This window comes from Acidovorax sp. LjRoot38, from assembly GCF_964252975.1.
GTDB lineage: Bacteria > Pseudomonadota > Gammaproteobacteria > Burkholderiales > Burkholderiaceae_C > Acidovorax > Acidovorax facilis.
Map to the genome: position 1 here is coordinate 113934 of NZ_CAXUPT020000003.1, position 56465 is coordinate 170398.

Sequence of the window (56465 nt, forward strand, 5' to 3'; positions counted from 1 at the left end):
CTTTGGCGAGTTCAACGAGAACCTGCGCGAGACCTCGCCCGGCCGGCTGGACCAGTTCAAGGGTGTGCCTGCACTGGAACAACAACGCGCAGGTGCCGCCGCCCAGCGCGTGGAAGGCCAGCTCGCCAAAGACGCTTTTGTCTACGCCACCACGGGAACGCCCGACACGCTGTTCGCCGCCGCCAGCTACCCGCTGATCGACCGCAGCAAGCGCAACCTGCCGGCCATGATCTGGCAGCCCTCGGCCCGCTGGGTGGCCAGCCTGGCCAAGCCCGTGGCACCCACCGCGCCGCTGGACCTGGTGCCCACCGGCAAGCCCGGCGAGCTGAAGGTGGTCTACAAGGGTGCGCCGCTGCCCAAGGCCAAGGTGCAGCTGGCCGCCCCGTCGGGCTGGACGCGCGAGGCCGAGGCCGGTGAAGACGGCACGGTGACCTTCGTCACCCCCTGGAAGGGCCAGTACGTGGCCGAGGTCAAGCACAGCGACAAGACCCCCGGCGAAGTGCAAGGCGAGAAGTACGGCGAAGCCAGCTACGTGACCACGCTCACCTTTGTGCTGGCCGACGGCATGGCGTCGCCTGCCCTGCCCGAGCCGCCCAAGGCCCACTGAGCCCCGGCTGCCGCCACCGCCGATTTGCTAGCCGCACAAACCACCGCCCTCTCGGGGCGCGTGGTACTGCCTTGGCACGCTCGGGCGGCTGGCATTCATATCACTAAAAATGGGCTGTAGCGCTTTACGTAAAAGCGCCGACAGCTATTACTTCGATAGCGCCATGATTCACCCCAATCTCTTGCGCACCGCGGTGGCGCAAGCCGCACTGCTGGCTGTGTGCGGCACCGCGTTCGCGCAGAACAGCACAGCACCCGCACCTATACCCTCCGACGCTCCAGCAGCCGCCCCCTCCTTGCGCCAGGTCGATGTCATCGACTCCACGGCAGGCGAAGCCGCCACGCCCGCACGGCGCGCGCAAAGCAGCTCGCGCCTGGGCCTGTCGGTGCTGGAAACGCCGCGCTCGGTCAGCGTGATCGACAACGCGTTGCTGGAGCAGCAAATGGCCACCACCGAGCGCGATGTGCTGCGCAATGCCTCGGGCGTGTCGTCGCGCAGCGAGTACTACGGCTCGTACTCGCAGTTCTCCATCCGGGGGCTGTGGGCCAACAACACCTACAACTTCCTGCGCGACGGCGCCAAGTTCATCCACCTGCTGGACCCACCGCTGTTCAACATCGAGCGTGTGGAAGTCATCAAAGGCCCGGCCGCGCTGGAGTTTGGCCAGGTCGCACCGGGCGGCCTCGTCAACTACGTGAGCAAGCGCCCCCAGGCCGACCCACTGCGCACCGTGAAGATCGGTGCAGGCAGCTATGGCTGGCGCAGCGCCGACTTCGACCTGACCGGCCCGCTCACCACCGATGGCACGCTGCGCTACCGCCTGGACGGCGGCGCCAGCCAGGGCGGCAGTTTTGTGGATGGCAACACCCCGCGCAAGCAAGGCATTGCGGGCAGCCTGGAGTGGCAGATCACGCCCGACACCGTCTGGCGCGCGCAGGCCGAGACCCAAAGCATCGACGGCACTTCGACCTCCGGTTTGGCCGTGCCCGACCCCAAGAATCCACGCAGCGCGGATGTGCTGCCGGTGGGCGCGTTCTACGGCGAGCCCTGGTTGAAAACCGATGGCCATCTGCGCTTTTATTCCACCGAGCTGCAGCACCGTTTTTCGGACCAGCTGGAAGGCCGCGTGCATCTGTCGCACAACGAAACCTTTCGCAACGTGAACATCGTGTCGCCCATGGGCCCGGTGACCAACGGCCGCGTGCCGCGCACCTACTGGATGGCGCCGGGACAAAATTACACGTCGGACACCGCACTGGCTGAACTGCGCGCGCAGCTGCAAACCGGCGCGGTCAAGCACACGGTGCTGGCGGGCCTGGACTGGCGCGCCATTGCGGGCTTCTACGGCGCGCGCACCACGGGCAACCTAGGCGCTATCGACCTCTACAACCCCGTTACAGGCCTGTTGCCACCCGTGGCCTCCACCGGCGTGGGCAAGCTCTCCTCCGACGCCCGCAACACCGGTGTGTTTGTGCAAGACCGGATGGTGCTGGGCGAGTTCGGCCTGTTGCTGGGCCTGCGCCACGACCGCTTCAAAGACGCCTACACCACGCCCGTCACCGACGTGAGCAAGACACAGCCGAGCGCGGCGATCAGCTGGGAGCCCCGCCCGGGCAGCATGCTCTACGCGAGCCATGCGCGCTCGTTCCAGGCCAACTCGGGCACGCTGGTGTGGGGCGCGCAGTCGGCCCCGCCCTCGGAGGGCAAGCAGCTGGAGGTGGGCTGGAAGCAAGAATGGCTGAACCAACGCCTGATGACCACCGTGTCGGCGTTTGACCTGGAACTGACCAACGCCCCCGCCACCGACCCGGCGCACCCCGGCTACTCGGTGCTCACCGCACGCCAGCGCATCAAGGGCATCGAGCTGGAGCTGCAGGGCCGCATCACGCCCGGCTGGACGGTGACGGCCAACGCCAGCTTCCACGACCCCAAGGTGCTGGCCGACACCACGGCCGGTGCCAACGTGGGCAACCGCGTCGAGCGGGCCACGCGCCGCAACGCATCGCTGTGGACACAGTACCGCCTGCCGCAACTGCCCGGCCTGTGGGTGGGTGGTGGCCTGGTGCACCAGGGCGACAAGTTCACGGCCAACGACAACAGGTGGCGCCTGCCAGGCTACACCGTGGTCGACCTGGCCGTGGGCTACCAATTTGCGGGTGGCGTGCGGCTGCAGGCCAACCTGAAGAACGCGGGCAATCGCCGCTACTACATCGACGGCACCACCACCGCCGCCGGTTTTGGCGCCGTGGTGCCCGGCACGCCACGCAGCCTTCAGGTGTCGCTGGACTACACGTTCTGAAGACCGGCGCCAAGGCTGCGCCTGTCCCATCGCCAGCCCCGAAAGCCAAGCGCTCCTGGCACTCCAGGCGCCGTGCCTGGCCTTCGGGCCCGCCCCCTTTTTTCAACCATCGGAGAAACAGCACCATGCAATCTGGCATCACCGTTTGCCGCACCGCCATCGCGCACGCGGCCCTGCTCGCCCTGTGCGGCGCCGCCCATGCGCAGCAGGCCACACCCACAGCCCCCACCGCTCCCACGGCGCCCGCTGCAGAGAAAGCCCTGGCCCCCGTCACCGTGAGTGCGGGCGCCGAGCAGGAAAGCCCCACCGCGCCGGTCACCGGCTTTGTGGCCAAGCGCGCCCTGAGCGCCACCAAGACCGACACCCCGCTCATCGAAACCCCGCAGGCCATCAGCGTGATCACCCGCGACCAGATGGAGGCCCAGGGCGTGCAGACGCTGCGCCAGGTGACGGCGTACACGGCAGGCGCCGTGTCCAACTATTTCGACAGCCGCCAGGACACCTTCAAGGCGCGCGGCGGTGACGTGACGCAGTACCTCGATGGCATGGTGCGCTTCATCGGCTACTGGAACGACACCCGGCCCGACCCCTACACGCTGGAGCGTGTCGAGTTCCTGCGCGGCCCCTCGTCGGTGCTGTATGGCCAGGGCAGCGTGGGCGGTGTGCTCAACCTCACCAGCAAGCGCCCGCAAGCCGAAACGCAGCGCGAAGTGCAAGTGCAGCTGGGCAGCAACGCACGCAAGCAGCTCGCCGCCGACATGACCGGCAAGCTCACGCAGGATGGCGAATGGCTCTACCGCCTGGTGGCCGTGGGCCGCGACAGCGACACGCAGGTGGACCATGTGCGCGACGACCGCTTAGTGATCGCCCCCACCGTCACCTGGAAGCCCAGCGCCGCCACCTCGCTCACGCTGCAGCTCACGCACCAGAAGGACAAGAGCGGTTCGCTCATCGGCTTCTTCCCCTGGCAGGGCACGCAGCTGCCCAACCGCTACGGGCAGATCCCGACCAACACCTTCATCAGCGAACCCGGCTGGGACCGCTACAACTCCGAAAGCACCTCCTGGGGCTACCTGTTCAGCCACCAGATCGACAGCGCCTGGACTGTGCGCCAGAACCTGCGCCGCAGTGTGAGCGACGTGGACTACCGCACGCTGTACACCAGCTTTGCCGCCAATGCCGCACTGGGCCGCCCCGCGCGCCCCGTGTTCAACGCCGACAACCGCACCGTGCTGCGCGACGCCTCGTGGACGCTGGGCAACGCGCGCATGCTGCTGGTAGATACGCAGGTCGAAGGCAAGCTGCGCTGGGGTGAAACCGAGCACACCGTGCTGGGTGGCCTCGATGTGCAGCGCAACCATTGGGGCCAGCAAAGCTGGCGCGCCGTGGCACCGGCCATCGATGTGTACAACCCCGTGTACGGCAACTTCACGGCGCCGTCGGCATCGGCCCTGGCACGCGTGCCCAGCGTCGAGCAGCGCCAGCTGGGCTTCTACGCCCAGGACCAGATCAAGTGGGGCCGCTGGACCGCCACGCTGGGCCTGCGCCACGACAACGCCAAGAGCGACACCGAAGGCCGACCCGCCGCTGCAGCCGACGACAAGGCCTGGAGCAAACGCGCGGGCGTCACCTACCAGATGGATGGCGGGTGGGCACCGTATGCGGGCTACTCCGAGTCCTTCCAGCCGCTGGGCGGCGCCAATGCCTACGGCACCCCCTTCAAGCCCCAGCGCGGCGAGCAGTGGGAGGCCGGTGTGAAATGGCAGCCGCCTGGCCAGGGCATCAACGCCTTCGCCGCCGTCTACCAGCTGCGCGAAAAGAACCGCAAGACCACCGACCCGGGCAACCCGCTCAACAGCCTTCAGATCGGCGAGGTCAAGGTCAAAGGTTTTGAGGCCGAAGTGCAGGCCAGCCTGGCGCGCAACTGGGACTTCACGGTCGGCTACGCCTTTACCGACGCCAAGATCAGCCGCAGCAACACCGGCGACCAGGGCCAGCCCGTTGCCAGCACCCCGCGCCACACCGCATCCGCCTGGTTGAGCCACCGCTTCGCCAGCGAAGGCCGTGGTGGCTGGACGGTGGGCGCTGGCGTGCGCTACACCGGCTCGCAGTGGAGCGGCACCAGCGCCATCAGCACCCCGGCCGCCACGCTGGCCGACGCCATGGTGGCGTATGACGTAGGCGACTGGCGCGTGGCCTTCAACGTGGTGAACCTGGCGGACAAGGTGCACATCACGCAGTGCCTGGCGCGAGGGGATTGTTTCTATGGGCAGGCGCGGACGTACACGCTGACTTCGACGTACCGGTTCTGACGACTGGAAGGGGCGCCCCAAGCGCACTGAGAGTACGCCGTGGGGTGCCCCAACTTAGCCCCCACTCTGCCTCGGCATTCATGCACACAGCAGGCGTGAAGTGGAGGTGGGCGGGTTACCGCACCGCCCACCTGTTCAGTCCCACTACACTGGGCGTTGGCGTTCACTTCACCCAACCCATGCAACCCCATTCAAAGCCCTCCAAAGTGGCCGCGCTGGTTCCGGCGTGGCAGTCTTCGGCGTTCATTCAAGCAACCCTCGACTCTCTCTCAGCCCAGACTTACCCACACCTGGAAGTCATCGTCTCTGTCGATGAGTGCAATGATTCGACCTATGAGATTTGCATCGCCCATGCTCAGAAAGATGCTCGTTTCCGAGTAATCCGCCAATCGCAGCGGCTAGGGTATGTGGGCAACTGCAACTTTTTGCTCAATCAGGCCGAAGCTGATTACGTACTTTTTGCATTTCATGATGACATCCTGAACCCTGACTACATCACGCTGCTGGCAGAAGTGCTTGACGCACGGCCAGAGGTCGTCATGAGTTATTCGGACGTTCACCTCACAAACACCAACGGAACGGAAGAACACTGGGTATTCACCGAACTTGAAGGCGTTCGTGATCCGGTTCAGCGGGGTGTTCTCATGATGAGTGGAAAAAATAAATGGTGGGTGCCCAACCGAGGGTTATTCCGCCTTGGTCAAGCTCGGCAAATCAACGGCCTCAAAACCCACCATGCGGGAGAATTTTCGGCAGACTGGCCATGGCTGTTCCATATGAGCCTTTTGGGAGAATTCGCACGGGTTCCCAAAACCCTGTGCTACAAGTATTACAAGCCTGGAAGCTTATCGAGAAGCTGGCAGTTTTCCAAACACCAGATCTATGAAGTTTACGCGGCCATAATGCGCGAAATATGGATTTCAGGCCTTACCACTGAGCAAAAGCTCACGCTTGCCAGTCCCTTGGCAAGATGGCTCTACCACAATAATCCTGATCGACTCGGCGAGGGCAAGTGATAAATACCACCGACCCGGCATCCTGTTCGAGCTGGTTTGGAGGGCGCGCTCGCCTGGTTGATCTCCCCATTCATTCAGACGAGCGTGGCAACCTGCTACCGCTGGACTTCGACAGCCTCCCGTTCATGCCACGCCGCGTATTCACCGTAACAGGCGTTCCCGCTGGCTCCATCCGGGGGGAGCATGGCCACCGCAGTGGGGAACAACTGCTCGTTTGCCTGCAAGGGAAAATCGACCTTTTGTTCAGAAAGGGGTACGAAGAAGCCACTACGGCGCTCACCCCAGCGGGGCCAGGCCTCCTTTTGGGCGCAGGCGTGTGGTGCCGCCAGACTTACCTCGTCTCGAATTCCGTACTATTGGTATTGGCCAGCGAACCGTATGATCCAGAGTCATATATATCCACCTGGAACTGATATAAATGCGAAAGACTCCCCGAATTGCCATCCTTGGCGCCGGAATCATGGGCTGTTCGACTGCGATATTTCTGGCCCGCAAAGGAATCGAAGTATCTGTCTTCGATATGGCAGAGCAACCATTCAGCGCAGCGAGCCGATGGAATGAAGGGAAAATCCACTTAGGCTGCCTCTACAGCGCAGATCCGTCCCTGAGCACTGCGGACCGTGTCATTCCCGGCGGGCTCAAATTTCGCCCCTTGATCGAGGAATTGGTCGGCACATCCCTCGCTCCAGCAATCACTTCCGAAGATGATCTGTACCTGTGTCACCGCAAATCCGTGACATCTGCGGCAGAAATGAAGACGTACATGGAGAAGGTCGTCGAGCGTGTACGCAATCACCCAGATGCGGCGCAATACTTGGCAGATGTGTCTGGCAGTCGGGTTCACCCGCTGAGCACTTCCGAACTGGCTGGGTTGACATCATCGACAGATATTGTTGCGGGCTTTCGGACTCCTGAGAGATCCGTTGACACCAATTGGGTGGCTGAACGATTCATACCTGCGATGGACGCAGAAGCATCGATCCAGCAGTTTATGAAAACCCGCATCACGGCGGTGCGCCCCGCAAAAGATGGGATCGACGGCACGTGGGAAATTGAAACTTCCGAAGGCATCTTTGGACCATTCGACTACGTCATCAACTCGCTGTGGCAAGGCCGATTGGCCATAGACCGGACTGCTGGGCTGGAGCCCACGGGAGTTTGGTCACACAGATACCGCCAGTCACTGTTCTTGCGCACCAAAGAACCGGTTCATACGCCTTGCGTGGTCATTGCCACCGGCCCCTTCGGAGACATCAAAAATTACAATGGGCGGGATTTTTATCTCTCCTGGTATTCCGATGGCTTGCGCGTGGACAGCTCCGATATTTCACCACCGGAGCCTTATTTGACTGCCCAGAACTTGGAGAACTTGCCAAACTCCATTTTCGACCATCTCCAATCCTTGTTACCGTGGGTAGCACAAATTCGCGAGCAAGCGGAGCGCTCCACCATTCAAGGCGGATGGGTCTTTGCTGTCGGGCAAGGTGTGCTTTCGGACCGAGATTCCACATTGCACTCCCGTTCGGAATATGGCATTCAAAGACTCGGAAACTATATATCCGTCGACACCGGCAAATACTCAACAGCACCCGCCATGGCCCGCGCCCTGGTAGAAGCGATTATCTAGCCGCCTCAAAAATATCGCTCCTGATGGGCACCATATCCATCCGAGCATTTGATTGGGCCCGAAGTCTCTGAAGCCTGTTACGACTTGATCGTCGGAGCTGCACGCGACCAGGCTTACACCACCCACACGCCGCGTGTAGGGCGTGCGGCCACAGAAGAGCCTCGTGCGCCGCATCGGTGCTCGCCCGGACGGGCCTGCACCATCGGCATCGGCGATGCGCCCGAGAGCCCAGCCGGGGCGCTGCAGGAAAAATGTTCCACTTTGTTGCACAGCACCAACACCCCCACGGGTAAAAGGTGTTTACCCCTGTGGCGGACATACAAATAGGCCATTAGCATCCCCCTCCGTTGCAAAGTGCAACGATCACATCACCACAGGCATCAAACTTGCTTGTAGCGACGGCCCGAAAGCATCACCCCTGTGCGTTTTTGGCCGGTGATTATTTGTCATCAAACAAAATTTGATTTAAGGAAACCTTGCTAATGAAAACGATTAACCGCTGCGCCCTCGCCGCGCTGGCCCTGGTGGGTACGTCTGCTGCCTTTGCACAGAGCAGCGTCACCCTGTACGGCCGGGTCAACACCACGTTCGAGCACCAAAAAGAAGGCAATGTGTCCAAGACCGGCCTGTTCAACAACTCCTCCCGCTTCGGCTTCAAGGGCCAGGAAGACCTGGGCGGCGGTTTGATGGCAGGCTTCCAGCTGGAAAGCGGCTTTGACTCCAGCACCGGCGCCACAAGCTCCACCTTCTTCGGCCGCCAGAGCGAAGTGAACCTTGCCGGTGGCTTCGGCATGCTGCGTCTGGGCAACTTCACTTCGGAGTCCTACTACGCCACCGCTGACTTCATCAGCAACCACAACCACGACACCGGTTCGTCGTCGGATGCGCTGTACGCCTACCCTGCCCGCGACGCAAACAAGATCGCCTATCGCGCCCCCAGCCTGGGCGGCGCCACGTTCGAAGCCGGCTGGGCCATGCATGAGCAAGCCAGCGGCACCGGCGGCAAGAACAGCCTCGACCTGGCTGCCAACTACGAGATCGGCAAGCTGGGCCTAGGCGCCGGTTACTCCAAGCTGGACGACCAGAACCAGTTCGCGGTGCGTGCTTCGTACTCGACCGGCCCCTTCGTGGTGGGCGCCTACGTGCAGCGCGACAAGAACGTGTTCTTCGCCAACGGCGGCAACCGCACCAACGTGCGCCTGTCGGGTGCCTACATCATGGGCGTGTCGGAATTCCACCTGAACGTGGGCCGTGCCGGCAAGTACTCCAACGTGGCCGACAGCGCCGCCACCCAGTACACCGTGGGCTACAACTACAACCTGAGCAAGCGCACCAAGATCTACACGTACTACACCCGCATCAACAACAACCACAACGCCAGCTACGGCGTGGCCACTGCGGGCAACGACTTCAGCTCCTTCGCGATGGGTGTGCGCCACAACTTCTGATGGCCTGATCCCGCTGCTGCCCTAACTGGTGGGAGGGCAGACATACAGCTATTTACCCCCGCACTTCTTTGGAGTGCGGGGTTTTTTTACGCCACAGCACCCAGCCTTTTGGCAGCGATTTTATTTGGCAATATTCTGCCGCACGACTTTCGACGTGACAGGGTCGAAATAGGCCTCGACCATATTGCCACTCTTGAATCCGTATATCTCGTAGCAACTGCCATTGGCGATTTTGAATGTGGCGATTTTGTAGCCGCGAAACTCCGCCAGCAGGCGCATTTCCGCCTCAGGCAACCACTGGCTTCGCGGCTCCCGCGTACACACATCTTCAGTGCGCTCGCGGCTGAAACTGGATGGCCCCGCCGACTGGACAGGCGGCTTGCCGGCCTCCGCCGCCTGCGCGGACACAGCCAAGGCCAAGGCTCCCACCGCACTCGCAGCGACGTTTCTCACAGCATGGTTCATCGACAGGCCTCCAATGGAATGATGGTTTCATGCTAGCCATGCCAGATTAATTTTTGCTTAACTCAATTGATCCCGCAAAAAATATCAATGGTTCGATGCATTTTATTTTCACTCTTCAGAATTTCATTATCCCAAGTCCGCTTAGCCCCTTGAGATGGTCAGCATAAAATGCGGCGGTCTGGGATGGCGTGTCCTCAGCCGGTCTACTGCCTTATTTTCCCAAGACAGCCACCTGCACCTCCGTGCGGATTTCAAACCCCAGGCTTTCGTACAAGGCAATGGCGGCTTCATTCGTGGTCCAGGCATGCAAAAAGGGCTGGTCCCCCCGCTGTTGAATGGCGTGGGCCACCACGGATGAAAGCCGGCGGGCATAACCGCGCCCTCGAAACTCGGGGTGGACACACACGCCGCTCACTTCGGTGCCGCCTTCAAAACGCATGCGTTCACCCGCCATGGCCACCAGCAGACCTTCGGACCGGATGCCCACAAAGCGGCCCATGGTGTGGGTGCGTGCAAGGAACGGGCCGGGCTCAGTCAACTGCGCCAGGGCCAGCATGGCGGCAGCATCGGCATCACCCAGCACGACGACGGCCTCCGCGCCGGGCTCGGCTGCGATAGTCCGCCCGGCCACCATCTGCACGCCCTCGGCGCGGCGAAGGGCCTGCAGCCCCTGGGGCACCGGCATGGGCTGCGCTTGCAGCACGAAGACCGATTCCCCCTCGGCCACCAAGCCGGCCAGCGCGGCAAGGCTGGCGTCATCGGCGTCATCCCGGGCCGAAGCAAACAGGTTGACGTCCCGCCGGTAGCGCTTGGCCAGGTCGCCACCTTCTGCCAGGCCGGGAGTGGAGGTCAGCGATGCCCAGACGGGCCGGTCGAAGGGGTTGGTGGTGGTCATCGTGCTGTTTCCTTTCCTGGGGCACGGGGAGTTTTTTTGCGACGGCCTGTGGCGTGCTCTGCGGCGATGGTGACAGCCGAGCGCTGCAGCAGCGAGGTGCGCGCAAGCCCCGCCTCCAGCGCCTCCAACTGGTCCAGCAAGGGGCCTTCAAGCGACGCGCACACCTGGGCTACGGAGGCTTCCAGCACGGGCCAGACATCGCGTTGCGCCCGCTGCACAAGTGCCTGGCCTTGCGAGCTGAGCGCCACGCGGCGCACACGCCGGTCACCCTCCACCGCCTCCGACTGCACCAGCCCGCTGTCTTCCAGCCCTTTCAAGGAGCGCGTGACCACCGGCTGGCTGACGCCGACGGCCTGGCTCAGCTCGCCCACCCCCAGCGCACCATGCCAATCCAGTGCCGCCAACAGCGGGAAGTGCGCTGCAGGCATGTCGATGCCGTGCTGGGTCAACAGTGCCTGCGTTTGCGCCTGCAGCGCCTCGCCAATACGCTTGAAGCGGGTGCCGAGTGTGAGGAATCCGAGTTCCTTGACGACATCTTGGATCATGTTTTCTCCTTAGATATATATCATGATATGTATTTGACAGGCCACGTCAATCGATTTCTTCGCGGCTGCCCTGGCACTGCTTGCCAGACTGGTTCAGCGCGCAAAAACAAAAGCCTGCGGACGATCTCGCAGGAAGGCTCCTGAAAGATCGCGCGCAGGCTTTGACTTGGCCACACCCGCAGCCGGGCTGCGCGCGACAGTCCAGCCGCGCCAGCTCTCCGACGTTTCGTCCTTACACGTTCATGATCGAGACCAGGCGCGTGTTCAGGTGCGCCTCGATGGCCTCGGGGCCGCCTTCCGAGCCATAGCCCGAATCTTTCAACCCGCCAAACGGCAGCTCGGCTGCGGGCGCGGCGGCCTGGTTGATCCACAACATGCCCACTTCCATGCGCTGCGCCAACAGGTGCGCGTTCTTCAGCGACGAAGTGAAGGCATAACCGGCCAGGCCAAACGGCAGGCGATTGGCTTCGGCAATGGCGTCTTCAATCTTCTCGAACCCGCGAATCGCGGCCACGGGGCCAAAGGGCTCTTCGTTCACGATGCGGGCCGACAGGGGCACGTCGTTCAGCACCGTGGGCTGGAAGAAGTTACCTTCGGTGCCGATGCGCTCGCCACCCGTCACCAGCGTGGCGCCCTGCTGCACGGCGTCGGCCATCAGGTCGGCCATCGCTGTGATGCGGCGGGGGTTGGCCAGCGGGCCCATCTGCGTGCCGGCCGTGAGACCATCGCCCACCTTCAGGCCCTGCGCGTACTTGGCGAAGGCAGCCACGAAATCGGCACGGATGCTCTCGTGCACCAGATAGCGGGTGGGCGAGATGCAGACCTGGCCTGCGTTGCGGAACTTGGCCCCGCTGCCGATCTTGATGGCCAGTTCGAGGTCGGCGTCTTCGGCCACGATGACCGGGGCGTGGCCGCCCAGTTCCATCGTCACGCGCTTCATGTGCTTGCCGGCCAGCGCGGCCAGTTGCTTGCCCACGGGCGTGGAGCCGGTGAAGGTGACCTTGCGGATGATGGGGTGCGGGATGAGGTAGCTGGAGATTTCAGCGGGGTCGCCGTATACCAGGCCCACGGTGCCTGCGGGCACACCGGCATCGGCAAACGCGCGGATCAGCTCGGCGGGGCTGGCGGGGGTTTCCTCAGGCGCCTTCACCAGAATCGAGCAGCCTGCACCCAGCGCGGCGGCCAGCTTGCGCACCACCTGGTTGATGGGGAAGTTCCAGGGCGTGAAGGCCGCCACGGGGCCCACCGGGTCCTTCAGCACCATCTGCGTGGCCTTGAGGTTGCGCGAGGGCACGATGCGGCCATACACACGCAGCGATTCGTCGGCAAACCATTCGATGATGTCGGCAGACGCCATGGTCTCGACCTTGGCCTCCGCCAGGGGCTTGCCCTGCTCTTGCACCATGATGGCGGCAATGGCCTCGGCGCGCTCGCGCATCAGGGCCGCTGCGCGGCGCATGGTCTTGGCGCGCTCGGCGGCAGGCATGTCGCGCCAAGCTTCAAAACCCTTTTGTGCGGCGTCCAGCGCGCGGTCCAGATCGACCTTGGTGGCATGGGCCACGCGGCCGATTTCCTTGCCCGTGGCGGGGTTGAACACGGCAAGGGTCTTGCCTTCGGCGGCGTCTTGCCACTGGCCTGCGATGAAGAGCTGGGTGTTGGGATAGGTCATGAGCGTTGGGGTCAGCCAAAAAAATCAAAAAAACGACTATACGCCTGCGATGATGGCTGTGTATTTCAAGGAGATTGCATGCGAGAAGTAGTCCAAAGCCTCGAAGAGTCGCGCATCCGCGAAGTGGCCAACGAGGGCCTGGGGCGCAGCGATGTGCTGAAGTTCTGGTTTGGCGAGAGCGACGAGGTGACGCCCGACTTCATCCGCGAGGCCGCCATTGCCTCACTGCAAAAGGGCGAGACCTTTTACGCCCACAACCTGGGTCTGCCCGAACTGCGCCACGCGATTGCGGGCTACATGCACGGTCTGCACCCGCAGCAGCATACCGATGCGTGGTTTGACCGCATCGCAGTGACATCCGGCGGCGTGAACGGCCTGATGGTGGCCGTGCAGGCCCTGGTGGACGCGGGCGACGAAGTGGTGCTGGTGACGCCCGTGTGGCCCAACCTGGTGGCGCAGCCGCGCATTCTGGGGGCGCAGGTGCGCACCGTGCCGCTGGTGGCCGACGTGCACGGCGCATGGCGCCTGGACATGGACGCGCTGCTGGCCGCCATCACGCCCGGCACGCGCCTGCTGGTCGTCAACGCCCCCAACAACCCCACGGGCTGGACGCTGACGCGTGAAGAGCAAGCCACCATCCTGGCGCACTGCCGCCGCACGGGCACGTGGATTTTGGCGGACGAGGTGTACGAGCGGCTGTACTACGCGGGCGACACGGCCAATGGCGCGGCCCCGAGCTTTCTGGACGTGGCTGAGCCCGAGGACCGGCTGATCGTGACGCACAGCTTTTCCAAGAGCTTTTTGATGACCGGCTGGCGCCTTGGGTGGCTGGTGTTGCCGCCGTCACTGACGCACGCGGTGGGCAAGCTGATCGAGTTCAACACCTCGTGCGCGCCGGTGTTTGTGCAGCGCGGGGCCACGGTGGCGCTGCAGCGCACGGATGAGGTGACGCCTGCGCTGGTGAACCATCTACGCAACTGCCGGGACACGCTGGTGCCGCTGCTGGCCGAGGTGCCGGGGGTGTCGGTGGCCACGCCGCGTGGGGGCATGTATGCGTTCTTCCACATCGACGGGTATGACGAGTGTTTGCCACTAGCCAAGCGGCTGGTGCGGGAGGCGGGGTTGGGGTTGGCGCCGGGCAGTGCGTTCGGGGGCGAGGCACAGGGGTGGTTGCGGTGGTGTTTTGCGAGCCGGGATGTGGGGCGGTTGGGGGAAGGGGTGGAGAGGTTGAGGGGGTGGTTGAAAGGGTGATGGAAATGGATTTTTGAACGTTTTTGGCTGCTGGCGCCTGTGGAATATGCGGTAGTAGCTATTGTTTTTATAGTTGTTAGTCTTGCTCCTGCCGCTCGGGCTGAGCTTGTCGAAGCCGGGGGAAGCTCGTTCTCCGGTTTGAGCGGCGTGCTTGGGTTGAGGGCGGAGGCCGGGATGTCGCCCCGGCGGGCGAGTCCCTTTCTTTCGCGTCGCCGAAAGAAAGGAACCAAAGAAAGGGCGACCCTGCTGTCTGCGACCCCTGCGCTTCGCTACGGGGCAACCTGGGGTGCTCGGTCACGGGGTGCACCGCAGAACTCGCTGCGCGCCTGCGGCGCTCCGCTCGAACAACTGCGGTGAGTCAGATCACGAAGCATGCGCGCTCCGACGCGCATGCCACCCCGCGCCCTGCGCGCCCCAGGCGCATCCAGAAGGGAACCCGGGGGAGCGGACATCCACACGGGCCATTGCTTCGCTCGGCCCAGCCTGCGCAGCGCGAGGCGCTTGCGCCAGCGAGATAGGGCCGAGCGAAGCAAAGGCCCGTGGGACTGTTTGGATGTTCGGCTGTTTGGTGTTCGGCTGCCCACCCCCTGCTGGCTGCGCCTGCGGCGGGGCGGTTGCGGGGTGGCATGGGGCGTCGAAGCGCCCATGCTTCGTGCTCTGGCTCGCCGTGGTTGTCCGAGCGGCGCTGCGCAGCAGCAAAGCGAGTTCCACGGCGCACCCCGCAACCGCCCCGCCGCAGGTTTGCCCCGTAGCGAAGCGCAGGGGTCGCAGACTGGGGGTCGCCTTTCTTTGGCTTACTTTTCTTTGGCGAAGCAAAGAAAAGTGACTCGCCCGCCGGGGCGACAACCCGGCCTCCGCCCTCAACCCCAGCATGCTTTTCACACCAGCACGCCAAGGCTCCGACAAGCTCAGACCGAACGGGTCCCCAAGAACAAAGAACTACAAAAACAATAGCTGCCAGCGCTTTATAGATAAGCGCCAGCAGCCAAAATCACGCAAAAAAACTACTGCAACACCTGCGCCACCTTCACAGCAGGCTGATCTCCCCACCCGCCTCCAAGCGCCCGAATCAACCCCACCGTCGCCACATACTGCGCCGTCCGCACCTGCAACTCCTGCCGCCGATTGCGCAATTCGCTGCGCCGCGCATCCAGCAACTCCAGCTGACTCACCAAGCCATTGCGATACCGCACATCCGACAACTGCGTGGCCCGCCGCGCCGCAGTCACCGCACGCCCTTGCGCCTCGGCCTGGCCAGACAACAAGCGCAGCGAGGTCAACTGGTCCTCAACGTCACGAAACGCGTTGAGCACCTGCCCCCGATGGTCCGCCAGCGCAGCCTCCAGGCGGGCCTTGGCGCCCTCGATCTGTGCATCGCGCTGGCCGCCGTCAAAGATCGGCAGCGACAGCAGCGCACTCACGCCCCAGGCACGGGCCGACCACTTGAACAGGTCACCCAACTCGGGCGACGCATGCCCCGCATTGCCGGTGAGCGTGACGGCCGGGAACCACGCCTTCTGCGCCACGCCCACACGCGCTTGCGCGGCCAGCACGGCAGTCTGCGCGGCAGACACATCGGGCCGGCGCGCCAGCACCGTCCCAGGCACGCCGGGCGGGATCACCGGCAACGCGGCATCGCCCGTCGCGGGCGGCAGCACAAAGCCGCTGGCCACCTCGCCGGCCAGCACGGCCAGCGCGTTGGTCAGCAAGGCCTGCTGGCGCTGCAAGGCCAGGGCATCGGACTCGGTGGCCGCCACCTCGGTCTGTACACGGGCCACGTCCAGCTCGGCAACATCGCCGGCTTGCAGGCGGCGCTGCGTCAAGCGCAGGGTGTCCTGGTAGGCGGCCAGGCTCTCTTGCACCAGCACCTGCTCGGCCTGCACGGCGCGCAGCTGCAGGTAGGTTTGCGCCACATCGGCCTGCACCATAAGGCGCGTGCTCTGCAGCAAGGCCTCGCGCGTGTCGGCGTCCAAGCGCGCAGCGTCGCTGGTTTGCGAGAGGCGGCCGAACAGGTCCAGCTCGTACGAGGCATTGAGCCCCGCCGTGCCCAGCGTGGATGGCACCACGCTGCCCGTGCTGTTGGCACCGGCCTGGCGTGCAACGCCCGCCGAGGCGCCCACTTGCACCGAGCGCGCGGCGTCGGCAGAACGCAGCAGCGTGCGCGCTTCGGCCAGCCGCGCGGCGGCCTGCTGGATGCTGGTGTTGGCCTGGCCCGCGCGCTGCACCAGGTCGGCCAGCACCGGGTCTTGAAAGCCCAGCCACCACTCGCCGCGTGGCTGTGCCTCGGCGGGGGCGGCCACCGTCCAGGGGGCCGTGGGCAGCGCGTCGCCTCCTGCGGTGAAACTGGTGGGCACGGGCACACCCGCATGCGGCGCGGGGGCCACGGGCTGGGTCATGCAACCGGCCAGCACCAGGGCGGCGGCCAGGGGCGCTAGCAGGCTGCGCTTGCGCACGCCAAAGGCAGCACCCTCGGTGGAGTTTTTCTTCAATAGCAAATCGGTCATGGTTGTTCTCCTGCCCCAGTCGTTACGCCCGCTGCATTCGGCAGCGCGGAGCACATGGCGAGGGCCACAAAGATTTTTGTTGTCACCGTTGTCAGAAGCATCATTCGTGCTCCTTGCGCGGCGCTGCCAGCACCGGGTGGGCAATGCCGCCGCTGCCCGGGGTGTGCGAGATGGGCGCCACATGCGTGCCATGCTCCACCAGCGGGCGGTTGCCGGCCAGCTTGCGCAGCAGCACGTAGAACACGGGCGTGAGGAACAGGCCAAAGGCCGTCACCCCGATCATCCCGGAGAACACCGCCACACCCATGGCGCTGCGCATTTCGGCGCCGGCACCGGTGGACAGCACCAGGGGCAGGACACCCATCACGAAGGCCAGCGAGGTCATCAGGATGGGGCGCAGCCGCAGGCGGCTGGCCTCGATGGCGGCCTGCACGGGCGTGCGCCCGGCAAACTCCAGCTCGCGCGCAAACTCCACGATCAGGATCGCATTCTTGGCCGACAGCCCCACCAGCACGATGAGCCCGATCTGCGTGAACACGTTGTTGTCGCCGTTGCTCAGCCACACCCCGGTCATGGCCGCCAGGATGCCCATGGGCACGATCAGGATGATGGCGATCGGCAGCGTGAGGCTTTCGTACTGCGCGGCCAACACCAGGAACACCAGCAGGATGGCCAGCGGGAACACCAGCACGGCGGAGTTGCCGGCCAGGATTTCCTGGTAGGTCAGCTCGGTCCATTCGAAGGTGATGCCCTGGGGCAGGGTCTCAGCCGCAATGCGCTCGATGGCGGCCTGCGCCTGCCCCGATGAATAACCGGGTGCAGGGCCGCCGTTCACATCAGCAGCCAGGTAACCGTTGTAGCGCATGGCGCGTTCGGGGCCGAAGCTCGGCTCCATCTTCATCAGCGCCGACAGCGGCACCATCTCGCCGGTGCTGGAACGCACCTTGAGCAGGCCCACATCTTCAGCCCGCGCGCGGTAGGCCGCATCGGCCTGCACGCGTACGCTGTAGGTGCGGCCGAACTGGTTGAAGTCGTTGGCATAGAGGCTGCCCAGGTAGATCTGCAGCGTGTCGAAGATGTCCGTCACGGGCACGCCGAGCTGGCGTGCCTTGGTGCGGTCGATGTTGGCGTACAGCTGCGGCACATTGACCTGCCAGCTACTGAAGATGCCGGTCAGCTCGGGCGTCTGGTAGGCCTTGGCCATGAAGGCCTTCACGGCGCCGTCCATGGCTTCGTAGCCCAGCGAGGCACGGTCTTCGATCTGCAGCTTGAAGCCTCCCGTGGTGCCCAGGCCCGCCACCGGGGGTGGCGGGAACATGGCGATGAACGCGTCCTGAATGCTGCCAAAGGCCTGGTTCAGCTGGCCTGCCACGGCGCCGCCGCTCTGGTCGGCGCGGGTGCGCTCGGCAAAGGGCTTGAGCGTGGCGAACACGATGCCGGCGTTGGAGCTGTTGGTGAAGCCGTTGATCGACAGGCCCGGGAAGGCAATCGCGTCTTCGACGTTGGGGTTCTCCTTCATGATCTCGCCCATGCGGCGGATCACGTTCTCGGTGCGGTCCAGCGTGGCGCCGTCGGGCAACTGCGCAAAGCCGATCAGGTACTGCTTGTCCTGCGCGGGCACAAAGCCGCCGGGCACGATCTTGAACAGACCCATGGTGGCACCCACCAGCGCGAGATAGATCACAAACATCAGCGCCTTGCGGCCGATGACGCGCTTGACGCCGCCGCTGTACGCCTCGGAGCCACGGTGGAACAGGCGGTTGAAGCCGCGGAACAGGCCACCGAACACTTTGTCCATGCCGCGCGTGAGCGCGTCCTTGGGCTCGTTGTGGCCCTTGAGCAGCAGTGCTGACAGGGCGGGCGACAGGGTCAGCGAGTTGATCGCCGAGATCACCGTGGAGATCGCGATGGTCACCGCGAACTGCTTGTAGAACTGGCCTGTGAGGCCACTGATGAAGGCCAGCGGCACGAACACTGCCACCAGCACCAGCGCAATCGCGATGATGGGGCCGGACACTTCACGCATGGCGCGGTAGGTGGCCTCGCGCGGGGTCAATCCCGCCTCGATGTTGCGCTCCACGTTCTCCACCACCACGATGGCATCGTCCACCACAATGCCGATGGCCAGCACCAGGCCGAACAGGCTCAAGGCGTTGATCGAGAAGCCCAGCAGGTGCAGCACCGCAAACGTACCCACCACCGACACCGGCACAGCCAGCAGCGGGATGATGGACGCGCGCCAGGTCTGCAGGAACAGGATCACCACCAGCACCACCAGGGCGATGGCTTCGAGCAGCGTGTGGATCACGGATTTGATCGAGGCACGCACGAACTGCGTGGGGTCGTACGCAATGCGGTACTCCACGCCTTCGGGCATGTTCTTCTGGATCTCGTCCATGGTGGCGCGCACGTTGGCCGAGATGTCGAGCGCGTTGGAGCCCGGCGCCTGGAACACGCCCATGCCCACGGCAGGGTCGTTGTTGAGCAGCGAGCGCAGCGAGTAGTCGGCCGCGCCCAGCTCCAGGCGGGCGATGTCGCGCAGGCGCGTCACCGCGCCGTCGGCACCGGTCTTGACGATGATGTCGCCGAACTCTTCTTCGGTCTGCAGACGGCCCTGCGCGTTGATGGACAGTTGCAGGTCCACGCCGGGCAGTCCGGGCGATGCGCCCACCACCCCGGCAGCGGCCTGGACGTTCTGGCCGCGGATGGCGGTCACCACGTCGCTGGCCGACAGGCCGCGCTGCGCGACCTTCTGCGGGTCGAGCCACACACGCATGGAGTAGTCGCCGCCGCCGAAGATCTGCACCTGGCCCACGCCGCCAATGCGGGCGAGGCGGTCCTTCACATTGAGCACCGCGTAGTTGCGCAGGTAGTCGATGTCGTAGCGGTTGTTGGGCGAGACCAGATGAACCACCATGGTCAGGTCCGGCGCGCTCTTCACAGTGGTGACGCCCAGGCGGCGCACTTCCTCGGGCAGGCGCGGTTCGGCCTGCGAGACGCGGTTTTGCACCAGCTGCTGGGCCTTGTCGGGGTCGGTGCCGAGGGCAAAGGTCACGGTCAGCGTCATCACGCCGTCGGTGGTGGCCTGGCTGCCCATGTAGAGCATGCCTTCCACGCCGTTGATGGACTCCTCCAGCGGCGTGGCCACGGTCTCGGCGATCACCTTGGGGTTGGCGCCCGGGTACTGTGCGCGCACCACCACGGAGGGCGGCGCGACTTCAGGGTACTCGGAGATGGGAAGACCGCGCAATGCGATGAGCCCCCCGAGGAAGATGAGCACCGACAGCACCCCAGCAAAGATGGGGCGGTCGATGAAAAAGCGGGATAGATTCATGGATGCAAATTCCTCCGGTCGCTCTGGCTCAGGCCGCTGGCGACTTGGCTGCGTTCTTGGCTTCCTTGCGATCACCCGCAATCTCAGCCTTGGCGGTCATGGGCACGGGCTGCGGCGCCACCACGGCACCGGGGCGCACGCGCTGCAGGCCGTTGACGACGATGTTCTCGCCCGCCTTCAGGCCCGAGGTGACCACGCGCAGACCGTCAATCGGCGCACCCAGGGTGACCTCGCGGTATTCGGCCTTGTTGCCCTCGCCCACCACCATCACGAACTTCTTGTTCTGGTCAGTGCCCACGGCGCGCTCGTTGATGAGCAGCGCCTGGGTGTTGCGGGCCTGGCCCATGCGGATGCGGGCAAACTGACCGGGGATGAGCGAGCCGTCTTCGTTGTCGAACACGGCTCGCACGCGCACGGTGCCGCTCTTGGCATCGACCTGGTTGTCGATGAGCTGCAAGCGACCGGCGTGCGGCGTACCGCCCGTGGTGCCCGTGCCCATCTGTACAGGGATGCGCTCGATGAGCTGGCGGGCGCTATTGCCGCGCTGGCCGCTTTGCAGGTCGGCCAGGGCCTTCACCACGATCTGCTCATCGGTGTCGAAGCTCGCGTAGATGGGGCTCACGGACACCAGCGTGGTCAGCACGGGGGCGCCCGCGCCGGCCGCCACCAGGTTGCCCACGGTGACTTCGATGCGGCCCACACGGCCCGCCACCGGGGCGCGCACCTGTGTGTACGAAAGGTTCAGCTTCGCGGTCTGCAGCGCGGCCTGGGCGGCGCGCAGGTTGGCATCAGCTTCGCGCTGGGCGTTCAGGCGCTCATCGTGCTCGCGCTGGGCGATGGCTTTTTCTTCGAGCAGGCGCGTGGCGCGCTCCAGTTCGCTGCGGGTGTACGACACGCGTGCCTGTGCAGCCACCACCTGGGCTTCGGCGCGGTCCACTTCGGCGGCGTAAGGGGCGGGGTCCACCGTCACGAGCAGCTCGCCCTGCTTGACCAGCGAGCCTTCGCGGAAGTGCACGGCCTGCACGGCGCCCGAGACGCGCGGGCGCACGTCCACGCGCTGCACGGCTTCGAGGCGGCCGGAGAACTCGTCCCACAGGGCGATGTCTCTTTGGAGCACGGCCGCCACCGACACCGGCATGGCCGGGGGCGCAGCAGGGGTGCCATCGGCCTGGGCGGCGGGCGCCTGGAACACAAGGATGATGGCGGCCACGGTGGCCGTCACAGCAGTGGCAAGGGTGGCCAGGCCCAGCGGGCGGCTCTTGGAGAGAGGATTGGAGTTCATGGTCGTTTCAATCGTTAAGGCCGCCCTTGTGGAGCGAGCCGGTGGAGGTTTTCTGCCGCGCCCCGGTAGGTGGCGTTGTGCCGACAAGAGTCAAAAAAGGTGTCACAACCGTGGGCAGATGGGCAGTCTCGGCAATGACACCGTGGCAAAGTCAAGGCCCCGGCAGCACACCGCCGGGACACTGAGAACCGACGTCAGAAGACGCGGCAACACTGTGTGTTGTGACAGCCGTGGCTGCAGACAGGCAAGTCGCCCAACGGGTTGTTCATGGTGTGATTTCCTCCGTATGTATCGTTGACATCAATGGCACCTGCCCGCCGTCTGCGCCCTGATGGGCCCGGCGTGCAGAAATACGTGGGCAAAGCTTCTCCCTCCGGCACGTGTGGGCCGGAAAAATCAGCGTTGATAACCAGGTGGTTGGCGGTAAGGCCGCAGTATCAAACCTCAACCAAAGTTGAGGTCAATGACTTTCTGGAGACAGCCTTGCCGGGTTCAGGGTCTCAGGAAGGCACCGGACATCGGGTGGCTTCAAAGAACAGGCGGAACTGTTCCTGCGCACCGGTTGCGCAAGGGCATTCGTGGGGGCCGGTTTGCAGCAAGGCATCGGGCCACTGCGCCGTTTTCGAGAAAACATGGCGGGTCACCTGCAGGCCCGCCGCCTCCAGCCGGGCGGCATAGGCCAGTGCCTCATCGTGCATGGGGTCGGTGTCGCCCACCAGCACCAGCGTAGGCGGCAAGCCGGCCAGACGGTGTGCTGCGGCAGGCACCGCATAGGGGTGCTCGGCATCGCGCGGGCAACGCAGAAAATTGCGCCAGCCTTCGGCCCATTTGCAGCCAGTGGCATTGCCCGTGGCTTCGCGCAGCGAGGCTGTGCCCACACACGGGTCCAGCATGGGCGAGAGCAGGATCTGCCCGGCCAGCGGCGGGTGCGACTGGTCGCGCGCCATCAGCCCCACAGCCGCTGCCAGATTGCCGCCCGCTTCTTCACCCGCCAGGTAGACCAGTGCACCTTGCCCGCCGAGCTTGGTGCGGTTGCGGTGCACCCACTTGAGCACGTCGTAGCCCGTGTCCACCGGCTGCGGGAACGGGGTGAGCGGGTACGCCACCGACACCACAACGGCCCCCACACCTTCCAGCAGCGAGGCCACGGTGCAGCCGTTGTCCAGCCCCCCCGAGGTAAATGCGCCTCCATGAAAATGCACCACCACCGGCGACGCCTGGCCCGTCTTCTTGCGCCCATACATGCGCACGGCCACATCCTGCCCCTTGGTCACTTCAATAGTGGAGTCGGAGCACACGGAGGCGGCCTTGCCCCCTTCGGTGGGTTTGGCAACGGGTGGCAATGTGGAAGATAGCGAGGACGGCTGGTCGGGCTGCATGGCATGTACCCATTGGATTGACGATGGATGAAATGTAGTGGCTCGCGCCTTTCAGATAAACAGGTCAAACACCACCGCACTGTTTCCAAAAGCTCAACAATCAAATGGCAGTGCCCGTGTGAGAATTCCGCAGCACCCACTGGTGGGTGCTGACGTTCCAGATTCAAGGAGAAGCCATGGACCAAATACAGGCCATGCGCATATTCGTGCGGGTGGTGGAGGCCGGCACGTTTACCCGGGCAGCGGATTCGCTATCGCTGCCCAAAGCCACCGTGACCAAGCATGTGCAGGCGCTGGAGGAGCGCCTGCGCGTAAAGCTGCTCAACCGCACCACGCGGCGCGTGACAGTGACGCCCGACGGCGCCGCCTACTACGACCGCACCGTCCGGCTGCTGACCGACCTGGATGACATTGAGGCCAGCATGACCAATGCACGCGCCAATCCGCGCGGTCGCCTGCGCATCGATGTCGGCACGTCGGTGGCACAGCTGCTCATCATTCCGAACCTGGCAGAGTTTCATGCACGGTACCCGGACATCCAGGTGGACCTGGGGGTGAGCGACCGCATCGTGGACCTGATCGGAGACAACGTGGACTGCGTGATTCGCGGTGGCGAACTGAGCGACCAATCTCTGGTGGCACGGCGGGTGGGCAATCTGGAGTTCATCACCGTGGCGTCGCCCGACTATCTGGCGCGCAAGGGCACGCCCACCCATCCGCTGGAGATCGAGGAAAAACACGCCAGCGTGATCTATTTTTCTCCGCAAAGCGGCCGGCACTACCCGCTGGAGTTCGTCAAGGGCTCCGAATCCATCGACATCACGGGTCCCTACCAGTTGAGCGTGAATGAAGCCAATGCCTATGTGACGTCCGTGCTGGCGGGGCTGGGTATCGGGCAGATCACCAGCTACCAGGCGCAACAACACCTGCAAAATGGCGCCCTGGTGCGGCTGATGCCTGAGTGGACCCAGCCGCCACTGCCTGTGTACGTGGTGTATCCACCCAACCGCCACCTGAGCGCCAAGGTGCGTGCGTTTGTGGACTGGGCGGCCGAGCTGTTTCAGCGCGAGACCCACCTGCAACGCACGCAGTGAAGGCATTCCACAAAGGCAGGCAGGGGCCTTTATGCTTGGGCCCATGAACGCTACCGAGTCCACCCCCACCCCTGACGCGCGCACCACCGAGGGCAGCCACACCGCGCAAGCTGCTGAGCCCGCACCTCCAGCAGCTTCTGCCAAACAGCCCCGCAACCCCCTGCACGGCGTAACGCTGGAAGCCATTGTAGTGGGCCTGGCAGACTATTTTGGCTGGGACGAGCTGGGCCGACAGATCCCCATCCGCTGCTTTCAGATCGACCCCAGCGTGGGCTCCAGCCTCAAGTTTTTGCGCAAAACCCCCTGGGCACGTGAGAAGGTCGAGAGCCTTTACCTCTTCATGCTGCGCGACCAGCGGCGCAACGCGCAAGAATGACTGGCAATGCGCGCTACCACGCCCCAAGCATCGCCAACCCCGAATGCGTATTCGGCACGGCTGAGCGCACGGTATCGCAATTTTCTGGTCCCCCTGCTGACGCTGGGCGTCATCGGTGGGTTCAATGCTTTGCTGGCGGCTCAGTCCGGAAGGGGTGATGCAGGATGGTGGCCCGTGGCGTGGCTGGCCACCATGTTCTTGGGGGTTTTCTTCAGTGCAGCCTTCATGGCCATGGCGGGTCGCCGCAAGCTGCCGGTGGCCTACGGCATCGCTCTGGGTGCGACTGTAGGTCTGGGGCTGACGACCTATGGGTTTCTGCAGACGAGCCTGCACGCCCCTTGGGGCGCAGTGATGCCCGACTGGCTGCGTGGCGCGCAGGCAAGAGCCTGGCTGGGCTCTCCCTGGGCACCGCTCATTCCCTACGCAGCGGGGCTGGCCTGGCATGGCGCGGCCATGCTGGTTTTCAATCGCCGGACGTCACCAGAAAATCGCGGCTGATGCCGCCACCCAGGTCGTTGACCCGGTCCAAGAACTGCGTGAGGAACGCGTGCAGGCCCGTGGCCAGGATCTCGTCGATGCGACCGTACTGCAGGTCGGCCAGCAAGCGCCCTGCCCTGCGGCTGGTTTCGGCGGACTGCCCGTTGGCCAGCACGGCCAGGTTGTCCACCACCTCGCGCAGGCAGGCGTGCAGCGATCGGGGCATATCGCGGCTCAGGATCAGCAGGTCGGCCACGCGCCCCGGCGTGATCACATCGCGGTAGACCTTGCGGTACACCTCGAACGCCGACACGCTGCGCAAGATGGCGCTCCAGTGGTAGAAGTCGCTTTCTTGGTTGCGGTCGCTGGGGCGGCCAAAAAAGTCATTCTTCACGGCGTGGAACTTCACATCCAGCAGGCGCGCAGTGTTGTCCGCGCGCTCCAGGAAGGTGCCCATGCGCAAAAAGTGAAACGCCTCGTCCTGCAGCATCGTGCCGAGCACCACGCCGCGTGAGAGGTGCGAGCGGTACTTCACCCATTCAAAGAACTGACCCGGGTCGCGCTCAAAGGCGCCCCCCTCCAGCTGGCGGTGCAGCTCCAGCCAGGTCTGGTTCTGCGTCTCCCACACCTCGGTGGTCAACGCACCGCGCACGGCCCGCGCGTTTTCGCGCGCGGCACGCAGGCACGACAGGATGGACGACGGGTTGTTGCCATCGTGCACCATGAACTCCAGCACGTTGGCAGGCGTCACTTCGCCATGCTTGGCGGTGTAGGCAGGAATCAGCTCGCTGATGGACAGCAGGCCCTCCCAGCCTTTCTGCGCCACATCGGCAGCCTGGGGCAGCAGGGAAGTCTCGTAGCTCACATTGAGCATTCTTGCGGTGTTCTCAGCCCGCTCGGTGTAGCGGGACATCCAGAACAGATGGTCGGCGGTGCGGCTCAGCATGCGGCCTCCTTGATCGAGCAGGGCTGAGAACCCCGCACGTGCTGCGCACGCACGCGGTGTTGTGTCGAAAGCCCCATGGCATGGGGCTTTTCAGCCCGCTCGGTGTAGCGGGACATCCAGAACAGATGGTCGGCGGTGCGGCTCAGCATGTTCAGAGGCTCCCTTGCGATTGGCTTTGCGACTGGCCCTGGGACTGCGATTGCGACTGGGATTGCACGGCCTTGGGTTGCGCGGCAGGCGCACCCTCGCCCAGCACCCAGGTGTCCTTGGTGCCGCCGCCCTGCGAGGAATTCACCACCAGCGAGCCCTCTTGCAGTGCCACGCGCGTGAGGCCCCCTGCGGCCATCTGCACCTCGCGGCCGCTGAGCACGAAGGGGCGCAGGTCGATGTGGCGCGGGGCGATGCCGCTTTCCACATAGGTCGGGCAGCTCGACAGGCTGAGCGTGGGCTGGGCGATGTAGCCCGCCGGATTGGCCAGCAGCGCACGGCGGAAGTCCTCGATCTCGGCCTGCGTGGCGGCCGGGCCGATCAGCATGCCGTAGCCACCGGCGCCGTGCACTTCCTTCACGACCAGGTCCTTCAGGTTGGCCAGCACATGCTGCAGATCCTCCTGCTTGCGGCACATCCACGTGGGCACGTTCTTGAGGATGGGCTCCTGCCCCAGGTAGAAGCGGATCATCTCGGGCACGTAGGGGTACACCGACTTGTCGTCGGCCACGCCCGTTCCCACGGCGTTGCAGATGCCCACGTTGCCTGCGCGGTAGGCCTCCATGAGGCCATGGCAGCCCAGCGTGGAATTGCGGCGGAAGACCTGCGGATCGAGGAAGTCGTCGTCCACCCGGCGGTAGATCACGTCCACCCGCTGCAGGCCGCGCGTGGTGCGCATGTAGACGAACTTGTCCTTGACGACGAGGTCCTGCCCTTCGACCAGCTCCACGCCCATCTGCTGCGCGAGGAAGGCATGTTCGAAGTACGCGCTGTTGTGCATGCCGGGCGTGAGCACCACCACCGTGGGCTCGTCGGCCGCTGCGGGCGCGCTGGCGCGCAGGGTTTCGAGCAGCATGTCGGGGTAGTGGGCCACCGGCGCCACCTTGTGCAGGCTGAACAGCTCGGGGAACAGCCGCATCATCATCTTGCGGTTTTCCAGCATGTAGCTCACGCCGCTGGGCACGCGCAGGTTGTCTTCCAGCACGTAGTACTCGCCCTCGCCCTGCGCGTTGGGGGCGCGCACGATGTCGATGCCGGCAATGTGCGCGTAGATGTTCTGCGGCACATGCAACCCGGCCATCTCGGGCCGGTACTGCGCGTTGTTGAGGATGAGGTCGGCAGGCACGATGCCGGCGCGGATGATGTCCTGCCCGTGGTACACGTCGTGGATGAAGCGATTGAGCGCCGTGACCCGCTGCACCAGCCCCTGCTGCATGCTGCTCCACTCATGGGCCGGAATGATGCGCGGAATCAGGTCAAACGGAATCAACCGCTCATTGCCCGCGCCGCCCTCGTCCTTTGCGCCGTAAACGGCGAAGGTAATGCCCACGCGCCGGAAGATCATCTCGGCTTCGGCCCTGCGGGCCTGCATCACATCAGGGGGCTGTTTGCTCAACCACTGCGCGTAGCGCTTGTAGTGTTCCCGCACATCGCTGCCATCAAAAGGCAGCATGGCGTACATCTCGTCAAATTTCTGCATGAACTGGCCTCCTGAAGACAGGATAGCAAGTTGCGCGCCCACACTCTGCAAACGGCCCCTGGTGGCACTACGGCATCGCGCCTGCTGAGTCCGCCCGGGGCACCATCTGGTGCTGCCAGTAACGTCGGCCCGCATCGCGTTCACACCCTATTGCTGCGGGTTTGGCAGAGGCCCAGGTCGCGGCGCCACAGCGCGAAGACTCCACCACCTCGATGTCGCGAAGGCGATAGCGCTGCAACACCTGCGGGGCTGGATGGCCAAAGCGGTTGCGGTACCCGGCTTGCACCAAAGCAGTGCGCGGCTGGACGGCATCCAGAAACGCCGGGGACGATGATGTCTTGCTGCCGTGGTGGGGCACCAGCAGCAGGTCGGCCTGGAGCGCCGCACCGCGCGCCAGCAGGGCCTGTTCCTGCGGGGCTTCGATGTCGCCCACCAGCAAGGCCGACACGCCCTGCGACCCGGCGGAGGTGATGCGCAACACACAGCTCAGCGCATTGGGGCGCACGCTGCGCACCGCCGCGTCGTCCGGCTGCGGGTGCAGCACTTCGAAAGCCACACCATCCCATTCCCAGCGCTGGCCCGCCAGGCAGGGCTGGACTGGGCGCAAGGCCTGCAAGGTGTTCTCTGCCTCGATCGAGCCCACCAGCTCCGCATGCGGCTGCTGCGCCAGCACCGCGGCCGCACCGCCGGTGTGGTCTGCATCGCGGTGGCTGAGCATGAGGGTGTCCACGCGCTCCCCCAGTGCCCGCAGCAGCGGCACCAGCACGCGGTGGCCCGCGTCGCTCTCGCGGCTGAAACGCGGCCCTGCGTCGTACAGCAGCGTGTGGGTGGCGGTGCGCACCAGCACCGCATTGCCCTGGCCGATGTCTGCGGCCAGCAGTTCAAACTGCCCTGCCGCCGGGCGCACCGGCTGCCACCACAGCGCGGGCCACAGGAGGGGAAATGCCAGCAGCCGCAGCCGCCAGGGCAGGCGCGTGGCCAGCAGCGCGCCTCCGGCCACGGCCAGCATGCCCGCCCACAACGGCGCGGCAGGCAGGAAGACCACGGCCCAGGGCCACAACGCCAGCCATTGCAGCAGAGCTGCCAGCGGCTGCAAACTGAGGGCGGCCAGGCTCCACAAGGGCGCCCACAGCACGCCGCCCAACGCCAGCGGGGTGACCACCAGGGTGACCCAGGGAATCGCCACCAGGTTGGCGGCAAAACCCACCACCGACACCTGGCCAAACAGCAGCAGGGTCAGGGGCGTGAGCGCCAGCGTCACCACCCACTGCTCCCGAATCAATGCATAAAAATGGTGCCTAGCGCTGGTTGGATAAGCGCTACCAGCTATTGAATTAGTAGCAAACAGAATACCCACCGCCACAAAGCTCAGCCAGAAGCCTGCCTGCGCCAGCGCCCACGGGTCTGCCACCACCACAGCTGCACAGGCCCACAGCCACACCTGCGGCCAGGGCCAGCGGCGGCCGCTGAGCTGCAGCACGGCAATGGCCGCCAGCATGATCACCGTGCGCTGTGCAGGCACGCCCCAGCCGCTGAACAGCGCGTAGGCTGCCGCCAGCACCACCCCGGCGGCCAGTGCTGCAGAGGGCGCGGGCACCGCCAGGCACAGCCGGGTGGAACGCCGCCACAGGGCACCCACCACCAGCGCGGCCAGCCAGACAAACAAGGTGATGTGAAGCCCGGAGATGCTCATGAGGTGAGCCACGCCCGTGGCGCGAAACACATCCCAATCGGCACGGTCAATGGCGCGCTGGTCACCCGTCACTAAAGCCGCCACCACGCCCGCAACGCGCGTGCGGGCCGGGTCACTGCCATCCTGGTCGCCCGCCAGGCGCTCCAGGATCGCATCGCGCACCGACTGCCGCGCCCGCTCCACCGGATGCCGCCAGGTTGCAGCCACAAACTCCGGCGGCTCGTCCTTGGGCCCTGCACGCACGTAGCCTGTGGCCTGCACGCCCTGCTCCCACATCCACAACTCGTAGTCAAAACCATGGGGGTTGCGCAGCCCGTGCGGCGCCTTCAGACGCACCGTCAACGCCCAGCGGTCGCCGGCTTTCAGGGCGGGCGGTGGACGCTGCAGGTCCAAGGTTCCGGCCGCATCGCGGAACGGGCCGCCGTACCAGGCCACATCGATGCGCGGCGGCAGCGTCACCGGGGCACCGTTCAGGCGCGCGGCCTCCACGTCCACGCGGATGCGGGTGCCAGCCTCGTTGGTTTGGGGCATGGCCGCCACCACGCCGGTCACCCGGATGTCCTGGCCCTCCAGCGCGGGCGCGAGGCCCTGGGCCGCATAGTCCACAGCGCGCAGCCCACACAGGGCGAAAATCACCAGCACTCCGGCGCCCACGGCCAGCGCGGTGGCAGCATGAGCGCCCCATCTGCTGCGTCTGGACGCTGCCCGCGCGCACCCGCCCACCACACACGCCGCCACCAGAACCGCCCCGTAGACCACCCCGGGCCACAACACCGGCTGCTGTAGCTGCAGCGCGGCCCCCAATACGGCCCCCAGCAGCCACGCAGGCAAGCGCCAGGGAACGGCGGCGACCATCGCGGAGCTTTCGCTGGCCACGGCGCCATCCAGGCCCACAGGGGCGGATGAAATGGCATTAGGGGCGCTTATGGCGGGCATGGGCTGATGCTAATGCGATGCCTGGGGGCTGGCCGCTGGATTCTGCACACCAGGCTGTGTAACACTCGCGGCCATCCGGGTGCCGCCGGACCGCGAAGCCACCGCGCTGACCAGCAGGCCGTGCCGGCGCACCTGCACCGGCCAGCCCCCGCCATCCACCTTCACGCCAAACCGAGGAAAGACCATGAGCGTTTACGACAAGCTGAAAGAACTCAACATCACCCTGCCCCCCGTGTCGGTGCCCGCTGCAGCCTATGTGCCCTATGTGCAGACGGGCAACCTGGTGTTCCTGTCCGGCCACATCGCACGCAAGGACGGCAAGCCCTGGGCCGCGCAGTTTGGCCGCGATATCGGCACCGAAGAAGGCAAGGAAGCTGCACGCTCGGTAGCGATTGACCTCATGGGCACGTTGCAGGCTGCCTGTGGCGGCGACCTCAACCGCGTCAAGCGCATCGTCAAGGTCATGAGCCTGGTGAATTCCACGGGTGATTTCACCGAGCAGCACCTGGTGACCAACGGTGCCAGCGAACTGCTGGGCCAGGTCTTTGGCGAAAAAGGCGTGCACGCCCGCAGTGCTTTTGGCGTGGCGCAGATCCCCCTGGGCGCCTGCGTGGAAATCGAGCTGATCGCAGAGCTGGCCTGACAGACCCCACCCCCCTCACCAAAAAAAACCCATGGCATGACTGCCATGGGTTTTTTTGTTTTCTGCGCTGGGCGGTGACGGATACGCCCCTCCCAGCCGCCATGACACCATGGCTGCCAGTTGTCAGAGCGTCAGAAAGACTCCCAGTCCTCTTCCGATCCCTGGGCCACCGCGGGCTTGCGGCTGGCGGGTGCGGCAGATACCTTGGCAACAGCGGCCGCTGCAGCCGGAGCCTTGGCCACCGCAGCGGGCGTGCCGTGGAGTGCCTTCGCACCAGAACCCGGTGCAGGCCGTGCGGGTGCCGAGGGGACAGCGGTAGCGGCGGGTGCCTGTGGCCGCTGGGCAGCCGTAGCGCGCGCCGCACCAATGGCCGCCTGCGCGGGCCCATAGCTGGCGGCATTCACCTTGAACATGGACACCTCGCGCGCAAGGTGGTCTGCCTGCTCACGCAGGCTCTGGGCGGCGGCGGCGCTTTCTTCCACCAGCGCCGCATTCTGCTGCGTCATCTGGTCGAGGTTGCTGATCGCCTTGTTGACCTGCGACACCCCCGCACTCTGTTCGGACGATGCTGCGGTGATCTCGCCAATCATGTCGGTCACGCGCTGCACCGACTGCACGATGTCGGTCATGGTGGTGCCCGCGTCCGACACCAGGCGCGAGCCCGTCTCCACCTTCTCGACCGACGCACTGATGAGCAACTTGATCTCCTTGGCGGCCTCGGCGCTGCGCTGGGCAAGGCTGCGCACCTCGCTGGCCACCACCGCAAAACCCCGGCCCTGCTCACCCGCGCGGGCTGCTTCCACAGCGGCGTTCAGCGCGAGGATGTTGGTCTGAAAGGCTATGCCATCAATCACGCCAATGATGTCCGCGATCTTCTTGCTGCTGTGGTTGATGTCCTCCATCGTGGCCACCACCTGGTTCACCACCTCGCCGCCCCGGCGCGCCACGCCCGTGGCGCCCGCCGCCAGGCTGCTGGCCTGCTGCGCACTGCCTGCGCTTTGCTGGATGGTGCTGGTGAACTGCTCCATGGCGGCCGCCGTCTCCTGCAGGTTGCTGGAGGTCTGCTCGGTGCGGGCCGACAGGTCGTGGTTGCCCGTAGCGATCTCGGCGCTGGCGATGGCGATGCTGTCGGTGCTCTGGCGCACCTGGTGCACCATGCGGCCTAAGGCGCTGCTCATGGCATAAAGCGAACGCAGCAGGTCGCCAAACTCGTCGCCCCGGGTCACGGATTCCTGCATGCTCAGGTCGCCCCCCGCAATGCGTTCGGCCAGCCCGTTGGCCTGCTCCAAGGGCCGCTGGATGCTGCCGATCAGGTAGTAGGCACCCACAATGATGGCCAGCAGCAGCAGGCCTACGGCCACGGCAGCAATCTTGACCGTCAGCATGCGCTCTGCCGCCATCTGCTTCTGAACGGCCTCGGCGCCTTGCTGCTGCTGCTGAACGAACTCACGCAGCGTGGTGGTGTAGGCCGCCACCGAAGGGTTGTACTTCTGGGTGATCAACGTCACAGCCTGTTCTTGCTGCCCATCGCTCTTGAGTTTGCGGGCCTCGCCGCGCAGGTCGATCATGGTCTTGCGCGCAGCGGCGATCTTGGCCATCTGCTGCTTGTCGGCCTCTGACAGGGCCATGGATTCCAGCGACTTTTGCACTTCGCTGATCTGCGCCGATGTGGCCGTGATCACATCCTTGAACTCGGCTTCGACGGCCGGGTCGCTGCTGACGATCAGGGCCTGGGTTCTGGCGGCATTGGTCTCGGTAAGACCCGACCAGCGCAATGCCGCCTGCACGCGCGACTCCATGTCTTTGCTCACCGCATCAGCATGGGCCTGTACCTTGGCAGACCGGTAGGCCGCAAAGCCCACCACCGCCACCAGCATGACCACAATCAAAATCACCGCCAGCCAGAGCTTGTGAGCCATCCGAAGATGCTTGGGCATGGTTGCCTCCTGAAGCGTTGTGTTTGTGTACAGATGTTGCACGCTTTTTCACGATTGCACAAACTCCGGCACTGCACATCAGGGTCTGCCCTGCCTGCATGGGTCCCACCACACCTCCCGGGGCGGGCATCATCGCGCCGCCAGGGTTCGGCCACGGGGTTTCAGCAAGTCGTGTCGCTCGGGCAAATGCCCCATTCGCATGCCATCTGTACGCCCATCGTCGACAAAAGCGCGGTGCCAGCGGCCCCTGTCGCCCGCTGCAACACCCTGAAAAAAAACTGGCGACAGGTGCTAACTCGCAGGCCCGGGGTGCCGGGTGCATGAGCGGGCTGTCAGGCTGCGGAGCCGAGGAAGGCCTCAAAACGCGCCAGTTCCTCGCCCAGCGCGCGCCGGAACCCCGCGTCGCGTGGTGGGCGCCCGGCCACAAAACCCAGAGCATGCTGCAGCCGACCACGCTCCACGCGCAGGTTGGCCCAGCCCACCATCTGTTCGCCCCACAGCACCGGCAACGCATAGTGGCCCATGGTGCGCTTGGGCGCCGGTACATACGCCTCGAACCGGTACGCCCAGCCCCACAGCATCTCGAAGCGGCGTCGGTCCCACACCACGGGATCGAACGGTGCCAATAGCCGCACGCCGTTATCCGGCTGGTAGCGGCGCGATGCCGGACTTTCAGCGACAGGCCAAAACCAGGTGGTTCCATCGACCACCGCATGGCCGTAGCGTGACGGTGCGGCCTTGGCCACCGCGCGCGCCTCGGCAGCCAGCTGCGGTGCGCCATAGCGCAGCAGCGTGACCAGGTAACCCAGGCTGGGGGCAGGCAACGGGGCATACAGCGCCACGATGCGATCCACCAGGGCTTCGGCGCGGGCCAAACGTGCAGCGGGGCTGATGTCCTGCTCGGGATGCGCAACGGGTGCATACACCCGAGTGCCCGACTCGCGGCGGCACACCCGCAACCAGCCGTGGTGGTGCATCGCATCCAGCAGGCGTGTGCTGGCATTGAGCTCGCCGCCCCAGTAGCCCGCCACGCGGCCATGGTGCGCAAACGCTTCGCTCACTTCGCGCGGGTGCACCATGCCCCGCTCCTGCACAAACGCCAGCACCTCAAGCGCACGTTCGGTAGTGGCGGCGTCCCACGGCCTGCGCGGCGTGCGCGGGTGCAGCAGCGCCAGCATCTCGCGGGACACAAAGCCGTAGTTAACGAAGGCGTCTTCTTCAATACCTAAGCGCTCGTAGCGGCGTTCCAGGTCACCCGCGCGGTAGTCGCGCACCCGCAGACGCAAAATCAGGTCCTGCGCCCGCGCGGGTGCTCGCATCGGGTCAGCCTGCACAAACCCCAGCTTGCGGATTGCGCCGGGCAGCGTCAGCGGTTTGAACAGGCTGCGCGCAATCGCGTAGCGGCGCAGCTCATCCAGCGTGGGTGAGCGCGACGCCACAGTCTTACTCCACGCGCGTCACTGCGTTGGGCTTGAAGCCCAGGTCCGCCGCCTTGCCCTTGCGGCCTCGCGCGGCGCGGGCGTTGTTCAGGCTGCGGATCTCCAGCGTCTCGTCGCGCTGCTTGCCACCCCGGCCAATGCCATCCAGGCGAATGCTGCGTGTGTACGCCGCCGCGCCCGCCAGCGAGTCCTTGTCTTCCAGGTCAATCAGCATCAGCCCGCGACCGCCGTTGACCATGGTTTTCAGCTCGGCGATCTCGAACGTGAGGATGCGTCCGCCCGTGGAGGCGCAGGCCACATGCGTGGCAGGCAGCACGGGCTTGCTGCCCGTGGTGCCCGCAGCATGCGAAGGCACACACACCGTCTCGCCCTCGCCCAACGTGAGGAAGGCCTTGCCGCCCTTCTGGCGCGAGACCATGTTCTCCACCGCCGCCAGAAAGCCGTAGCCACCGGAGTTGGACAGCAGCAGCGTGGCGTTGGCGGGCCCTGCAAAGTAGTGCAGCAGCTGCGTGCCGGCTTCCAGCTCGATGAGCGTGGTCACCGGCTGGCCGTCACCGCGTGCGCCGGGCAGCAATGACACCGCCACCGAGTACACGCGGCCATTGCTGCCAAAGGCCAGCAAGGTATCGACCGTGCGGCATTCAAACGTGCCATACAGGCCATCGCCCGCCTTGAAGGCAAAACTGGCAGCCTCGTGGCCATGGCCGGTGCGAGCGCGCACCCAGCCTTTTTGCGAGACGATCACCGTGACGGGCTCGTCCACCACCTTCACTTCGGCCACAGCCTTTTTCTCGGCCTGGATCAGCGTGCGGCGCGCATCGGCAAAGGTCTTGGCATCGGCTTCGATCTCCTTGACCATGGTACGGCGCAGCGAGCCGGGGTTGTTCAGAATGTCTTCGAGCTTGCCCTGGCTTTCGCGCAGTTCTTTCAGTTCCTGCTCGATCTTGATGGCTTCGAGCCGCGCAAGCTGGCGCAGGCGAATTTCAAGGATGTCTTCGGCCTGTCGATCGCTGAGGTTGAAGCGCGCAATCAGCGCGGCCTTGGGCTCCTCGGCCGCACGGATGATGGCGATCACCTCGTCGATGTTGAGCAGCACGGTCTGCCGCCCTTCGAGGATGTGGATGCGCTCTAGCACCTTGTTCAGGCGGTGCTGGCTGCGGCGCGTGATCGTTGTCTGGCGGAAGGCGATCCACTCTTCCAGCATCACCCGCAGCGACTTTTGCACCGGCTTGCCGTCGAGCCCCACCATCGTCAGGTTGATCGGGGCCGAGGTCTCCAGGCTGGTGTGCGCCAGCAGCGCGGTGATCAGCTCCTGCTGCGGGGTCTTGCCCGTCTTGGGCTCGAACACCAGGCGCACGGGCGCGTCTTTGCTCGACTCGTCGCGCACGACATCGAGCACAGCCAGGATGCTGGCCTTGAGCTGCGTCTGGTCCTGGCTCAGAGCCTTCTTGCCGGCCTTGACTTTGGGGTTGGTGATTTCCTCGATCTCTTCGAGCACGCGCTGCGTGCTCACGCCCGGTGGCAGCTCGTTCACCACCAGTTGCCACTGGCCACGCGCCAGTTCCTCGATCTTCCAGCGCGCGCGCACCTTGAGGCTGCCCCGGCCGCTGCGGTAGGCATCGGCAATGTCACCGGGGCTGCTGATGATCTGGCCACCGCCGGGGTAGTCGGGCCCGGGCACGATGGCCAGTAGCTCGTCCTGGCTCAGCGAAGGTGTCTTGATGAGTGCAATGCAGGCGTCGGCGATCTCGCGCAGGTTGTGGCTGGGGATCTCGGTGGCCAGGCCCACAGCGATGCCGCTGGCGCCGTTGAGCAGCGCAAACGGCAGGCGCGCGGGCAGCTGGCGCGGCTCCTCGGTGCTGCCGTCGTAGTTGGGCATGAAATCCACGGTGCCTTCGTCGATCTCGTCGAGCAGCAGGCTGGTGATGCGCGACAGGCGCGCCTCGGTGTAGCGCATGGCAGCGGCGCCATCGCCATCGCGGCTGCCGAAGTTGCCCTGGCCGTCGATCAGCGGGTAGCGCTGGGCAAAGTCCTGCGCCATGCGCACCAGCGCGTCGTAGGCCGACTGGTCACCATGCGGGTGGAAGCGGCCCAGCACATCGCCCACCACGCGGGCGCTCTTGACCGGCTTGGCGGCAGTATTGCGCGTGGGGCCGCTGTAGCCCAGGCCCATGCGGTCCATCGAATACAGGATGCGCCTCTGCACGGGCTTGAGGCCGTCGCACACATCGGGCAACGCGCGGCCCTTGACGACCGACAGTGCGTATTCAAGGTAGGCGCGCTGGGCATAGCCTGCCAGGCCCAGGGAGTCGCCCCCGTCATCGCCTGCGGTGGTGAAATCCAAAGTCGGTTGGTCGCTCATTCGTTAACTACAGGTTCTTGATTCAGGTTCTGGTCGCGTGTCTGCGCGACGCGGGTGGGCGGCAGGTTGCCCCTGTTGGTGGCACCGCCCGAGAGCTCCATGCGTACGCGGCCAGGCGCTGCACGCTGTGCCAGCACGGGTGCCGGGGGCTTGAGCTGGGCATACAGGCCCAGCACGGTGCGCACGTAGCTCTGCGTTTCCTTGTACGCGGGGATTTGGTTGCCCGCGCGCTGTACCGCACCTTCACCGGCGTTGTAGGCCGCCACGGCCAGGTCCATGCGGCCGGGGAACAGGTCCAGCAGGTGGCGCAGGTAACGGGTGCCAGTGGGCACATTCACCGCCGGGTCGGCCAGCTTCTGTTCCACCGTGCGCTTGGCGTCGCTGCTCACGCCAAAGCGGTTGGCGGTGGCGGGCATCACCTGCATCAGGCCCACGGCGCCCTTGGGCGACACGGCAGTGGCGTCAAAGCCGGACTCGGTCGCGATCACGGCCTGCAGCAGCTCGTAGTCCACACCGTGTTTGGCGGACGCAGCGCGCAGGTGGTGTTTGACGCGTTTGTAGTCGGGGGCAATGTCAAAAAAGGCCAGCAAGCGCGCGCCCGCTGCGGGCAGCGCATAGGGCATGGGCGACGCATTGGCAGGCGCATCGCGGGTGGAGTCAAAGTCGTTGCCGCGAAAAAACAGCTGGTAGCGCGCATCGACCTGCTCGGCCGCAAAGTGCGTCACGCCGCGCTCGTCCACATGCGCCCACAGGTCCGCATGGGCCATTTGCTGCACAAAACATAGCAGCAAACCCAATACAGACAAGCGCAGGGCACTGTTTTTATTCATATTTTGATCAAAAACACCGGGCGGAGCGCGTCGATGCGGTCAGATATCGATCTCGACCGCATCGCCATGCAGCTCCATCAGCTCACGGCGCGCGGCGGCTTCGCCCTTGCCCATGAGCTTGGTGATGAGGCCTTCGGTGGCGGCAAAGTCCATGTCGCCCAGTTGCACGGGCAGCAGGCGGCGGGTGTCGGGGTTGAGCGTGGTTTCCCACAGCTGCTCGGCGTTCATCTCGCCCAGGCCCTTGAAGCGGCTGATCTGGCACTTCTCTTTGGGCACGCCGTCCTTGGCGCACTTGTCGAGGATGGCCGTCAGTTCGCCATCGTCCAGCGCATACATCTTGGCGGCGGGCTTCTTGCCGCGGGCAGGCACGTCCACGCGGAACAGAGGCGGGCGCGCCACATAGATGTGGCCGGTCTCGATGAGCTTGGGGAAGTGGCGGAAGAAGAGCGTGAGCAGCAGCACCTGGATGTGCGAGCCATCCACGTCGGCGTCACTCAAGATGCAAACCTTGCCGTAGCGCAGGCCGCTCAAATCCGGCGTGTCGTTGGGGCCATGCGGGTCCACGCCGATGGCCACCGAGATGTCGTGGATTTCGTTGTTGGCAAACAGCCGGTCGCGCTCCACCTCCCAGGTGTTGAGCACCTTGCCGCGCAGCGGCAGGATGGCCTGGCTTTCCTTGTCGCGGCCCATCTTGGCGCTGCCGCCAGCCGAGTCGCCCTCGACCAGGAAGACTTCGTTGTGGGCGATGTCCTTGCTTTCGCAGTCGGTGAGCTTGCCGGGCAACACGGCCACGCCGGAGCCCTTGCGTTTTTCAACCTTCTGCCCGGCCTTCTGGCGCGTCTGCGCGGCCTTGATGGCCAGCTCGGCGAGCTTCTTGCCGTATTCCACATGCTGGTTCAGCCACAGCTCCAGCGCGGGGCGCACAAAGCCGCTGACCAGGCGCACCGCGTCGCGCGAGTTCAGGCGCTCCTTGATCTGGCCCTGGAACTGCGGGTCGAGCACCTTGGCTGAGAGGACATAGCTGGCGCGCGCAAACACGTCCTCGGGCAGCAGCTTCACACCCTTGGGCAGCAGGCTGTGCAGTTCGATAAAGCTCTTGACCGCGTTGAACAGGCCGTCGCGCAGGCCGCTCTCGTGCGTGCCGCCCGCGCTCGTGGGAATCAGGTTGACGTAGCTCTCGCGCACGGGCTGGCCGTCTTCGGTGAAGGCCACACACCACGATGCACCCTCGCCCTCCGCAAAACTCTCGTTGTTGCGGTCGGCAAAACCCTCTCCTTCAAACAGCGGGATCACCGGGTCGCCGTTGAGCGTCTGCATGAGGTAGTCGCGCAGGCCGCCTTTGTATTGCCAGGTTTGCGTGTCGCGGGTTTTTTCGTTGACGAGCTGCACCGTCACGCCCGGCATCAGCACGGCCTTGCTGCGCAGCAGGTGGGTCAACTCGCCCATGGGCAACGCGCTCGACTCGAAATACTTGGCATCAGGCCATACGCGCACCGACGTGCCCTGCTTGCGCTCGCCCGCCTCCAGCGGTCGGGCCACCAGGGGTTCGATCACGTCACCGGCCGAGAACACCAGGCGTGCCGCCTTGCCTTCGCGGTAGCTCGTTGCCTCCAGCCGTGTGGCCAAAGCGTTGGTCACACTCACGCCCACGCCGTGCAGGCCGCCCGAGAAGCTGTAGGCCCCGCCCTTGCCCTTGTCGAACTTGCCACCCGCGTGCAGGCGGGTGAACACCAGCTCGATCACCGGCGCGTTTTCCTCGGGGTGCATGCCGAAGGGGATGCCCCGGCCGTCGTCCTCCACGCTGACCGAGCCGTCGGCATGCAGCGTGACGCGGATCTTCTTGCCGTGCCCGGCCAGCGCCTCGTCGGCCGCGTTGTCCAGCACCTCCTGAACGATGTGCAGGGGGTTGTCGGTGCGGGTGTACATGCCCGGGCGTTGCTTGACGGGCTCCAGGCCCTTGAGCACGCGGATCGAGCCTTCGGAATATTCGCTGGCGGATGCAGAAGACGGTTTGGCAGACATGGGGCGGATTGTAGTGCGGCAACGCAGCAATAGCTGGATATAAAACCAGCCCCACCTTCGCCCCTGCTGCCAACTGTATTGGTCCCCGGTGTATCAGCACGTTTCACGCAATCTGGCTACATTCCTGCGCATGCATACGAATCCTCCCAAACTGTCCATGTTCCAGGTGCTGGCCTGCGGCGCGGCCATCGTGACCCTGTCGATGGGCATCCGCCACGGCTTCGGACTCTGGCTCTTGCCCATAACCCAGGAGATGGGCTGGACGCGCCAGTCGTTCGCACTGGCGATTGCCATCCAGAACCTGTCCTGGGGCCTGATCGGCATTTTTGCGGGCATGGTGGCCGACCGGTTTGGCGCGTTCCGCGTGCTGATGGGCGGTGCCGTGCTGTACGGCCTGGGCCTGGCGGGCATGGCACTGTCGCCCACGCCCACGCTGTTTGCGCTGACGGCGGGCGTGCTGATTGGCGCGGCCCAGGCAGGCACCACCTACGCCGTGATCTACGGTGTGCTGGGGCGCCAGATTGCACCCGAACGCCGGTCCTGGGCCATGGGTGTGGCTGCTGCGGCAGGCTCGTTCGGCCAGTTCCTCATGGTGCCGGTGGAAGGCTGGCTGATTGCCGGACTGGGTTGGCAGCAGGCGCTGCTGGCGCTGTCCTTGATGGTGCTGCTCATCGTGCCGCTGGCCTTTGGGCTGCGCGAGCCCAACTTCGCGGGAGCAGCACCGGTCAAGCGCGAGCAGACGATCCTGCAAGCGCTGGGCGAGGCGTTCCGCTACCCCAGTTTCAACCTGTTGATGGCGGGCTACTTCGTCTGTGGATTCCAGGTGGTTTTCATCGGCGTGCATATGCCCAGCTACCTCAAGGACCACGGCCTGTCGCCCCAGGTGGCAAGCTATGCACTGGCGCTGATTGGCCTGTTCAATGTGCTTGGCACCTATGTGGCCGGCACGCTGGGCCAGCGCATGCCCAAGCGGTTCATCCTTGCTTTTATCTACTTTGCGCGGGCTGCGGCCATCAGTGTGTTCTTGCTCGTGCCGCTGTCACCGCTGTCGGTGTATGTGTTCTCGGCGGTGATGGGCACGCTGTGGCTGTCTACCATCCCGCCCACCAACGCCACCATCGCGCAAATCTTTGGCGTGCAGCATCTGTCGATGCTGGGCGGCTTCGTGTTCTTCAGCCACCAGATCGGCAGCTTCCTGGGCGTGTGGCTGGGGGGCTATCTGTATGACGCGACGGGCAGCTACGATATCGTCTGGTACATCGCCATCGGCCTGGGTATTTTTGCCGGGCTGGTAAACCTGCCGGTCCGGGAAAGCCCCATCCAGCGCGGCGCAGCCCAACCTGCCTGACCATCCCCTGCAAAGAACTTCTTCATGCCCACCGTCAGCGCATCCACCACCCCGCCCGGCAGCAGCGTGCCACGGGTATGGCGCTGGCTTGGCTGGATCACGGCGGTGGTGCTGTGCCTGGCGGTGTTTGGCATGTACACGGTGCCGGACTTCATGGTGATGCTGGCCGACCAGATGTGGGCGTGCTTCTGAGCCCGCGCCTTCCTCTTTCAAGTTTTTTGGCCGCTAGCGCTTGATGGACAAGCGGTGATAGCTATATTTTCAATAGCACATGCACGGTAACGAAGCTCCCTCCGACTGGGTCCGCCGCTGGTCCCACCTGATTGCGCCGGGCAGCACGGTGCTCGACGTGGCTTGCGGCGCCGGGCGCCACCTGCGCTGGCTGCGCGGCCTGGGGCACTCCGTGGTGGGGGTGGACCGCTCTGCCGAGGCTCTGGCCGCTTGCGAGGGTCTGGGTGAACTGGTACTGGCCGACATCGAGAGCAGCCCATGGCCCTTTGCAGGCCGCCAGTTTGGTGCCGTGGTGGTCACCAACTACCTGTGGCGGCCCCTGCTGGCCACCCTGGTGGAAAGCGTGGCCCCAGGCGGTGTGTTGATCTACGAGACCTTTGCACACGGCAACGAAACCGTGGGCCGTCCGGCCCGGCCGGAATTCCTGCTGCAGCCCGGAGAACTGCTGACCGCCTGCACGGGGCTGCGCACCCTGGCCTATGAAGACGGCTTCCAAAAAAACCCCGACCGTTTCGTGCAACGCATCACGGCCGTGCGGGAACTCCCGCCGCCTGGGGGACCCTCACGACATCTTCTGCCCATGTGGGCTAGTTAGAATGCTCTTTTACCGTTTACCACTGCGGACATGACCTCTTCCTCCGTCGCTCTCACCGGCAGCATCGTCGCCCTCGTCACTCCCATGCACGAGGACGGTAGCGTGGACTACCCGGCCCTGCGCAAACTGATCGACTGGCACATTGCCGAAGGCACCGACTGCATCGGCGTGGTGGGCACCACGGGCGAGTCGCCCACCGTCAACGTCGAAGAACATTGCGAGATCATTCGCGTGGCCGTGGAGCAATCTGCCAAGCGCGTGCCCATCATGGCGGGCTGTGGCGCCAATTCGACCGCCGAAGCCATCGAGCTGGCCAAGTTCGCGCGCGGCGTGGGGGCCGACAGCCAGTTGCAGGTCGTGCCGTACTACAACAAGCCTACGCAAGAGGGCCAGTTCCAGCATTTCAAGGCGATTGCCGAAGCCACGGGCGACCTGCCCATCGTGCTGTACAACGTGCCCGGCCGCTCGGTGGCCGATATGCAACACGACACCGTGCTGCGCCTGACCCAGGTGCCCGGCATCATCGGCATCAAGGAAGCCACCGGCAACATCGAACGCGCCCAGTGGCTCATCCGCGATGTGCCCAAGGGCTTTGGTGTGTATTCGGGCGACGACCCGACCGCTGTGGCGCTGATGCTGTGCGGAGGCCACGGCAACATCAGCGTGACGGCCAACGTCGCCCCGCGCCTGATGCACGAACTGTGTGTGGCTGCCCTGGCGGGCGATGCACGCCGGGCCATGGAAATCCAGTTCAAGCTGATGCCGGTGCACAAGAACCTGTTTGTCGAAGCCAACCCCATCCCGGTCAAGTGGGCCATGGCCCGCATGGGCCTGTGCGGTGGCACGATGCGCCTGCCCATGACGCCGCTGACCACCAGCAACGAGGCTGTGGTCGAATCTGCGCTGCGCACCAGCGGCCTGATCTAATCCGGGCTGCGCCCGCTCCCCGAGACACTCTCCAAGGATTTCCGCGTGAAAGCTGCTACCACCCGCCTGAGCCTGCTGGCCCTTGCCATGGCCCTGTCTGCCTGTGCCGCCCTGGAGGGCGACAAGATCGACTACAAGAGCGCGACCAAAGGCTCGACCCTGGAAGTCCCGCCAGACCTGACCCAGCTGTCGCGTGATTCACGCTACAACGTCCCAGGCGGCGCCGTCTCGGCCGCCGCCATGCAGGCCGGCCAGGCTGCTCAGCCATCGGGCACCGCCAACGCCGCAGCCCTGCAACTGGGCGACGTGCGCATCGAGCGCGACGGCAACCAGCGCTGGCTGGTGGTCAACCGCCCGGCCGACAAGCTCTGGGAACCCGTGCGCGACTTCTGGCAGGAAAGCGGCTTCAACCTGGCGCAGGCAGACGCCAACGTGGGCATCATGGAAACCGACTGGGCCGAAAACCGCGCCAAGCTGCCGCAGGATTTCATCCGCTCGACCCTGGGCAAGCTGCTCGACTCGCTGTACTCCACCGGTGAACGCGACAAGTTCCGCACGCGCCTGGAGCGCAACGCCAATGGCGGCACTGAGATCTACATCACCCACCGCGGCATGATTGAGGTCTACGGCAACGTTTCCAAAGACAGCACCGTGTGGCAACCCCGCCCTTCCGACCCGGAACTCGAAACCGAATTCCTGCGCCGCCTGATGGTCAAGCTGGGCGTGAGCCAAGAGCAGTCCAAGGCAGTGGCTGCGGCCCCTGCCCCACGCGCTCAGTCGGCCCGCATGGCCACGGTGGACAACAAACCCGTGGTCCAGCTTGACGAGGGTTTTGACCGCGCCTGGCGCCGCATCGGCCTGGCCCTGGACCGCACCGGCTTCACGGTGGAAGACCGCAATCGCAATGAAGGCACCTACTTTGTGCGCTATGTGGCTCCCAATGCCGAGAAGAAGGAGCCAGGGTTCTTCGGCAAACTCTTCAGCTCGTCCAACGCCACACCTCCACTCAAGTACCGCATTCTGGTGCGCAGCCAAGGGGAGTCCACCACGGTATCGGTGCTCAACGAAGCCGGCGTCCCCGAATCGTCCGCCAATGCCGAGCGCATCGTCCGCGTGATTGCCGACGATCTGAAATAAGCGACGAACCGCGCGCCTCTTCGCTCCCCCTGACTGGGCCCGGGGTCCAGGCTACAGAGGTGCTGCGCGGCAAGCGCCTTCAACCACGACATGCTGCGTTTCAAGAACCTGGGTAGCGGCAGCACGGGCAATGCCACGGTGGTGGAAGGCAGCAGCGGCACACAGGTACGCCGCCTGCTGATCGATTGCGGATTCGGCATCCGGCAACTGCAGACCCGCCTGGCGCAAGCGCAGTTGCAGATCGAAGACCTGGATGCCGTCTTCATCACCCACGAACACTCGGACCACATCGGCTGTGCACTGGCCGTGGCCGTGCGCTACCGCATCCCGGTATGGATGAGCCAGGGCACCTACGCCGCCCTCGGAGCCCCCGACTTTGATGGCATGCTGCGCATCGCACACGACATGGAGGCTCTGGACCTCGGCACCTTCAGCGCCCTGCCCTTCACGGTGCCCCATGATGCGCGCGAGCCGCTGCAGCTGCGCTGCTCGGACGGCGCATCCCACCTGGGCGTGCTCACCGACCTGGGCCACGCCAGCGACCATGTTCTGCAGCAACTACAAGGCTGCCATGCGTTGATGATTGAAGCCAACCACGACCCCGCAATGCTCGAAGCATCCCGGTATCCGACCTTCTTGAAACGCCGCGTCGGGGGACCGTATGGGCACTTGGCCAATTTTGCGACAGCCGACATCCTGCGTGCCGTGCGGCACCCTGGCCTGCAGCGTGTGGTGGCCGCCCACCTGAGCGCACAGAACAATGCACCCAGCCTCGCTCAACAGGCGCTAGGCCTTGCACTGGAGTGGTCCGCCGAGGAAATCACCGTCGCCAGCCCAACGGTGGGAACGCCCTGGCTTGCAGTTGCAGGATGAAGTGACTCCGGTCACGCCGCAAACGACCAACTCCGGGGAAGGAAAACGCCCCAAAAAAGAAAAAGCCCCGACCTTGCGGTGCGGGGCTCTCGGTCGATAGCAGGTTTTGCAACCTGCTGCGGCCTGCAGCGAATTACTTGGCTGCGGAAGCGCCAGTAGCAGCGGTGGCAGCAGCGTCAGCGGCAGCCTTGGCAGCATCGGCAGCAGGAGCCGAGGCAGCGTCGGAAGCGGCAGGAGCGGCTTCAGAAGCGGCAGGAGCTGGTGCGGGTGCTGGAGCTGGGGCTTCCACGGCAGCTGGTGCTGGAGCAGGAGCGGGCTCTTCCTTCTTGCCACAAGCGGCGAGTGCAGCAGCGGCGATCAGGGCGGCCAGAACGAGAGAGTTCTTCATTTCGATTTTCCTAGTTGGACAGACAGAATCTTGAAAAGCCACGGCGTCAGGCTTTTTGGAAGCCCCGGTACGCTTTGGCACAATGCGCTTGGCTTGCACCTTTTCGGCGCAGCCGCTGATTATATTGGTATTTAGTCAATACAGACTAACACTGACGAAACCTTTACGCCCAATTGACAAGGCGCAAAGCGCGCATTTGGCTCATAACCCCAGCGTCGATGCGGGGAAACCGGGCGTGCTTTTGCTGCGCACCCACTCGTTGAGCGTCTCGCGCAGCAGTACACGGCGATCTGGTTCAAAGCCTGCAACCCCCACGCACCGCTCCGGGTCCAGCCGTTGCATCACCCAGTGCGGGGACCACAATGCACTGGGAATATCCAGGGGATCAGCCGCCGGGCTGCGACGGCAATTGATGATGTGGTCCCAGGTGCCCCGCCAACGCACAAAACGCGCGTGCCGACGTATCACATCATCGTAGCTGCACGCCAGCATGGTGAAACGCCGACTTCCATGGGCCCAATCCTGCAAGGCCTCCACCACACTGCGTTCGCCCAGGGGCCAGTCATGGAAATTCGCATCGCTGATCACAATTTCCTTCCAGCCATCCCGGGCGGCTGTGGCAATCGCGTCGCGCACCATTTGCTGAAACACTTCACGGCTGCTGAAACGACCCACCGGGAGATCGGGCCGCGAATCGGCGGAACTGGCAGAAGTCTCGGTCATGGCGGCGTCTCCTGGGGTGCCTCGATCTATCCAGCCCAGACGTGGGCCCAGCCCGCATCACACCAGGACGACAGCAGCTCCAGCGCGTCGTCACTGGCGCGCGCAAGCTCGCGGGCGGTCAACTGACGTTCATCAGCCAGGCGGCGCATTAGCGTTGCATCGCGGCCTGCTGCGCGGTAGCTCTCGCCATTGATGAACACATGGTGAGTGTCGTACATCATGCGGCTGCGGCGGTCCAGGCGCACCCCTTCCAGCATCACGCCTGTATCGCCGGGTTCGAACCACACATTCGGCTTGGGCTCAGTCAGATACTCCCCCAGTGCGCACTCCAAAACAAGGGGCTGCGCCAGTGCGCGGCTCAAAGCATCCCGCGCGAAGTCCTGCAAACCCGCCGGAATGGCCGCAGGTTGAGACACAGCTTCCTGCTGGGCATCGCGGTACAGGAGGGGCTTGTCTTGATCCGCAGCATCCTCGGCCAGGCGCACCAACAATTCCTGGCCCAGTTCGGCGCGCGACGGCACCTTAAAGCCGATCGAATAAGTCATGCATTCGCCCTCGGCGATGCCATCGTGGGCATAACGCGGCGGCAGGTACAGCATGTCGCCCGGCTCCAGCAGGTACTCCTCTTCAGGCTCGAACTGCGCCAGCACTTTGAGGGGAATACCTTCGCGCAGCGTGAGATCCTTCTGGCGGCCAATGCGCCAACGACGCGTTCCGTGGGCCTGCAACAGAAAGACGTCGTAACTGTCGAAATGCGGGCCCACACCACCGCCGTCGGACGCATAACTGATCATGAGGTCATCAAGCCGCGCCTCCGGCACAAACCTGAACTGCTGCATCAGCGCATGCACGGCGTCGTTGTGCAGGTCAACGCCCTGCACCAGCAAAGTCCAATCGGGCTGCTGGAGCGCAGGCAGGGCACGCCTTTGAAAGGGTCCATGGCGCAGCTTCCACGCCCCTTTGGCCAGTTGCACGAGGCGGGACTCCACGCCCTCCTGGGCAGCCAGCGCGAACAGCTCCGACCGCAACACAGGGGGAGCAAACTGGGGAATGGCCTGGCGCACCAGCAAGGGCTTCTTCTGCCAATGGCGGCGCATGAACTGCGCGGGGGTCAGGCCACCGAGCAGGGTAAGGGGTTGCAGGATATCCATGGGAACTCGTCTGCCCCTTTGCGGAGCCGTTGGTCAAACTGCGACAATTCTCCTATGGAAATTACCCAACAATGTGTGGTCGCACTGACCTGGACACTGAAAGACACCCTTGGCGAAGAACTGGATGTGCTCGACGATCCCGTAGAGTTTCTGGTGGGCGGCGACGACCTTCTACCCCGCATCGAAGAAGCCCTCCAAGGCCACGGCCCCGGTGCCACGCTGGCGTTGCACCTGGAGCCCGAAGATGCGTTTGGTGACTTCAACGACCAACTGCTGTTCCTGGAGCCACGCGATCTTTTTCCGGCAGAGATCGAAGAGGGAATGACGTTTGACGGCGCCGCGCTGCCCGAGGGCTGCAATCCCGATGCCCCCCGCACGGGGCTCTACACGGTCACGGAGATCTATCCGGAGCATGTGGTCCTGGACGGCAATCACCCGCTGGCGGGAATTGCACTGCGCTTGCAGTTGACCGTACAGGCCGTGCGGGAAGCCACCGAAGAGGAAATTGGCCGGGGCAGCGCCGGCACAGGCTTTTTTCGGGTACAGCCGCAGGCGCCTGGCAGTAACCTGCTCCACTGAGCTGGGCGAAAGGAAGGCCCTGAACGGTTTTCAGAGCCTAGCCAAGCCCGAATGGTCGATTAAAGGCGTGAAATCTGGCCGTTGTACAGGCGAACACGGTCGCCAATGCGCAAATCGCCGGGGCTGCTTACGTCGTAGACGCGGTAGCCGCCGTGATCGAGTTGCACCGACAGGCGGTAGCCCTGTACTTCCTGGCTGTTGTTGCGGCCTTCAATGGCATTGCCTGCTACTGCGCCTCCAACAATGCCCACGCCGGTTGCGGCGGCACGACCGGAGCCCTTGCCGATCTGGTTGCCCAGAACACCACCGACGACAGCGCCGATCACAGCACCAGCCCCGGAGGTCTGGCCTTGCGACCGCCCCTGCAGCACTTCGATATTGGAAACCCGACCGTACTCCGTGCCGGCCGGATTGTTCGGGTAGGCCGGCGCCGTTTGGTAGCCCCCCGAATATTGTGGCGCAGGGGCCGATCGGTTGTGGCCGCAGGCGGCCAACGAGCCCACAAGGACCACGGCGCCAGCGATGGCGAAAGAACGGGTAATTTGCAGCATTTTCGTACTCCTAAAGTCAGGGGGTGCACACGGCTTGCAGGGAATCCGGCCTTGGTGCGCATACCTAGATTGGAACAACGCCCCAGCCCCCTGTCCCGTAGACGCAGGGGCTGCGCCTGCGTCAGTAACAAACCCATCCAAAGGTAAGCGGCGTCTTACAACCCCAACCTGCCACGACCCCATTAAGCCCGGTGCTCAGGCCTTCCCGGTTGACCCGTAGCCACCCTCGCCCCGCTCCGTCGCTGCAAACTCAGTCACCACATTGAACTGCGCCTGCACCACCGGAACGATCACCAGCTGTGCGAGCCGCTCCATGGGCTCCAGCGTGAATGCGGTGCTGCTGCGGTTCCAGGCGCTCACCATGAGCTGCCCCTGGTAGTCGCTGTCAATCAGGCCCACGAGATTGCCCAGCACGATGCCATGCTTGTGGCCCAGACCCGAGCGCGGCAGAATCAGCGCGGCGTACCCGGGGTCTTTGAGGTAGACGGCAATGCCCGTGGGCACCAGTTGCCAGGCATTCGGCTGCAGGGTGAGCGGAGCATCCAGGCAAGCGCGCAGGTCCAGGCCAGCACTGCCGGGGGTGGCATAGGTGGGCAATTGGTCCGCCATGCGCGGATCCAGAATCTTCACGTCAATCTTCACGGTTATTTCTTCTTTCCAGTTGTGCGCTGCTGGGCCACTTGCCGCAGCCGCTCCTGCAAGGGCTCCACGCCAGACGCGGCCCCGAAGGCTGCGGATGATAGGGCCTTGGGAGCCACGTCGATCAAACGCCCCAACCCCCACCAGATGGCCGCCATGACCGCGAGCCCCGGCAAAGACCCTTGACTGAACATGAACAGCGCCACCCCGTGCAAGACAATCAACACCAGCAGCACGGCGCGCACCGCACGCACAACGCCCAGCAAAGGCTTCAGAACCAGGGCGAGATCCGGCGGAGCGGACTGGGGCGCCGGGCGCACCCCACCCGCCCCAGCGGGCTTCTGGGCGGTGGTGGAGCCAGGGGCTGGAGCCTGTACACCTCTGGCAGGTGCAGGCGCGGTCAGCCGTTCCACGTAGCGTGCAAAGTCGCCATCGGGCGGCGTATCCCATTCAGGCTTGGTGGCACCAGTCTTCATACGGCCTCCCGGCAAAGACCTCTAGGAACCCACAGGGGACAACCGCGCCGCAATCTCCCCGATCAGCTGCTGGGCCAGCACCCGCTTGGAAGCCCGGGGCAGCTCGCGGTGCCCTTGGGCGTCCACCAACAGCAGGGCATTGTCATCCTGCCCAAAGGTGGCAGGGCCAATGTTGCCCACCAGCAGCGGCACCCCTTTGCGCGCACGCTTGGCCGTGGCGTGGGCCAGCAGATCATGGCTTTCAGCAGCAAAACCGACGCAAAAGAGATCACCCTCCAGGGCATGCGATGACTTCGCGACCATGGCCAGGATGTCGGGGTTTTCCACGAAACCCAGGGTCGGTGTCTGGCCCGAGCCGTCTTTCTTGATTTTCTGGGAGGACTGGCTGGCGGGCCGCCAGTCCGCCACGGCAGCGGTGGCAACGAACACCGACGCCGCCTGCACATGGCGCTGTACAACCGCCAGCATCTCCTGGGCCGACTGCACATTCACACGCTGCACCCCACGTGGCGTGGGCACATGCACAGGCCCTGCGACCAAAGTGACTTCGGCACCGGCCTCGCGGGCCGCACGGGCAATGGCAAAACCCATCTTTCCGCTCGAGAGGTTGGTGATGCCACGCACGGGATCGATCGCCTCAAAAGTGGGCCCCGCCGTCACCAGCACCTTGCGCCCCGCCAGGACCTTGGGCGCGAAGAAGGCAATCAACTCTTCCAGCAGCTCCACAGGCTCCAGCATCCGGCCATCGCCAGTCTCGCCACAAGCCTGGTCTCCGTTGCCCACACCCAGCACCACCGCGCCATCCTGCGCCACCTGGGCCAGGTTGCGCTGCGTGGCCGGATGGGCCCACATCTCGCGGTTCATGGCCGGAGCCAGCAGCAACGGCACCCGCTGCGCAGGGCGGGCCAGGCACAGCAAGCTGAGCAGCTCATCCGCCCTGCCCTGCACCAGCCGCGCGATGAAATCGGCGCTACATGGCGCTATCAAGATCGCGTCGGCCTCACGGCTCAGGTTGATGTGGGGCATGTTGTTGGGCTCGCGCGCATCCCACTGCGAGCCGTACACCGTGCGGCCAGACAGCGCCTGCATGGTGACCGGCGTGATGAATTGTTCAGCCGCCTCGGTCATCACCACCTGCACGGTGGCGCCTTCCTTGATGAGCTGGCGGCACAGATCAGCCGCCTTGTAGCAAGCCACGCCCCCGCTCAGACCCAGAACAATGTGTTTGCCAACAAGCTCATTCATGGGGCGAATTTAGCAGACGGGGGTGACCCTGCCCGGCGGGGTGTCGCCGGGGTGCCATCTATAATCCCAATTTCCCACCACCAGGAGACCTCTCGCGAGAGGCCCCCTTCAGACATGACCAAATTTGTCTTCGTCACCGGCGGTGTGGTGTCTTCCCTCGGTAAGGGAATCGCCTCAGCCTCCCTTGCCGCGATCCTCGAATCGCGGGGACTCAAAGTCACCCTCATCAAGCTTGACCCCTACATCAACGTAGACCCGGGCACCATGTCGCCGTTCCAGCACGGCGAGGTTTTCGTGACCGACGACGGCGCAGAAACCGACCTGGATCTGGGCCACTACGAGCGTTTCATCGAAACGCGCATGAAGAAAACCAACAACTTCACCACGGGCAAGATTTACCAGTCCGTGCTGGAGAAGGAACGTCGCGGCGACTACCTGGGCAAGACCGTGCAGGTCATTCCCCACGTCACCAACGAAATCCAGGAATTCATCAAGCGCGGCGCCGGCATTGGCACGCCCGATGCCGTGGATGTGGCCATTGTCGAAATCGGCGGTACCGTGGGTGACATCGAATCGCTGCCGTTCCTGGAAGCCGTGCGCCAGATGAGCCTGCGCATGGGCCCGAACAACGCAGCCTTCGTGCACCTGACCTACCTGCCCTGGATCGCTGCAGCGGGGGAGCTGAAAACCAAGCCCACCCAGCACACCGTGCAAAAGCTGCGCGAAATCGGCATCCAGGCCGACGCGCTGCTGTGCCGCGCCGACCGCCGCATCCCTGAAGAGGAGCGCGCCAAGATCTCGCTGTTCACCAACGTGCCCGAGTGGGGCGTGATCAGCATGTGGGACGTGGACACCATCTACAAGGTGCCCCGAATGTTGCACGAACAGGGCCTCGATGGCCTGATCTGCGACAAGCTGCGTCTGAACACCCCACCCACCAGCCTCAAGCGCTGGGACGACCTGGTGTACGAAACCGAACACCCCCAGGGCGAAGTCACCATCGCCATGGTCGGCAAGTATGTGGACCTGTCGGACAGCTACAAGTCGGTCAACGAGGCCCTGCGCCACGCGGGCATGCGCAACCATGTGCGCGTGAAGATCGACCATGTCGATTCCGAGACCATCGACAGCGCCGACGCGGCCGCCAAGCTGGCCAAGTACGACGCCATCCTGGTGCCCGGCGGCTTCGGCCAGCGTGGCGTGGAAGGAAAGATCGCCACGGCGCAGTTTGCCCGCGAACGCAAGGTGCCCTACCTGGGCATCTGCCTGGGCATGCAGGTGGCCACCATCGAATACGCCCGCCATGTGGCAGGCCTGGCCAACGCCAACAGCACCGAGTTCGACCCCACCACGCCCCACCCCGTGATCGCACTGATCACCGAGTGGAAGGATGCAGACGGCACCATCAAGAAGCGCGATGAAAACTCGGACCTGGGCGGCACCATGCGCCTGGGCGCGCAGAGCTCGGACGTGTCCAAGGACACGCTGGCCCACAGCATCTACGGCGACGTGGTGACCGAGCGCCACCGCCACCGCTACGAAGCCAACGTGAACTACCTGGACCAGCTGCGCAAGGCGGGCCTGGTGATCTCGGCGCTGACCCAGCGTGAAGAACTCACCGAAATCGTGGAGCTGCCGCAAACCGTGCACCCCTGGTTCATCGGCGTGCAGTTCCACCCCGAGTTCAAGTCCACGCCCTGGAACGGCCACCCGCTGTTCAACGCCTTTATCAAGGCCGCAGTGGAACACCAGCAAGCCGCAAAAAAAGCATAAGGGGACTCAAGCATGCAGCTGTGCGGATTCAACGTTGGCCTGGACCAGCGCTTTTTCCTGATCGCGGGCACTTGCTCCATTGAAGGCCTGGAAATGTCGCTCGACGTCGCAGGCCAGCTCAAGGAAGCCTGCGCGCCGCTGGGCATTCCGCTGATCTACAAGGGCTCGTTCGACAAGGCCAACCGCTCCTCCGGCACCAGCAAGCGCGGCGTCGGCATCGACGCTGGCCTCAAGATCCTCGATGAAGTGCGCCGCCAGCTGCAGCTGCCCATCCTGACCGACGTGCACGACACCTCGCACGTGGCCGAGGTGGCCAGCGTGGTAGACGTGCTGCAAACGCCTGCGTTCCTATGCCGCCAGACGGATTTCATCCGCGCGGTGGCGCAAAGCGGCAAGCCGGTGAACATCAAGAAGGGCCAGTTCCTGGCGCCCTGGGACATGAAGAACGTCATCGACAAGGCCCGGGCTGCAGCGGCCGAAGTTGGCCTGTCGGAAGACCGCTTCCTGGCCTGCGAGCGCGGTGTGAGCTTTGGCTACAACAACCTCGTTGCCGACATGACCAGCCTGGCCGAGATGCGCAACTCCGGTGCGCCCGTGGTGTTTGACGTCACCCACTCGGTGCAAAAACCCGGCGGCCTGGGTGCCGTGAGTGGTGGCGCGCGCGACATGGTGCCCGTGCTGGCCCGCGCCGGTGTAGCCGTGGGCGTGGCGGGCCTGTTCATGGAAACCCACCCCCGCCCTGCTGAGGCTTGGTCGGACGGCCCCAACGCCGTGCCGCTCAAGCACGTGAAGGCGCTGCTCGAAACCCTGGTGGCACTTGACGACATCACGAAGAAAAGCGGATTTCTCGAAAACAACTTCAACTAACAGGACGACCCCATGCCAGCTGCCTACATCATCGTGGACATGAAAGTGTCCAACCCCGAACAGTACAAAGACTACATGGCGGCCGCGCCCGCAGCCGTGAAGGCCCACGGTGGCGAATACCTGGTGCGCGGCGGAAAGTTCGAGACCCTGGAAGGCAACTGGACGCCCGCGCGCGTGGCGATGCTGCGCTTTCCCAGTTTCGATGCCGCCAAGGCTTTCTACGACGCCGAGCTGTACCGTGCCGCGCGCAGCAAGCGCGCCGGTGCGACCGAGTTTTTCAATATGGTGCTGGTCGAAGGCGTTGACGCCCCGGTCTGACCTCTATCTATCCAAAGGAAAAAAATGAGCGCAATCGTTGACATCGTAGGTCGCGAAATTCTGGACAGCCGCGGCAACCCCACCGTCGAATGCGACGTGTTGCTCGAATCGGGCGTGATGGGCCGGGCCGCCGTGCCGTCGGGCGCCTCCACCGGCAGCCGCGAAGCCATTGAAATGCGCGACGGCGACAAGGGCCGCTACCTGGGCAAGGGTGTGCTCAAGGCCGTGGAATACATCAACACCGAGATCAGCGAAGCCGTGCTGGGCCTGGATGCCTCCGAGCAGGCCTTCCTGGACAAGACCCTGATCGACCTCGACGGCACTGAGAACAAGAGCCGCCTGGGCGCCAACGCCATGCTGGCCGTGTCGATGGCCGTGGCCCGCGCCGCCGCCGAAGAGTCCGGCCTGCCCCTGTACCGCTACCTGGGCGGCATGGGCAGCGTGCAACTGCCCGTGCCCATGATGAACGTGATCAACGGCGGCGCGCACGCCAACAACAGCCTGGACCTGCAAGAGTTCATGATCATCCCCGTGGGCGCTCCCACGTTCCGCGAAGCCGTGCGCTGGGGCGCCGAAGTGTTCCACGCGCTCAAGAAGATTCTGCACGACAAGGGCATCAGCACTGCCGTGGGCGACGAAGGCGGCTTTGCCCCCAGCGTTGAAAACCACGAAGCCGCCATCCGCCTGATCCTGCAAGCCATCGAAGCCGCTGGCTACACGGCGGGCGAACAGATCGCCCTGGGCCTGGACTGCGCCGCGAGCGAGTTCTACAAGGACGGCCACTACGTGCTGGAAGGCGAAGGCGGCCTCAAACTCACCGCCCAGCAGTGGACGGACATGCTGGCGGCCTGGGTGGACAAGTACCCGATCATCAGCATCGAAGACGGCATGCACGAAGGCGACTGGGACGGCTGGAAACACCTGACCGAACGCCTGGGCGACAAGGTGCAGCTGGTGGGTGACGACCTGTTCGTGACCAACACCAAGATCCTGAAGGAAGGCATCGACAAGCGCATCGCCAACTCGATCCTGATCAAGATCAACCAGATCGGTACGCTGACCGAAACCTTTGCCGCCATCGAGATGGCCAAGCGCGCAGGCTACACCGCCGTGATCTCGCACCGCTCGGGCGAAACCGAAGACAGCACCATTGCAGACATCGCCGTGGGCACCAACGCAGGCCAGATCAAGACCGGCTCGCTGAGCCGCTCGGACCGTATCGCCAAATACAACCAGCTGCTGCGCATTGAGGAAGACCTGGGTGAAATCGCTCAGTACCCCGGCCGCGCTGCGTTCTATAACCTGCGCTGATCCCCATCCAGCCCGAGCGAGCCATGGGCTCCCGCCTTGTGCCTGTGATCCTGCTGGCTCTGCTGGCAGCGCTGCACGCCCAGCTCTGGCTCGGGCGGGGCAGCGTGCCGCGCGTCAACGAGATGCAGCGGCAAATCGATGTGCAAAAGGCTGCCAATGACCAGGCAAAGCTGGCCAACGAGCGCTTGTCGTCCGAGGTGCATGACCTCAAGGAAGGGCTCGACATGGTGGAAGAAAAGGCGCGCAGCGAACTGGGCATGGTCAAGCCCAACGAGGTCTACGTGCAGTTCACGCCACGCTGAGTCCTTGTGCTCGCCCCTCCGGGGTTCAGAGCCCCGGTCCCCAAAAGCCGCCCGTCGGATGTCTTGATGGTGGATTGGGGACGACGCCCCACCTTCTGCCCCCCCCTCTGCCACCGTGCCCTTCCCGCCCACCCTTGTTCTCCTCGGCGCGCCCGGCACCGGGGCCCAGGCGCTGCGCGATGCGCTCCACGCGCAACTTGCCCCCGGCTCCGCGCAAATTCTCTGCAACCCTGGCCTGCCCTCTGAGGGGGCCGTGGATGCCAGCCTGATTCTGCTCATGGGGCTGGATCTGCCCTGCCCCACCAGCGAGCGGGCCGCACAGGAAGCCGCCGATGCACGTTTGCGTGCGGATCTGACCCAGGTGGGTATGGGCTATCGCGTTGTGTATGGCCACGGTGAGCAGCGCATTGCCAATGCGCTGAATGCTATAAAAAACATAGCTTCTAGCACATACCCATCAAGCGCCAGAGGCAATTTCGATTCAGATTCTGGCTCCAGTACCCGGACAGCGCCCCGCCTGCGCGCCTGGAACTGCGAAAAATGCAGTGATCCCGAATGCGAACACCGACTCTTCACTGCACTGATGGGGCGGGATACAGGCGCCACCTAAAACCCGCGACCCGAGGCACATCCCCAAACAACGTGGAGGGGATGGAGGTAGAGGGATGAGATCAGGCCTGCTGCACCAGACCGCGCTTGAGCTCCTTGAGCAGCAGCACCACTTGGCTGGAGCCATAGCGGTAGCCGCCATGGAGCACCTGCACGGCCTTGTCCCACTCGCCCTGCTGGGCCAGCTCCACCAGCATCGCGGCCTGTTCGTGGAAATACTGGTGGCGTGCCATCAGCACCGCATACGCAGGCTGGTCGCCCAGCAATTCACCGCCCACCCCATGCAGCCAGCGCCCGAGGGCACCCCGGTCACTGCGGCGCACCTCCGCAGGGTCCAGACCCTCGGTGGTACGGCCTTCCAGGTAGTCCATGAGATGGGTTTTCCAGCGCTCGTGGGCATTGATGGCGGCGTCGATGTCGAGGGCCGCCAGCACGGTGTCCGCGCGCAGCGAATCCTGCGTGCCGGAAGCCCGGCTGCTGTCGCACAGCTCCAGGGAAGGCACAGCCTCTTGCCCCCGGGCACCCCCAAACACACGGCGTAGTAACCCCATAGCTCCTCTTGCACTTGCAGCACCACACCAAGAAAGCGGTGCGGCTGCAGGCCTGCCCCTGGGGTGGCCTTGCAGAGAACCTGCCGTGTGGAAGGCGACATCTTAGGGGCGCACAGCGTGATAAAGCGCGTGCGATTGTCAACGATGGTCATCCGCCCGGCACGTCGGCTGGCCCGTGGAGCGCAGGCAGCCGTGGCTGCGACGGGCGCCGGAAGACCTACCAGATGCCCTACTGGATGCCGGTGGGTCCGGGCGGCTGGCTGACGGTGGGTGGCACAAAAATCTGCGCGGCATCGACCGCGTCAAAGCGGTACTGCTGCCCGCAGAACTCGCAGCCCACCTCGATGTCTTCGCGTTCGGAGAGGATGCTCTCGGCTTCTTCGACGCCCAGGTTGCGCAGCATGTTGCTCACACGTTCACGGCTGCAGGTGCAGGCAAACCGCGGGCCGCTGGCGCCCTGCTGGGGCTCGAAGCGCAGCAGCTTTTCCTCCCAGAACAGGCGGCGCAGGATGGTGTCCACGTCCAGGTTCAGCAGCTCTTCGCGCGTGAGGCTGGCAGCCAGGTGGGCGATCCGGTTGTAGTCTTCGTTGTGGCCGATCTGGTCTTCGTTCTCGCGGTGCGTGAGGCCTGCGGCCAAATTGCCCTCGCCCTTGATCGGCATGCGCTGGATCAACAGGCCCGCAGCCACCTGGTCATTGGCGCCCAGCACCAGGATGGTGTCCAGCTGCTCGGACTGCAGCATGTAGTGCTGCAACACGTCGGACAGGCGCTCCAGCTTCTCGTGGCGGTCGCCATA

General features: G+C 64.7%; 51 protein-coding genes (2 of these 51 cut by a window edge). 25 read left to right on the forward strand and 26 right to left on the reverse strand.

All coding sequences use genetic code 11. The features are described 5' to 3' along the window. From ACSQ22_RS05675 to ACSQ22_RS05705, 7 genes are all read left to right on the forward strand, one after another. Positions 1-607, forward strand: the 3' portion of a protein-coding gene (locus ACSQ22_RS05675; RefSeq protein ID WP_436129712.1) for a TonB-dependent receptor. It extends 131 nt beyond the left edge of the window; the window shows 607 of its 738 coding nt (coding positions 132-738); its start codon lies beyond the left edge, outside the window; the stop codon is at positions 605-607. Positions 608-770: 163 nt separating this feature from the next. Then, positions 771-2906, forward strand: a complete 2136-nt coding sequence (locus tag ACSQ22_RS05680) for a TonB-dependent siderophore receptor (RefSeq protein ID WP_436129713.1) — start codon at positions 771-773, stop codon at positions 2904-2906. Positions 2907-3031: 125 nt separating this feature from the next. Beyond that, on the forward strand, positions 3032-5218 hold the full coding sequence (locus ACSQ22_RS05685; RefSeq protein WP_436129714.1) for a TonB-dependent siderophore receptor: 2187 nt from the start codon (positions 3032-3034) through the stop codon (positions 5216-5218). Between the two features lie 179 nt (positions 5219-5397). Next, positions 5398-6234 (forward strand): glycosyltransferase family 2 protein, encoded by an 837-nt coding sequence (locus ACSQ22_RS05690; protein ID WP_176886518.1) that lies wholly within the window; start codon positions 5398-5400, stop codon positions 6232-6234. Continuing rightward, positions 6231-6647 (forward strand): sugar 3,4-ketoisomerase, encoded by a 417-nt coding sequence (locus ACSQ22_RS05695; RefSeq protein WP_436129715.1) that lies wholly within the window; start codon positions 6231-6233, stop codon positions 6645-6647. The genes ACSQ22_RS05690 and ACSQ22_RS05695 overlap by 4 nt, the downstream gene beginning before the upstream one ends. Positions 6648-6652: 5 nt before the next feature. Next, on the forward strand, positions 6653-7861 hold the full coding sequence (locus ACSQ22_RS05700) for an NAD(P)/FAD-dependent oxidoreductase (protein WP_436129716.1): 1209 nt from the start codon (positions 6653-6655) through the stop codon (positions 7859-7861). A 482-nt stretch (positions 7862-8343) separates the two neighbouring features. After that, entirely contained in the window at positions 8344-9309 is a 966-nt protein-coding gene (locus ACSQ22_RS05705; RefSeq protein WP_055399553.1) for a porin, read from the forward strand. A 120-nt stretch (positions 9310-9429) separates the two neighbouring features. On the opposite strand, the gene ACSQ22_RS05710 is transcribed toward ACSQ22_RS05705, so the two are convergent. The 4 genes from ACSQ22_RS05710 to ACSQ22_RS05725 all read right to left on the reverse strand — a co-directional run bounded on the left by ACSQ22_RS05710 (position 9430) and on the right by ACSQ22_RS05725 (position 12883). Further along, positions 9430-9774, reverse strand: coding sequence for a PepSY domain-containing protein (locus ACSQ22_RS05710; RefSeq protein WP_436129717.1), 345 nt, complete (start codon positions 9772-9774; stop codon positions 9430-9432). A gap of 211 nt (positions 9775-9985) precedes the next feature. Then, entirely contained in the window at positions 9986-10669 is a 684-nt protein-coding gene (locus tag ACSQ22_RS05715) for a GNAT family N-acetyltransferase (protein ID WP_436129718.1), read from the reverse strand. After that, positions 10666-11214, reverse strand: a complete 549-nt coding sequence (locus ACSQ22_RS05720) for a MarR family winged helix-turn-helix transcriptional regulator (protein ID WP_121505855.1) — start codon at positions 11212-11214, stop codon at positions 10666-10668. Before ACSQ22_RS05720 ends, ACSQ22_RS05715 begins: the two co-directional genes overlap by 4 nt. A 232-nt stretch (positions 11215-11446) precedes the next feature. After that, positions 11447-12883 carry an NAD-dependent succinate-semialdehyde dehydrogenase gene (locus tag ACSQ22_RS05725; protein ID WP_436129719.1) on the reverse strand — a complete coding sequence of 479 codons (1437 nt, stop codon included), beginning with the start codon at positions 12881-12883 and terminating at the stop codon, positions 11447-11449. Positions 12884-12961: 78 nt separating this feature from the next. Here ACSQ22_RS05725 and ACSQ22_RS05730 point away from each other — a divergent pair, with 78 nt between their 5' ends. Beyond that, positions 12962-14134 (forward strand): pyridoxal phosphate-dependent aminotransferase, encoded by a 1173-nt coding sequence (locus tag ACSQ22_RS05730; protein WP_436129720.1) that lies wholly within the window; start codon positions 12962-12964, stop codon positions 14132-14134. Positions 14135-15138: 1004 nt separating this feature from the next. Here the strand turns inward: ACSQ22_RS05730 and ACSQ22_RS05735 are convergent. From ACSQ22_RS05735 to ACSQ22_RS05750, 4 genes are all read right to left on the reverse strand, one after another. Next, positions 15139-16638, reverse strand: coding sequence for an efflux transporter outer membrane subunit (locus ACSQ22_RS05735; protein WP_436129721.1), 1500 nt, complete (start codon positions 16636-16638; stop codon positions 15139-15141). 100 nt (positions 16639-16738) lie between these two features. After that, on the reverse strand, positions 16739-19972 hold the full coding sequence (locus tag ACSQ22_RS05740) for an efflux RND transporter permease subunit (protein WP_436129722.1): 3234 nt from the start codon (positions 19970-19972) through the stop codon (positions 16739-16741). 28 nt (positions 19973-20000) lie between these two features. Next, a complete protein-coding gene (locus tag ACSQ22_RS05745; RefSeq protein ID WP_436129723.1) occupies positions 20001-21254 on the reverse strand; it encodes an efflux RND transporter periplasmic adaptor subunit in 1254 nt (417 codons plus the stop codon). Between the two features lie 500 nt (positions 21255-21754). Beyond that, positions 21755-22633, reverse strand: coding sequence for an alpha/beta hydrolase (locus tag ACSQ22_RS05750; RefSeq protein ID WP_176886528.1), 879 nt, complete (start codon positions 22631-22633; stop codon positions 21755-21757). A 176-nt stretch (positions 22634-22809) separates the two neighbouring features. Between ACSQ22_RS05750 and ACSQ22_RS05755 the strand changes: the two genes are divergently transcribed. The 3 genes from ACSQ22_RS05755 to ACSQ22_RS05765 are packed head-to-tail and all read left to right on the forward strand — an operon-like array spanning position 22810 to position 24601. After that, complete coding sequence (locus ACSQ22_RS05755) at positions 22810-23727, forward strand: LysR family transcriptional regulator (protein ID WP_055400927.1); 918 nt, start codon at positions 22810-22812, stop codon at positions 23725-23727. A gap of 43 nt (positions 23728-23770) precedes the next feature. Next, positions 23771-24103, forward strand: coding sequence for a VF530 family DNA-binding protein (locus ACSQ22_RS05760; RefSeq protein WP_436129724.1), 333 nt, complete (start codon positions 23771-23773; stop codon positions 24101-24103). A 6-nt stretch (positions 24104-24109) separates the two neighbouring features. Continuing rightward, positions 24110-24601 carry a hypothetical protein gene (locus tag ACSQ22_RS05765; RefSeq protein ID WP_436129725.1) on the forward strand — a complete coding sequence of 164 codons (492 nt, stop codon included), beginning with the start codon at positions 24110-24112 and terminating at the stop codon, positions 24599-24601. Here the strand turns inward: ACSQ22_RS05765 and ACSQ22_RS05770 are convergent. The 4 genes from ACSQ22_RS05770 to ACSQ22_RS05785 all read right to left on the reverse strand — a co-directional run bounded on the left by ACSQ22_RS05770 (position 24567) and on the right by ACSQ22_RS05785 (position 29761). Beyond that, entirely contained in the window at positions 24567-25526 is a 960-nt protein-coding gene (locus ACSQ22_RS05770; RefSeq protein ID WP_055400923.1) for an alpha-E domain-containing protein, read from the reverse strand. The two genes, ACSQ22_RS05765 and ACSQ22_RS05770, sit on opposite strands and share 35 nt — an antisense overlap. Continuing rightward, positions 25520-25675: an alpha-E domain-containing protein gene (locus ACSQ22_RS05775; protein ID WP_228899455.1), complete on the reverse strand. Its 156-nt coding sequence runs from the start codon at positions 25673-25675 to the stop codon at positions 25520-25522. Before ACSQ22_RS05775 ends, ACSQ22_RS05770 begins: the two co-directional genes overlap by 7 nt. Positions 25676-25677: 2 nt before the next feature. Beyond that, positions 25678-27213: a circularly permuted type 2 ATP-grasp protein gene (locus ACSQ22_RS05780; protein WP_055400921.1), complete on the reverse strand. Its 1536-nt coding sequence runs from the start codon at positions 27211-27213 to the stop codon at positions 25678-25680. 67 nt (positions 27214-27280) lie between these two features. Beyond that, positions 27281-29761, reverse strand: a complete 2481-nt coding sequence (locus ACSQ22_RS05785; protein ID WP_436129932.1) for a DNA internalization-related competence protein ComEC/Rec2 — start codon at positions 29759-29761, stop codon at positions 27281-27283. A gap of 265 nt (positions 29762-30026) precedes the next feature. Between ACSQ22_RS05785 and ACSQ22_RS05790 the strand changes: the two genes are divergently transcribed. Further along, on the forward strand, positions 30027-30485 hold the full coding sequence (locus tag ACSQ22_RS05790) for a RidA family protein (protein WP_121505846.1): 459 nt from the start codon (positions 30027-30029) through the stop codon (positions 30483-30485). Positions 30486-30616: 131 nt separating this feature from the next. Here ACSQ22_RS05790 and ACSQ22_RS05795 read toward each other — a convergent pair whose 3' ends face one another. From ACSQ22_RS05795 to ACSQ22_RS05815, 5 genes are all read right to left on the reverse strand, one after another. Further along, positions 30617-32422: a methyl-accepting chemotaxis protein gene (locus ACSQ22_RS05795; protein WP_228899452.1), complete on the reverse strand. Its 1806-nt coding sequence runs from the start codon at positions 32420-32422 to the stop codon at positions 30617-30619. A gap of 332 nt (positions 32423-32754) precedes the next feature. Further along, positions 32755-33861 carry a DNA glycosylase AlkZ-like family protein gene (locus tag ACSQ22_RS05800; RefSeq protein WP_436129726.1) on the reverse strand — a complete coding sequence of 369 codons (1107 nt, stop codon included), beginning with the start codon at positions 33859-33861 and terminating at the stop codon, positions 32755-32757. A 4-nt stretch (positions 33862-33865) separates the two neighbouring features. Then, the gene (gene parC / locus ACSQ22_RS05805) at positions 33866-36223 is read right to left on the reverse strand and encodes a DNA topoisomerase IV subunit A (protein ID WP_228899447.1); all 2358 of its coding nucleotides are present in this window, start codon (positions 36221-36223) and stop codon (positions 33866-33868) included. Next, entirely contained in the window at positions 36220-37053 is an 834-nt protein-coding gene (locus ACSQ22_RS05810) for a lytic transglycosylase domain-containing protein (RefSeq protein ID WP_228899446.1), read from the reverse strand. The genes parC and ACSQ22_RS05810 overlap by 4 nt, the downstream gene beginning before the upstream one ends. Positions 37054-37092: 39 nt before the next feature. Next, positions 37093-39075 (reverse strand): DNA topoisomerase IV subunit B, encoded by a 1983-nt coding sequence (locus tag ACSQ22_RS05815; protein WP_218300624.1) that lies wholly within the window; start codon positions 39073-39075, stop codon positions 37093-37095. 130 nt (positions 39076-39205) lie between these two features. Here ACSQ22_RS05815 and ACSQ22_RS05820 point away from each other — a divergent pair, with 130 nt between their 5' ends. The 6 genes from ACSQ22_RS05820 to ACSQ22_RS05845 all read left to right on the forward strand — a co-directional run bounded on the left by ACSQ22_RS05820 (position 39206) and on the right by ACSQ22_RS05845 (position 44186). Then, positions 39206-40423, forward strand: coding sequence for an MFS transporter (locus ACSQ22_RS05820; RefSeq protein WP_055400907.1), 1218 nt, complete (start codon positions 39206-39208; stop codon positions 40421-40423). Positions 40424-40447: 24 nt separating this feature from the next. Further along, entirely contained in the window at positions 40448-40615 is a 168-nt protein-coding gene (locus ACSQ22_RS05825; protein ID WP_176886539.1) for a hypothetical protein, read from the forward strand. Positions 40616-40694: 79 nt separating this feature from the next. Further along, entirely contained in the window at positions 40695-41249 is a 555-nt protein-coding gene (locus tag ACSQ22_RS05830) for a class I SAM-dependent methyltransferase (RefSeq protein ID WP_436129727.1), read from the forward strand. A gap of 30 nt (positions 41250-41279) precedes the next feature. Continuing rightward, the gene (gene dapA / locus ACSQ22_RS05835; protein ID WP_055400903.1) at positions 41280-42176 is read left to right on the forward strand and encodes a 4-hydroxy-tetrahydrodipicolinate synthase; all 897 of its coding nucleotides are present in this window, start codon (positions 41280-41282) and stop codon (positions 42174-42176) included. A gap of 45 nt (positions 42177-42221) precedes the next feature. Continuing rightward, a complete protein-coding gene (gene bamC, locus ACSQ22_RS05840) occupies positions 42222-43313 on the forward strand; it encodes an outer membrane protein assembly factor BamC (RefSeq protein WP_082437569.1) in 1092 nt (363 codons plus the stop codon). A 90-nt stretch (positions 43314-43403) separates the two neighbouring features. Next, entirely contained in the window at positions 43404-44186 is a 783-nt protein-coding gene (locus ACSQ22_RS05845; protein WP_218300623.1) for an MBL fold metallo-hydrolase, read from the forward strand. A gap of 133 nt (positions 44187-44319) precedes the next feature. Here the strand turns inward: ACSQ22_RS05845 and ACSQ22_RS05850 are convergent, their stop codons facing one another. The 3 genes from ACSQ22_RS05850 to ACSQ22_RS05860 all read right to left on the reverse strand — a co-directional run bounded on the left by ACSQ22_RS05850 (position 44320) and on the right by ACSQ22_RS05860 (position 46448). Beyond that, on the reverse strand, positions 44320-44574 hold the full coding sequence (locus ACSQ22_RS05850) for a hypothetical protein (protein WP_082437568.1): 255 nt from the start codon (positions 44572-44574) through the stop codon (positions 44320-44322). 201 nt (positions 44575-44775) lie between these two features. Further along, complete coding sequence (locus ACSQ22_RS05855; RefSeq protein WP_121420674.1) at positions 44776-45297, reverse strand: hypothetical protein; 522 nt, start codon at positions 45295-45297, stop codon at positions 44776-44778. A 26-nt stretch (positions 45298-45323) separates the two neighbouring features. Next, complete coding sequence (locus tag ACSQ22_RS05860; RefSeq protein ID WP_436129728.1) at positions 45324-46448, reverse strand: JmjC domain-containing protein; 1125 nt, start codon at positions 46446-46448, stop codon at positions 45324-45326. Between the two features lie 54 nt (positions 46449-46502). Between ACSQ22_RS05860 and ACSQ22_RS05865 the strand changes: the two genes are divergently transcribed. Further along, positions 46503-47027: an FKBP-type peptidyl-prolyl cis-trans isomerase gene (locus ACSQ22_RS05865; RefSeq protein WP_121420676.1), complete on the forward strand. Its 525-nt coding sequence runs from the start codon at positions 46503-46505 to the stop codon at positions 47025-47027. 59 nt (positions 47028-47086) lie between these two features. Here the strand turns inward: ACSQ22_RS05865 and ACSQ22_RS05870 are convergent, their stop codons facing one another. From ACSQ22_RS05870 to coaBC, 4 genes are all read right to left on the reverse strand, one after another. Then, positions 47087-47578 (reverse strand): glycine zipper 2TM domain-containing protein, encoded by a 492-nt coding sequence (locus tag ACSQ22_RS05870; protein WP_436129729.1) that lies wholly within the window; start codon positions 47576-47578, stop codon positions 47087-47089. Between the two features lie 195 nt (positions 47579-47773). Next, positions 47774-48220: a dUTP diphosphatase gene (dut, locus tag ACSQ22_RS05875; RefSeq protein WP_121505833.1), complete on the reverse strand. Its 447-nt coding sequence runs from the start codon at positions 48218-48220 to the stop codon at positions 47774-47776. A 2-nt stretch (positions 48221-48222) separates the two neighbouring features. Beyond that, the gene (locus ACSQ22_RS05880) at positions 48223-48693 is read right to left on the reverse strand and encodes a hypothetical protein (RefSeq protein ID WP_436129730.1); all 471 of its coding nucleotides are present in this window, start codon (positions 48691-48693) and stop codon (positions 48223-48225) included. Between the two features lie 21 nt (positions 48694-48714). Beyond that, positions 48715-49938 (reverse strand): bifunctional phosphopantothenoylcysteine decarboxylase/phosphopantothenate--cysteine ligase CoaBC, encoded by a 1224-nt coding sequence (gene coaBC, locus ACSQ22_RS05885; protein WP_228899419.1) that lies wholly within the window; start codon positions 49936-49938, stop codon positions 48715-48717. A gap of 114 nt (positions 49939-50052) precedes the next feature. Here coaBC and ACSQ22_RS05890 point away from each other — a divergent pair, with 114 nt between their 5' ends. The 6 genes from ACSQ22_RS05890 (at position 50053) to ACSQ22_RS05915 (ending at position 55119) form a co-directional block, all read left to right on the forward strand. Further along, entirely contained in the window at positions 50053-51711 is a 1659-nt protein-coding gene (locus ACSQ22_RS05890; protein WP_108496941.1) for a CTP synthase, read from the forward strand. Positions 51712-51723: 12 nt separating this feature from the next. Next, on the forward strand, positions 51724-52578 hold the full coding sequence (gene kdsA / locus ACSQ22_RS05895; protein ID WP_436129731.1) for a 3-deoxy-8-phosphooctulonate synthase: 855 nt from the start codon (positions 51724-51726) through the stop codon (positions 52576-52578). A gap of 12 nt (positions 52579-52590) precedes the next feature. Then, positions 52591-52896 (forward strand): DUF1330 domain-containing protein, encoded by a 306-nt coding sequence (locus tag ACSQ22_RS05900; protein WP_121420681.1) that lies wholly within the window; start codon positions 52591-52593, stop codon positions 52894-52896. A gap of 24 nt (positions 52897-52920) precedes the next feature. Further along, complete coding sequence (gene eno, locus ACSQ22_RS05905) at positions 52921-54207, forward strand: phosphopyruvate hydratase (protein WP_055400881.1); 1287 nt, start codon at positions 52921-52923, stop codon at positions 54205-54207. Between the two features lie 23 nt (positions 54208-54230). Continuing rightward, entirely contained in the window at positions 54231-54509 is a 279-nt protein-coding gene (locus ACSQ22_RS05910; protein WP_121420682.1) for a septum formation initiator family protein, read from the forward strand. 115 nt (positions 54510-54624) lie between these two features. Beyond that, the gene (locus ACSQ22_RS05915; RefSeq protein WP_436129732.1) at positions 54625-55119 is read left to right on the forward strand and encodes a hypothetical protein; all 495 of its coding nucleotides are present in this window, start codon (positions 54625-54627) and stop codon (positions 55117-55119) included. 61 nt (positions 55120-55180) lie between these two features. Here ACSQ22_RS05915 and ACSQ22_RS05920 read toward each other — a convergent pair whose 3' ends face one another. Together ACSQ22_RS05920 and ACSQ22_RS05925 are read right to left on the reverse strand one after the other, a co-directional pair. Continuing rightward, positions 55181-55669, reverse strand: a complete 489-nt coding sequence (locus tag ACSQ22_RS05920) for a CZB domain-containing protein (RefSeq protein WP_121420683.1) — start codon at positions 55667-55669, stop codon at positions 55181-55183. A 229-nt stretch (positions 55670-55898) separates the two neighbouring features. Then, on the reverse strand, positions 55899-56465 hold the 3' portion of the coding sequence (locus ACSQ22_RS05925; protein ID WP_176886552.1) for an Hsp33 family molecular chaperone HslO. It continues 426 nt past the right edge of the window; 567 of the gene's 993 nt are visible here — the last part of the coding sequence; its start codon lies off the right edge, out of view; it ends in the stop codon at positions 55899-55901.

Excerpts from the sequence above, each read along its gene's own strand:
- ACSQ22_RS05855 (WP_121420674.1), bottom strand. The coding sequence starts at position 45,297 with ATGACCGAGACTTCTGCCAGTTCCGCCGATTCGCGGCCCGATCTCCCG.
- coaBC (WP_228899419.1), bottom strand. The coding sequence starts at position 49,938 with ATGAATGAGCTTGTTGGCAAACACATTGTTCTGGGTCTGAGCGGGGGC.
- ACSQ22_RS05890 (WP_108496941.1), top strand. The coding sequence starts at position 50,053 with ATGACCAAATTTGTCTTCGTCACCGGCGGTGTGGTGTCTTCCCTCGGT.
- ACSQ22_RS05720 (WP_121505855.1), bottom strand. The coding sequence starts at position 11,214 with ATGATCCAAGATGTCGTCAAGGAACTCGGATTCCTCACACTCGGCACC.
- ACSQ22_RS05870 (WP_436129729.1), bottom strand. The coding sequence starts at position 47,578 with ATGCTGCAAATTACCCGTTCTTTCGCCATCGCTGGCGCCGTGGTCCTT.
- ACSQ22_RS05690 (WP_176886518.1), top strand. The coding sequence starts at position 5,398 with ATGCAACCCCATTCAAAGCCCTCCAAAGTGGCCGCGCTGGTTCCGGCG.
- ACSQ22_RS05845 (WP_218300623.1), top strand. The coding sequence starts at position 43,404 with ATGCTGCGTTTCAAGAACCTGGGTAGCGGCAGCACGGGCAATGCCACG.
- eno (WP_055400881.1), top strand. The coding sequence starts at position 52,921 with ATGAGCGCAATCGTTGACATCGTAGGTCGCGAAATTCTGGACAGCCGC.
- ACSQ22_RS05790 (WP_121505846.1), top strand. The coding sequence starts at position 30,027 with ATGAGCGTTTACGACAAGCTGAAAGAACTCAACATCACCCTGCCCCCC.
- ACSQ22_RS05825 (WP_176886539.1), top strand. The coding sequence starts at position 40,448 with ATGCCCACCGTCAGCGCATCCACCACCCCGCCCGGCAGCAGCGTGCCA.
- ACSQ22_RS05910 (WP_121420682.1), top strand. The coding sequence starts at position 54,231 with ATGGGCTCCCGCCTTGTGCCTGTGATCCTGCTGGCTCTGCTGGCAGCG.
- ACSQ22_RS05810 (WP_228899446.1), bottom strand. The coding sequence starts at position 37,053 with ATGAATAAAAACAGTGCCCTGCGCTTGTCTGTATTGGGTTTGCTGCTA.
- kdsA (WP_436129731.1), top strand. The coding sequence starts at position 51,724 with ATGCAGCTGTGCGGATTCAACGTTGGCCTGGACCAGCGCTTTTTCCTG.
- ACSQ22_RS05920 (WP_121420683.1), bottom strand. The coding sequence starts at position 55,669 with ATGGGGTTACTACGCCGTGTGTTTGGGGGTGCCCGGGGGCAAGAGGCT.
- ACSQ22_RS05830 (WP_436129727.1), top strand. The coding sequence starts at position 40,695 with ATGCACGGTAACGAAGCTCCCTCCGACTGGGTCCGCCGCTGGTCCCAC.
- ACSQ22_RS05710 (WP_436129717.1), bottom strand. The coding sequence starts at position 9,774 with ATGAACCATGCTGTGAGAAACGTCGCTGCGAGTGCGGTGGGAGCCTTG.
- ACSQ22_RS05795 (WP_228899452.1), bottom strand. The coding sequence starts at position 32,422 with ATGCCCAAGCATCTTCGGATGGCTCACAAGCTCTGGCTGGCGGTGATT.
- parC (WP_228899447.1), bottom strand. The coding sequence starts at position 36,223 with ATGAGCGACCAACCGACTTTGGATTTCACCACCGCAGGCGATGACGGG.
- ACSQ22_RS05880 (WP_436129730.1), bottom strand. The coding sequence starts at position 48,693 with ATGAAGACTGGTGCCACCAAGCCTGAATGGGATACGCCGCCCGATGGC.
- ACSQ22_RS05815 (WP_218300624.1), bottom strand. The coding sequence starts at position 39,075 with ATGTCTGCCAAACCGTCTTCTGCATCCGCCAGCGAATATTCCGAAGGC.
- ACSQ22_RS05745 (WP_436129723.1), bottom strand. The coding sequence starts at position 21,254 with ATGAACTCCAATCCTCTCTCCAAGAGCCGCCCGCTGGGCCTGGCCACC.
- ACSQ22_RS05705 (WP_055399553.1), top strand. The coding sequence starts at position 8,344 with ATGAAAACGATTAACCGCTGCGCCCTCGCCGCGCTGGCCCTGGTGGGT.
- ACSQ22_RS05820 (WP_055400907.1), top strand. The coding sequence starts at position 39,206 with ATGCATACGAATCCTCCCAAACTGTCCATGTTCCAGGTGCTGGCCTGC.
- ACSQ22_RS05770 (WP_055400923.1), bottom strand. The coding sequence starts at position 25,526 with ATGCTGAGCCGCACCGCCGACCATCTGTTCTGGATGTCCCGCTACACC.
- ACSQ22_RS05725 (WP_436129719.1), bottom strand. The coding sequence starts at position 12,883 with ATGACCTATCCCAACACCCAGCTCTTCATCGCAGGCCAGTGGCAAGAC.
- ACSQ22_RS05700 (WP_436129716.1), top strand. The coding sequence starts at position 6,653 with ATGCGAAAGACTCCCCGAATTGCCATCCTTGGCGCCGGAATCATGGGC.
- ACSQ22_RS05765 (WP_436129725.1), top strand. The coding sequence starts at position 24,110 with ATGCGCGCTACCACGCCCCAAGCATCGCCAACCCCGAATGCGTATTCG.
- ACSQ22_RS05755 (WP_055400927.1), top strand. The coding sequence starts at position 22,810 with ATGGACCAAATACAGGCCATGCGCATATTCGTGCGGGTGGTGGAGGCC.
- ACSQ22_RS05860 (WP_436129728.1), bottom strand. The coding sequence starts at position 46,448 with ATGGATATCCTGCAACCCCTTACCCTGCTCGGTGGCCTGACCCCCGCG.
- ACSQ22_RS05740 (WP_436129722.1), bottom strand. The coding sequence starts at position 19,972 with ATGAATCTATCCCGCTTTTTCATCGACCGCCCCATCTTTGCTGGGGTG.
- ACSQ22_RS05775 (WP_228899455.1), bottom strand. The coding sequence starts at position 25,675 with ATGCTGAGCCGCACCGCCGACCATCTGTTCTGGATGTCCCGCTACACC.
- ACSQ22_RS05780 (WP_055400921.1), bottom strand. The coding sequence starts at position 27,213 with ATGCAGAAATTTGACGAGATGTACGCCATGCTGCCTTTTGATGGCAGC.
- ACSQ22_RS05680 (WP_436129713.1), top strand. The coding sequence starts at position 771 with ATGATTCACCCCAATCTCTTGCGCACCGCGGTGGCGCAAGCCGCACTG.
- ACSQ22_RS05850 (WP_082437568.1), bottom strand. The coding sequence starts at position 44,574 with ATGAAGAACTCTCTCGTTCTGGCCGCCCTGATCGCCGCTGCTGCACTC.
- ACSQ22_RS05715 (WP_436129718.1), bottom strand. The coding sequence starts at position 10,669 with ATGACCACCACCAACCCCTTCGACCGGCCCGTCTGGGCATCGCTGACC.
- ACSQ22_RS05750 (WP_176886528.1), bottom strand. The coding sequence starts at position 22,633 with ATGCAGCCCGACCAGCCGTCCTCGCTATCTTCCACATTGCCACCCGTT.
- ACSQ22_RS05760 (WP_436129724.1), top strand. The coding sequence starts at position 23,771 with ATGAACGCTACCGAGTCCACCCCCACCCCTGACGCGCGCACCACCGAG.
- ACSQ22_RS05685 (WP_436129714.1), top strand. The coding sequence starts at position 3,032 with ATGCAATCTGGCATCACCGTTTGCCGCACCGCCATCGCGCACGCGGCC.
- ACSQ22_RS05730 (WP_436129720.1), top strand. The coding sequence starts at position 12,962 with ATGCGAGAAGTAGTCCAAAGCCTCGAAGAGTCGCGCATCCGCGAAGTG.
- ACSQ22_RS05865 (WP_121420676.1), top strand. The coding sequence starts at position 46,503 with ATGGAAATTACCCAACAATGTGTGGTCGCACTGACCTGGACACTGAAA.
- dapA (WP_055400903.1), top strand. The coding sequence starts at position 41,280 with ATGACCTCTTCCTCCGTCGCTCTCACCGGCAGCATCGTCGCCCTCGTC.
- ACSQ22_RS05900 (WP_121420681.1), top strand. The coding sequence starts at position 52,591 with ATGCCAGCTGCCTACATCATCGTGGACATGAAAGTGTCCAACCCCGAA.
- ACSQ22_RS05785 (WP_436129932.1), bottom strand. The coding sequence starts at position 29,761 with ATGGTCGCCGCCGTTCCCTGGCGCTTGCCTGCGTGGCTGCTGGGGGCC.
- ACSQ22_RS05735 (WP_436129721.1), bottom strand. The coding sequence starts at position 16,638 with ATGACCGATTTGCTATTGAAGAAAAACTCCACCGAGGGTGCTGCCTTT.